This is a genomic window from Bradyrhizobium sp. CCBAU 51765 (assembly GCF_015291725.1).
GTDB lineage: Bacteria > Pseudomonadota > Alphaproteobacteria > Rhizobiales > Xanthobacteraceae > Bradyrhizobium > Bradyrhizobium liaoningense.
In genome coordinates, this window is record NZ_CP030038.1 from 6203571 (window position 1) to 6258854 (window position 55284).

59 protein-coding genes, 1 tRNA gene and 1 riboswitch (2 of these 61 running past the window's edge) are annotated in these 55284 nt (G+C 63.8%); of the genes, 29 read left to right on the forward strand and 31 right to left on the reverse strand.

From position 1 onward, the window contains the following. The 3 genes from XH96_RS29275 to XH96_RS29285 all read left to right on the forward strand — a co-directional run. Nucleotides 1–62 carry the final stretch of a TrkA C-terminal domain-containing protein gene (locus tag XH96_RS29275; protein ID WP_194389050.1) on the forward strand. The gene continues 1627 nt to the left of window position 1, outside the view, so the window shows 62 of its 1689 coding nt (coding positions 1628–1689); its start codon lies off the left edge, out of view; it ends in the stop codon at nt 60–62. Between the two features lie 64 nt (nt 63–126). Further along, nucleotides 127–969, forward strand: a complete 843-nt coding sequence (locus XH96_RS29280) for a dienelactone hydrolase (protein WP_194394312.1) — start codon at nt 127–129, stop codon at nt 967–969. Between the two features lie 30 nt (nt 970–999). Next, nucleotides 1000–1584 carry an invasion associated locus B family protein gene (locus XH96_RS29285; RefSeq protein ID WP_194389051.1) on the forward strand — a complete coding sequence of 195 codons (585 nt, stop codon included), beginning with the start codon at nt 1000–1002 and terminating at the stop codon, nt 1582–1584. 34 nt (nt 1585–1618) lie between these two features. Here XH96_RS29285 and XH96_RS29290 read toward each other — a convergent pair whose 3' ends face one another. From XH96_RS29290 to XH96_RS29305, 4 genes are all read right to left on the reverse strand, one after another. Then, nucleotides 1619–2275: a helix-turn-helix domain-containing protein gene (locus tag XH96_RS29290; protein ID WP_246790197.1), complete on the reverse strand. Its 657-nt coding sequence runs from the start codon at nt 2273–2275 to the stop codon at nt 1619–1621. Between the two features lie 279 nt (nt 2276–2554). Continuing rightward, nucleotides 2555–2902: a hypothetical protein gene (locus XH96_RS29295; protein ID WP_028182046.1), complete on the reverse strand. Its 348-nt coding sequence runs from the start codon at nt 2900–2902 to the stop codon at nt 2555–2557. Nucleotides 2903–3029: 127 nt separating this feature from the next. Next, on the reverse strand, nt 3030–3359 hold the full coding sequence (locus tag XH96_RS29300) for a response regulator (protein WP_246789786.1): 330 nt from the start codon (nt 3357–3359) through the stop codon (nt 3030–3032). A 221-nt stretch (nt 3360–3580) separates the two neighbouring features. Further along, nucleotides 3581–4213, reverse strand: coding sequence for a response regulator transcription factor (locus XH96_RS29305; protein WP_194389053.1), 633 nt, complete (start codon nt 4211–4213; stop codon nt 3581–3583). Between the two features lie 243 nt (nt 4214–4456). Here XH96_RS29305 and XH96_RS29310 point away from each other — a divergent pair, with 243 nt between their 5' ends. Beyond that, nucleotides 4457–5140: a helix-turn-helix domain-containing protein gene (locus XH96_RS29310; protein ID WP_194389054.1), complete on the forward strand. Its 684-nt coding sequence runs from the start codon at nt 4457–4459 to the stop codon at nt 5138–5140. 92 nt (nt 5141–5232) lie between these two features. Here XH96_RS29310 and XH96_RS29315 read toward each other — a convergent pair whose 3' ends face one another. The 5 genes from XH96_RS29315 to XH96_RS29335 form a co-directional block, all read right to left on the reverse strand. After that, entirely contained in the window at nt 5233–5685 is a 453-nt protein-coding gene (locus tag XH96_RS29315) for a potassium channel family protein (RefSeq protein ID WP_194389055.1), read from the reverse strand. A gap of 74 nt (nt 5686–5759) precedes the next feature. Then, complete coding sequence (locus tag XH96_RS29320) at nt 5760–6110, reverse strand: phasin (protein ID WP_194389056.1); 351 nt, start codon at nt 6108–6110, stop codon at nt 5760–5762. 664 nt (nt 6111–6774) lie between these two features. After that, nucleotides 6775–6951, reverse strand: a complete 177-nt coding sequence (locus tag XH96_RS29325) for a hypothetical protein (protein ID WP_194389057.1) — start codon at nt 6949–6951, stop codon at nt 6775–6777. A 23-nt stretch (nt 6952–6974) separates the two neighbouring features. Further along, nucleotides 6975–7838: an alpha/beta fold hydrolase gene (locus XH96_RS29330; RefSeq protein WP_194389058.1), complete on the reverse strand. Its 864-nt coding sequence runs from the start codon at nt 7836–7838 to the stop codon at nt 6975–6977. Nucleotides 7839–7846: 8 nt separating this feature from the next. Beyond that, nucleotides 7847–10354, reverse strand: coding sequence for an alpha/beta hydrolase (locus XH96_RS29335; protein WP_194389059.1), 2508 nt, complete (start codon nt 10352–10354; stop codon nt 7847–7849). A 131-nt stretch (nt 10355–10485) separates the two neighbouring features. On the opposite strand from XH96_RS29335, the gene XH96_RS29340 reads away from it, so the two are divergent. The 5 genes from XH96_RS29340 (at nt 10486) to XH96_RS29360 (ending at nt 13879) form a co-directional block, all read left to right on the forward strand. Next, nucleotides 10486–11412 (forward strand): alpha/beta fold hydrolase, encoded by a 927-nt coding sequence (locus XH96_RS29340; RefSeq protein WP_194389060.1) that lies wholly within the window; start codon nt 10486–10488, stop codon nt 11410–11412. Further along, nucleotides 11409–12008, forward strand: coding sequence for a hypothetical protein (locus XH96_RS29345; RefSeq protein ID WP_194389061.1), 600 nt, complete (start codon nt 11409–11411; stop codon nt 12006–12008). The genes XH96_RS29340 and XH96_RS29345 overlap by 4 nt, the downstream gene beginning before the upstream one ends. A 90-nt stretch (nt 12009–12098) precedes the next feature. After that, complete coding sequence (locus XH96_RS29350) at nt 12099–12752, forward strand: CoA transferase subunit A (protein ID WP_194389062.1); 654 nt, start codon at nt 12099–12101, stop codon at nt 12750–12752. 4 nt (nt 12753–12756) lie between these two features. Then, the gene (locus tag XH96_RS29355) at nt 12757–13407 is read left to right on the forward strand and encodes a 3-oxoacid CoA-transferase subunit B (protein WP_194389063.1); all 651 of its coding nucleotides are present in this window, start codon (nt 12757–12759) and stop codon (nt 13405–13407) included. Between the two features lie 13 nt (nt 13408–13420). Further along, nucleotides 13421–13879: a MaoC family dehydratase gene (locus XH96_RS29360; protein ID WP_194389064.1), complete on the forward strand. Its 459-nt coding sequence runs from the start codon at nt 13421–13423 to the stop codon at nt 13877–13879. Between the two features lie 48 nt (nt 13880–13927). Here the strand turns inward: XH96_RS29360 and XH96_RS29365 are convergent, their stop codons facing one another. The 8 genes from XH96_RS29365 to XH96_RS29400 form a co-directional block, all read right to left on the reverse strand. After that, the gene (locus tag XH96_RS29365; protein WP_194389065.1) at nt 13928–14182 is read right to left on the reverse strand and encodes a DUF3551 domain-containing protein; all 255 of its coding nucleotides are present in this window, start codon (nt 14180–14182) and stop codon (nt 13928–13930) included. An 18-nt stretch (nt 14183–14200) separates the two neighbouring features. Further along, entirely contained in the window at nt 14201–14989 is a 789-nt protein-coding gene (fabI, locus tag XH96_RS29370; RefSeq protein WP_194389066.1) for an enoyl-ACP reductase FabI, read from the reverse strand. Continuing rightward, nucleotides 14986–16200, reverse strand: coding sequence for an acetate/propionate family kinase (locus XH96_RS29375; protein WP_194389067.1), 1215 nt, complete (start codon nt 16198–16200; stop codon nt 14986–14988). The genes fabI (XH96_RS29370) and XH96_RS29375 overlap by 4 nt, the downstream gene beginning before the upstream one ends. Nucleotides 16201–16205: 5 nt before the next feature. Further along, entirely contained in the window at nt 16206–17168 is a 963-nt protein-coding gene (locus tag XH96_RS29380; protein ID WP_194389068.1) for a phosphate acetyltransferase, read from the reverse strand. Nucleotides 17169–17197: 29 nt separating this feature from the next. Continuing rightward, nucleotides 17198–19417: a DUF3141 domain-containing protein gene (locus tag XH96_RS29385; RefSeq protein WP_194389069.1), complete on the reverse strand. Its 2220-nt coding sequence runs from the start codon at nt 19415–19417 to the stop codon at nt 17198–17200. A 64-nt stretch (nt 19418–19481) separates the two neighbouring features. Then, the gene (locus tag XH96_RS29390) at nt 19482–20567 is read right to left on the reverse strand and encodes an AI-2E family transporter (RefSeq protein WP_194389070.1); all 1086 of its coding nucleotides are present in this window, start codon (nt 20565–20567) and stop codon (nt 19482–19484) included. Further along, entirely contained in the window at nt 20564–20830 is a 267-nt protein-coding gene (locus XH96_RS29395; RefSeq protein WP_194389071.1) for a DUF2254 family protein, read from the reverse strand. Before XH96_RS29395 ends, XH96_RS29390 begins: the two co-directional genes overlap by 4 nt. A 571-nt stretch (nt 20831–21401) precedes the next feature. Continuing rightward, a tRNA-Gln gene (locus tag XH96_RS29400) sits at nt 21402–21476 on the reverse strand. A gap of 255 nt (nt 21477–21731) precedes the next feature. Here XH96_RS29400 and XH96_RS29405 point away from each other — a divergent pair. Further along, a complete protein-coding gene (locus tag XH96_RS29405; RefSeq protein WP_194389072.1) occupies nt 21732–23510 on the forward strand; it encodes an acyl-CoA dehydrogenase in 1779 nt (592 codons plus the stop codon). Nucleotides 23511–23569: 59 nt separating this feature from the next. Here XH96_RS29405 and XH96_RS29410 read toward each other — a convergent pair whose 3' ends face one another. Continuing rightward, a complete protein-coding gene (locus XH96_RS29410; protein ID WP_194389073.1) occupies nt 23570–24811 on the reverse strand; it encodes an MFS transporter in 1242 nt (413 codons plus the stop codon). Continuing rightward, nucleotides 24789–25118, reverse strand: coding sequence for a hypothetical protein (locus XH96_RS29415; RefSeq protein WP_194389074.1), 330 nt, complete (start codon nt 25116–25118; stop codon nt 24789–24791). Before XH96_RS29415 ends, XH96_RS29410 begins: the two co-directional genes overlap by 23 nt. A 46-nt stretch (nt 25119–25164) precedes the next feature. On the opposite strand from XH96_RS29415, the gene XH96_RS29420 reads away from it, so the two are divergent. The 8 genes from XH96_RS29420 (at nt 25165) to XH96_RS29455 (ending at nt 34672) form a co-directional block, all read left to right on the forward strand. Then, the gene (locus XH96_RS29420) at nt 25165–26814 is read left to right on the forward strand and encodes a bifunctional UDP-sugar hydrolase/5'-nucleotidase (protein WP_194389075.1); all 1650 of its coding nucleotides are present in this window, start codon (nt 25165–25167) and stop codon (nt 26812–26814) included. 122 nt (nt 26815–26936) lie between these two features. After that, nucleotides 26937–27866: a histone deacetylase family protein gene (locus tag XH96_RS29425; RefSeq protein ID WP_028180929.1), complete on the forward strand. Its 930-nt coding sequence runs from the start codon at nt 26937–26939 to the stop codon at nt 27864–27866. Nucleotides 27867–27940: 74 nt separating this feature from the next. After that, nucleotides 27941–28192 carry an exodeoxyribonuclease VII small subunit gene (locus XH96_RS29430; protein WP_126256655.1) on the forward strand — a complete coding sequence of 84 codons (252 nt, stop codon included), beginning with the start codon at nt 27941–27943 and terminating at the stop codon, nt 28190–28192. 617 nt (nt 28193–28809) lie between these two features. After that, entirely contained in the window at nt 28810–30738 is a 1929-nt protein-coding gene (dxs, locus tag XH96_RS29435; RefSeq protein ID WP_194389076.1) for a 1-deoxy-D-xylulose-5-phosphate synthase, read from the forward strand. Between the two features lie 193 nt (nt 30739–30931). Next, nucleotides 30932–31486 (forward strand): nucleoside 2-deoxyribosyltransferase, encoded by a 555-nt coding sequence (locus XH96_RS29440; protein WP_194389077.1) that lies wholly within the window; start codon nt 30932–30934, stop codon nt 31484–31486. A gap of 27 nt (nt 31487–31513) precedes the next feature. Next, a complete protein-coding gene (locus tag XH96_RS29445; RefSeq protein WP_194389078.1) occupies nt 31514–32248 on the forward strand; it encodes a TlyA family RNA methyltransferase in 735 nt (244 codons plus the stop codon). Next, nucleotides 32241–33488 carry a class I SAM-dependent RNA methyltransferase gene (locus XH96_RS29450; RefSeq protein ID WP_194394314.1) on the forward strand — a complete coding sequence of 416 codons (1248 nt, stop codon included), beginning with the start codon at nt 32241–32243 and terminating at the stop codon, nt 33486–33488. The genes XH96_RS29445 and XH96_RS29450 overlap by 8 nt, the downstream gene beginning before the upstream one ends. A 104-nt stretch (nt 33489–33592) precedes the next feature. Further along, complete coding sequence (locus XH96_RS29455; RefSeq protein WP_246789787.1) at nt 33593–34672, forward strand: Tat pathway signal protein; 1080 nt, start codon at nt 33593–33595, stop codon at nt 34670–34672. Here XH96_RS29455 and XH96_RS29460 read toward each other — a convergent pair. Then, complete coding sequence (locus XH96_RS29460) at nt 34669–35268, reverse strand: hypothetical protein (RefSeq protein WP_194389079.1); 600 nt, start codon at nt 35266–35268, stop codon at nt 34669–34671. The genes XH96_RS29455 and XH96_RS29460 overlap by 4 nt on opposite strands. Nucleotides 35269–35376: 108 nt before the next feature. On the opposite strand from XH96_RS29460, the gene XH96_RS29465 reads away from it, so the two are divergent. Beyond that, a complete protein-coding gene (locus tag XH96_RS29465) occupies nt 35377–36222 on the forward strand; it encodes a nucleotidyltransferase domain-containing protein (RefSeq protein WP_194389080.1) in 846 nt (281 codons plus the stop codon). A 4-nt stretch (nt 36223–36226) separates the two neighbouring features. Here the strand turns inward: XH96_RS29465 and XH96_RS29470 are convergent, their stop codons facing one another. After that, complete coding sequence (locus XH96_RS29470) at nt 36227–36862, reverse strand: hypothetical protein (protein WP_061878389.1); 636 nt, start codon at nt 36860–36862, stop codon at nt 36227–36229. A gap of 165 nt (nt 36863–37027) precedes the next feature. Then, the gene (locus XH96_RS29475; protein WP_131866503.1) at nt 37028–37897 is read right to left on the reverse strand and encodes a DUF1194 domain-containing protein; all 870 of its coding nucleotides are present in this window, start codon (nt 37895–37897) and stop codon (nt 37028–37030) included. 326 nt (nt 37898–38223) lie between these two features. After that, nucleotides 38224–38301, forward strand: a riboswitch (Fluoride riboswitch). 122 nt (nt 38302–38423) lie between these two features. Between XH96_RS29475 and XH96_RS29480 the strand changes: the two genes are divergently transcribed. From XH96_RS29480 to XH96_RS29495, 4 genes are all read left to right on the forward strand, one after another. Further along, a complete protein-coding gene (locus tag XH96_RS29480) occupies nt 38424–39626 on the forward strand; it encodes an MFS transporter (RefSeq protein WP_194394316.1) in 1203 nt (400 codons plus the stop codon). A gap of 28 nt (nt 39627–39654) precedes the next feature. Then, nucleotides 39655–40038, forward strand: coding sequence for a fluoride efflux transporter CrcB (gene crcB, locus XH96_RS29485; RefSeq protein WP_028180358.1), 384 nt, complete (start codon nt 39655–39657; stop codon nt 40036–40038). Nucleotides 40039–40173: 135 nt separating this feature from the next. Next, nucleotides 40174–40479: an ATP-dependent Clp protease adapter ClpS gene (gene clpS, locus XH96_RS29490; protein WP_194389081.1), complete on the forward strand. Its 306-nt coding sequence runs from the start codon at nt 40174–40176 to the stop codon at nt 40477–40479. A gap of 78 nt (nt 40480–40557) precedes the next feature. Next, entirely contained in the window at nt 40558–41322 is a 765-nt protein-coding gene (locus tag XH96_RS29495; protein WP_194389082.1) for a hypothetical protein, read from the forward strand. A gap of 21 nt (nt 41323–41343) precedes the next feature. Here XH96_RS29495 and XH96_RS29500 read toward each other — a convergent pair whose 3' ends face one another. The 4 genes from XH96_RS29500 to fabI (XH96_RS29515) all read right to left on the reverse strand — a co-directional run bounded on the left by XH96_RS29500 (nt 41344) and on the right by fabI (XH96_RS29515) (nt 45274). Next, nucleotides 41344–42534 (reverse strand): adenylate/guanylate cyclase domain-containing protein, encoded by a 1191-nt coding sequence (locus XH96_RS29500; protein ID WP_194389083.1) that lies wholly within the window; start codon nt 42532–42534, stop codon nt 41344–41346. Between the two features lie 62 nt (nt 42535–42596). Beyond that, a complete protein-coding gene (aroC, locus tag XH96_RS29505; RefSeq protein ID WP_194389084.1) occupies nt 42597–43685 on the reverse strand; it encodes a chorismate synthase in 1089 nt (362 codons plus the stop codon). Nucleotides 43686–43846: 161 nt separating this feature from the next. After that, nucleotides 43847–44446 carry a histidine phosphatase family protein gene (locus tag XH96_RS29510; protein ID WP_194389085.1) on the reverse strand — a complete coding sequence of 200 codons (600 nt, stop codon included), beginning with the start codon at nt 44444–44446 and terminating at the stop codon, nt 43847–43849. A 12-nt stretch (nt 44447–44458) separates the two neighbouring features. Beyond that, complete coding sequence (gene fabI, locus XH96_RS29515) at nt 44459–45274, reverse strand: enoyl-ACP reductase FabI (RefSeq protein WP_028180364.1); 816 nt, start codon at nt 45272–45274, stop codon at nt 44459–44461. Between the two features lie 171 nt (nt 45275–45445). On the opposite strand from fabI (XH96_RS29515), the gene XH96_RS29520 reads away from it, so the two are divergent. Beyond that, entirely contained in the window at nt 45446–45934 is a 489-nt protein-coding gene (locus XH96_RS29520; RefSeq protein WP_028180365.1) for a sigma-70 family RNA polymerase sigma factor, read from the forward strand. Between the two features lie 105 nt (nt 45935–46039). Beyond that, nucleotides 46040–46810: an anti-sigma factor gene (locus XH96_RS29525; protein ID WP_194389086.1), complete on the forward strand. Its 771-nt coding sequence runs from the start codon at nt 46040–46042 to the stop codon at nt 46808–46810. A gap of 318 nt (nt 46811–47128) precedes the next feature. Here XH96_RS29525 and XH96_RS29530 read toward each other — a convergent pair whose 3' ends face one another. Beyond that, on the reverse strand, nt 47129–48094 hold the full coding sequence (locus tag XH96_RS29530; protein WP_194389087.1) for a DnaJ C-terminal domain-containing protein: 966 nt from the start codon (nt 48092–48094) through the stop codon (nt 47129–47131). A gap of 106 nt (nt 48095–48200) precedes the next feature. After that, nucleotides 48201–48602: an RT0821/Lpp0805 family surface protein gene (locus tag XH96_RS29535; RefSeq protein ID WP_246790198.1), complete on the reverse strand. Its 402-nt coding sequence runs from the start codon at nt 48600–48602 to the stop codon at nt 48201–48203. Between the two features lie 119 nt (nt 48603–48721). Between XH96_RS29535 and pdxH the strand changes: the two genes are divergently transcribed. Continuing rightward, the gene (gene pdxH, locus XH96_RS29540) at nt 48722–49363 is read left to right on the forward strand and encodes a pyridoxamine 5'-phosphate oxidase (RefSeq protein ID WP_194389089.1); all 642 of its coding nucleotides are present in this window, start codon (nt 48722–48724) and stop codon (nt 49361–49363) included. Between the two features lie 25 nt (nt 49364–49388). Continuing rightward, nucleotides 49389–50141 carry an SDR family NAD(P)-dependent oxidoreductase gene (locus XH96_RS29545; RefSeq protein WP_194389090.1) on the forward strand — a complete coding sequence of 251 codons (753 nt, stop codon included), beginning with the start codon at nt 49389–49391 and terminating at the stop codon, nt 50139–50141. Nucleotides 50142–50328: 187 nt separating this feature from the next. Here the strand turns inward: XH96_RS29545 and XH96_RS29550 are convergent, their stop codons facing one another. Both XH96_RS29550 and XH96_RS29555 read right to left on the reverse strand, forming a co-directional pair. Next, nucleotides 50329–50547, reverse strand: coding sequence for a hypothetical protein (locus XH96_RS29550; RefSeq protein WP_131866471.1), 219 nt, complete (start codon nt 50545–50547; stop codon nt 50329–50331). A gap of 205 nt (nt 50548–50752) precedes the next feature. Further along, on the reverse strand, nt 50753–51730 hold the full coding sequence (locus XH96_RS29555) for a magnesium transporter CorA family protein (protein ID WP_194389091.1): 978 nt from the start codon (nt 51728–51730) through the stop codon (nt 50753–50755). Between the two features lie 331 nt (nt 51731–52061). Between XH96_RS29555 and XH96_RS29560 the strand changes: the two genes are divergently transcribed. Beyond that, nucleotides 52062–52748, forward strand: coding sequence for a L,D-transpeptidase (locus XH96_RS29560; RefSeq protein ID WP_061878403.1), 687 nt, complete (start codon nt 52062–52064; stop codon nt 52746–52748). Nucleotides 52749–52784: 36 nt separating this feature from the next. On the opposite strand, the gene XH96_RS29565 is transcribed toward XH96_RS29560, so the two are convergent. Continuing rightward, the gene (locus XH96_RS29565) at nt 52785–53867 is read right to left on the reverse strand and encodes an extensin family protein (RefSeq protein ID WP_194389092.1); all 1083 of its coding nucleotides are present in this window, start codon (nt 53865–53867) and stop codon (nt 52785–52787) included. Between the two features lie 65 nt (nt 53868–53932). On the opposite strand from XH96_RS29565, the gene XH96_RS29570 reads away from it, so the two are divergent. Next, on the forward strand, nt 53933–55284 hold the 5' portion of the coding sequence (locus tag XH96_RS29570; RefSeq protein ID WP_194389093.1) for a fatty-acid--CoA ligase. The gene runs 277 nt beyond the window's last position; 1352 of the gene's 1629 nt are visible here — the first part of the coding sequence; it begins with the start codon at nt 53933–53935; its stop codon lies off the right edge, out of view.

The following is a 55284-nucleotide window of genomic DNA, read 5'->3' on the forward strand; positions in this document are numbered from 1 at the left end:
TCGGCAACGTCGTTCTGACCGTGCTCGGACCGATCATCGTGGCCTGCACGTTCCCTGGGTGAGGAGAAACGCATGCAATTCTGGCATAGCTCCTTCTATCGATCTCTTCTCGAAGCGGTGCTGATCATGGCCTGCTTTGTCGATCCTTCGCGGGCGGATGATCAGGGCACCTCGCATCCGATCCGGGAGGAGATATGGGCGCTGCCCCTGCCACTCCCGACCTTCGCCTACGTGGTGCGTCCAATCGGCGATGGTCCGTTTCCGCTCGTTATCATGAACCATGGCGTGTCGCTCAATCCGATAGAGCGAAGCTTCTTTCCACTGGTTGAGTTTCGCGACGCAGCCAAATGGTTCGCGACGCGCGGGCACCTCGTGGTGGCGCCGGTTGGCACCGGATATGGCGCCTCCGCGATCGACATCCCTGAACGTGCACTCTACGGCCCGTTCATCGCAAAAGTCGGCAAGTGCAGTAATCCCAACTTCCGCTCCGCCGGCATGGCCGTCGCACAGGTCGACCTCTGGATCATCGACTATATGGTCGCGGAGAAGCGCATCGTACCCAAGGACGTCATCGTCGTCGGGCAATCGGGAGGCGGCTGGGGGTCCATCGCCTTGTCCAGCGTCAATCCGCCACAAGTCAAGGCGATCATCACCTTTGCGGCCGGCCGCGGCGGCCGTGTCGACGGCAAGCCGAACAATAACTGTGCGCCCGACAAGCTGGTCGAAGCAACCCGTGAGTTCGGTCGCACCTCGCGTGTACCGATGCTCTGGATCTATATCGAAAACGATACGTTCTTCGGCCCCGCATTGTCGAAGCGCATGCACGAGGCTTTCACCGCCTCCGGCGGCAGCGCCGAATATCACCTGATGCCGCCGTTCGGCAACGAAGGTCACTTCTTCATAGGATCGCCGGACGCAATCCCGATCTGGTCGCCGCTCGTCGCGAAATTTCTGGAGGATCGAAGATAGCCGAGGTTACCCATGTTTGGAGATACGGCCATGATCAGCGCGCGCTATTGTCTGTCTGCCTCACTTATTGCAGCCATCGTCACGACAGAGCCGGTTCTGGAGGCGGTCGCGCGCGAAAAGCCGCCGGCGGCCAAGCCTGCCGAAGTCGCACCCCGGGGCCAGCGCGAGGCAAAGGACATTACATACGGAAGCTGGCGCAAGCGGTGCTTCAAGGCAGGTGCGGCTCCGACAGTGTGCCGGACCTCGATGACCGGCACCTTTCCCACCGGTCAGATGGCCGTCCGTGTGGACCTGATAGAGCGCGACGGCGACCGCAACGGGCGACTGCAGGTGTTCGTACCCGTCGGCATGTACTTGCAGCATCCCGTCAAGCTGACGGTCGACCAAGGACGTTCCTACCGGCTGCCCTACAGCTGGTGCCTCAGCAACGCCTGCATCGCGGCTGATGTCGCAGATCCCAACATCGTCAAAGACATGGAGGCGGGAAAGGCACTCGTGCTGGAAGTGATCGACTCCAATTTGCTGTCGCTGACGACCTCGCTGCCGCTGACGCAGTTCGCATCTGCCCACACGGGCCCCCCGGCGCAGATGCTCGAGCAGGACATCGACGAGTGAAACGACGGCCTACAGCGCATCGCTCGCTGCACCGTCAGGCATCGAGCTGCGCTAGTTTCTGTCGATCCAACAACACGAGCTGCCGCTGAGTCTGTCCGTCGAACCGCAGCATCCTGTCATCACGCAGGGTCGAGAGGGCGCGCGATACCGTCTCGAGCGTCAATCCAAGATAGTCGGCGATGTCGCGGCGGCTCATCGGCAAGCTCAACACGTCTGGATGATCCTGTCGCCGGTCCATCTCCAGAAGGAATGCGGCCACCTTCTCGACGGACGTCTTCCGGCCCAGGAGAAGCATGTGGTTCTCCGCGTGCTGAAGATTGCGCGTGACGAGGGTGAGCAGGCTTGCCTGGCCCGCCTCCTGGTGCTCGATCCTGTCGAGCAAATGTCGCCGGCTCGTGATGCGAACCTTGGTCTGAATAACTGCGTCTGCGGTGAAACGATGAACCGCGCCGTTCTCCAGCCCGAACAGATCGCCCGGAAGATGGAACGAGTTGATCTGCCGGCGGCCATCGCAGAGCAGTTTGTAGGTCCGGATCGCACCAGACACGATCTGGTAGACGTACTCGGCCTCCTCGCCCTCTCCGAAGACTTCCGTTCCCCTCCGATAAGTGAATTCGCTGCAACAGACCTGTTCGCCGACGAGGGCCGCAAATTGCCCGTCATTGGCAGGACGGCTCACCGTCCTGGTCATGCTCAACATTGCAGAACTCCCTACAATTTGAATTGGCAGTGAACTCGGGAATAATAGGCAATGGCACACGAGCGCTTTTGATCTAGCTCAACTCCAAGCGGTAGCTACGTAATGGCCCGGGGGCGGTGGGGACAGGAGTTCGAAAGGCCATGTGCTCCTCTGCGCCGACATGGGGGAAATTTGCGCAATTGGGGCCCTACGCCCTTCTTATATAAGTCGGCGGTCGCGCCATGTCGGCCGGCATCAAGCCGGCCACAGGGTCTTGTCGACGGACTTGGCTCATTTCGCCCTGCGACGTGACGGCGCGGGCGGCGGCACATAGCGCTGCCAGATGGTCCCGTTGTCGAACTGGATCGTCATGCCGTCAGGCGTATAGACAGCGCTTATGTCGTAAGCATCGATCCAGATGCGGCTCGCTGGCGAGAACCAGTCCGGCCATGCGCGCGACGGCACGCCCGCCTCGGTGGTGAGATTGAGCTCGGGTCCGTTCTGCGTGACGTGGGCCGGCAAATCACCGCGGCACATCTGGACGCATGTGTAAGTGCCGGTAAGGTCAACCGATTGGGCGAGCGCCGCGCCGGACGTCAGCGCAGCAGCCATGCCAGTGACCATCAATAGCCGTTTCATGCCTCATCTCCCTACTTACGATTGCCCCCGATGAGAAGCAGACTTCAATATCCGGCGCCATGGATGATGTGGTTGATCCGCGTCAACGGATACTCCCAACACGGGATGAAGAGGCAATCGCTGGCCGCTAGTTTGCCGTCGACCAGGCGCCATGGATGGGGTCGATCAACGCCTTCGCCGCGAACGGCTTGGTCAGATAGGCAATACATCCGGACTCGATTGCGGCCGTGCGACTCAAGTGGTTGTCGTTGCCGGTGATATAGATGACCGGTGCCGCAACGCCATGCTCAGCAAGCCTGCGGCGCAACTCGATTCCGGAGGCATCGCCCAGATCGATGTCGATGATGATGCATGCTGCCTCGCCGCACCCGCCGTGGCCGAGCAGCGCATGTGCCGAGTCGAACAGCAGCGCAGTGAAGCCGTGCGCGCGCAAAAGGCGCTTGATGCTCGTGCGCATCGACGCATCGTCGTCGACGACAAGAACAGGCTTGCACGAGGACAAGTTCGGGTGTCCTTCCAGGTATTGGCTGGCGTCAGTTTGCCGGACGATTTGGATCAGTCGGACAACAAGCCCGACTGCAGCCCGCGCATCCGGACTACAGCATACCCTTGCCGAGCCTTGAAATAGTCCTTGTGTGCAGGTTGCTTGACGGAGACCCGCCGAAACCACAGGCGTCGTCAGCCGGTCCGTTTGGCTTCGGGATCCAGTACGCCCAGCCGCTCCGCCATCGACACAAGTTCCGCCAGTGACTGCACCTGCATTTTCTCCATCACCTGATGGCGATGGGCCTTTACGGTGCGTTCAGCGGTGCCGAGTTCGTGGGCAATTTGCTTGTTGATCTTGCCGCGCACGATCAATTCGAACACCTGGCGTTCGCGCGGCGTCAGTGACTTCAGCCGCATCTGGAGCAAACTGAGCTTTGTACGCTGGATGTGGTCGGCCTGCTGGCGGATCAAGGCACGCGCGAGCGCATCGAGCAGCTGCTCCGACGAGACGGGCTTGGTGAGAAAATCTTCGGCTCCGGCCTTGATCGCGCGCACGGTCGTCGCCGTATCGGCGTAGCCTGTCACGAACACGATGGGGAGCGTGGACCCGAGCCCGGCGAGGTGGCTCTGTAGCTGGGGACCGGAGAGCCCGGGGATCTGCACGTCGAGCAAGATGCATCCGGGGCCATCGCCGTCCGGCAGCCGCTCGAGCAGGTCCTGGGCCGATGAATAGGTGGCGACCTCATAACCAGCGAGCTTCAGCCGGCGCTCGACGGCCGTGCGGAAGGAGGCGTCGTCGTCCACCACGTGAACCAAGCCGGGCATTTGACCTCCTGGAGGGTCCCGCAACCTTCAAATGCGCAACAAAAGCAATCAAAGAAAAAACGCGCCTGACGCGATTCATGTCGTGCAAAGGTATTTCGACCTGCCCCTTGGTACAATGACCTGAGAGACAATGGCTTATAACACGGCCTTCATCGTACACCAATCGCCCGGGAAACAGCGAGGCGCTCCCGGCAGCGAAATAATCTCAGCGACAAGCCAGTCAAGCAACCAGAGGAGGGGTCCATGTTTGTGCGTATCGCAACCGACCGGTCCCCGCGCCCCAATTCTCTCCGTGACTTCGGAATGACCAGCGATTCGAATACGATCGTCAGTCTAAGCGAATTCACCTACAAGAAGGGCACTGAAGTCTACGGGGAGAAAGAGCCGGCCGAGTACGTCTATCAGGTCAAGGTTGGTGCAGTGCGAAGTTACAAGCTGCTGACCGACGGCCGGCGCCAGATCGGCGCGTTTCACCTCCCGGGCGACATTTTCGGCCTCGAGAATGGCGGAGCTCATCGCTTCACCGCGGAAGCCATCATCGACACCACCGTTCACCTGATCAGGCGCCAAAGTCTTGAATTGGTGGCGAAGAGCGACGTCATGGTCGCCAAGAACCTGTTTCGCATGACCACCGCCAATCTCCATCATGCCGAGGACCACATGCTGCTCCTGGGCCGCAAGACGTCGCTTGAGCGGGTCGCAGCCTTCTTGCTCGAGATGGATAAGCGCCTGACCGCCGCGGGCGTTATCGCGCTGCCGATGTCGCGGCGCGACATTGCGGATTACCTCGGCCTGACGCTGGAGACGGTGTCGCGTGCTTTGTCGCGGCTGCACGAATTGGGCGTTCTCGGCTTCGTCGGCAATACCCAACGGCAGATCGTGCTGCAAGACCGGGCGAAGCTTGCCAGCCTCGACCTCCAGAGCTGACGCTGCGCGTGAAGCGCGACAATTCGTCCTGCGCCTGCACCAAAGGTCGCCGTTGAATGCACCGCAATCCGAGGCGGAGCCGGGCAGCTCGCTTATTCTGCAGAATTGCAAGCGCTAGCGTTGATCGCGGCAAGGTGCTCCACGGTCTTGCGCAGCACTTCGAACAGCATTGCGGTCGACCAGCCGAACAGCAGGATGCCGTTCATCGCAGTCATCGGGCCTAGTAGCTGGCGCGCCTGGATCGGCGTGATGTCGCCATAGCCGAGCGTTGTGTAGTTGACGAAGGCGAAATAGACCAAATCGGTGCCGGCAGGCGCCACGCCCACCATCAAATAAGCCGCCGACCAGACGACGCTTTCCAACGTATGCGCCACCATCAGAACGGCGGCGGTAGCGGCCATCACGGCCATCAGGTGCAGTCTTGGCCACTCCATATGTCGCAGTCCGGCCGAACGAGCAATGCCAATTGCACCGACTGTCACCAGCGCGTGAATCATGATGTTTACAAGGCTGACAATGGTGCCGACCACGAACTGAAGCGCCATTGTGCCCTCATCGCGAGCCAGAACATGAGGCGCGGTGGTCCTGCGAGCGCCCATCTCTTCGAGTTTCCATCTGCTCAGATCTTTGGCGTGAAGGCGCCCGTCACGGCCTTCATTGCAGTCTCGCCCATGTTCTTGGCCTGATCGGTTAGGGCCCTCATCTGGTCCTGAAAGAATTCGGATTGCATCTTGAGGGCGTCCTGCACGTCCCTGGCCTGGGTCAGCTTGTCACCGAGATCGAATGTCGCGGTTACGTTGCGCTGCATGAAATTGCAGAACTGCTTGGCCTGGTCGGCGATCGGCAGCGGCGACAAACTTAGAGCTTTTTCAAGCAGACTGAAATACTCTTCACTACCCTTGCGAAGGCGGCCGAGACTCTCGGTCAACATCGCACGTGCATTTTCAGCCGAAGGATTGATGTCCGCCATTGTCTTTCTCCTCCTCTAACCAACGGGTTCAACTCACCTGCTCCGAGACGGGAATTGCGGAGAACCGGATCGTGCACAAGGTCGTCATTGCGGCAGGGAAATCCGCCGGGTGAAGGCGATCGTCGCCTTCACCGCCGACCGCGACAGCATAACGGCGTGAGCAACCAGGATTGCACCTCGAACAAACCGGTCGAGAGCCGCCGAACTTGTGCTCACGTCGCGTATGCCGATTTTCAGCGTCGCCCGACGCGATCGACGGGGCCGCCGCGATTCATTGGCGTTCCTGGCCGCACCGCTTCACGCGTTACCGCGCGCGCGACAGGACGCGGCCTGAGCACGACGCCGGGCCGTGCAATGCAGCTCGGCGGATAATCGACGTACTGGCAGTAGACGACTGCAGCTGCCGGTCCGCTACTGACGGCAGTTCCTACGAGCGCCACCGACGCGGTTAAGGCCAACCCGGAAAGGGTCAATGTGGCTGATCGACGAAGCTTCATTAGAACCTCCTTACATTGTCATGCGAGAATGTGAGCCTCGGTAGCAGGGCGGGCACGGGCAGTACCCGCAGACGGTCGGGTAACGATCCCAGACAGGCGGCATCCCCCGCCGCTGCCGTGCCGTGATATGCGACGCCAAGTCCACCACTCTGACAAGCGGATGCGCTTCAACGGCGCTTACCTGGCCTCTGGTCGAGGCGCAGCCTCTGAACTCTCATGCGCCTGATCTCTTCGTTAAGAGCTTCTATCTTCTCGTCCTGCTGCTCGGTCCTCGATTTCGGCTGCTCTTCGCCGCGCAGCTTGTCGAGCGTCTTCTCGACGGAAAGCTTTTTGGTTTCAGCCATACGCATCCTCCGTTGAACAATTGCTATTGCGCCAATCCTCCGAACCAGGCGCCGAAATAGCCGGCATAAAGCGCCGGCAGCTCCAGATTCATGGAATGACCCATCCGGGGTACTGTCACGAGCCGGCAGTCCGGCATCGCCGCCGCCATGCTCTCGAGATCCGCCCGCGGTATCCACCCGTCCTGCTCGCCCCAGAGCACGAGGTGCGGATGCCGGATTTCCGGCATGCGGCGCTCCAGCTCCCGACTTTCCTTTTCCCGGTTGAGGTTGACCGGCGTGCCGATCCAGACTCCCTCGGAGACGCCAAAAGTCTGCTCAATGATGCGATCGAACAGCGCCGGGATCTCGCCGAGGCCCTCGCGGAATCGCGGGATCGCGTTCGGCGCAAGGCTGTCTGGCACGAACAGCGAGGACGCCGCACTGGCCATCACCGTCCGCGTCAGCTGCTTGCTCGCCATCATCGCCCGGAAAAGGCCGATCTGATCGGCATTGAAGGACATTCCGAGCGGCGTGACCGGGTCGAGCGCAAACACCCGCCCGAACCGCCGCGGCTGCATCAGCAGCATCCGCGCGGCGATGATGCCGCCGGTCGAGTGGGTCGCGAGATGGCAAAACCCGACGCCCAGCGCATCCAGTGCCGCCAGCATGTCGTGCGCATGCTGCTGCATCGAGTAGTTGGCATAATCGGCCGCGGGTTTCGGCCGATCGCTGTCGCCGCAGCCGCGCCAGTCGATTCCGATCACGCGCAGTCCGCTCGGAAACAGCGGCGTAGCGAGCTCGATCCAGTCCTTGCTGGCGAGATTGCCGTGGATGAAGACGACGGTGACGTCGCCTTGGCCCCACTCTCGCCAGCCCAACCGGACCTCACCTGCCTCAACCGTTGACATGGTCCAGCCTACTTGTTCAGGCCGGCCGTCGGTGCGGCGCCGGGTGGCGTCGGCGCCACCGGCAATGCCGAGACGGCCGAACCCTTGATCATCCGATCCGTGCCGAGCGGCGACGACGTATCGACCGTTCCCTTGATCACGAAGTCCACCACGTCGACCGGAAATTCCACCGGATTGTCGGTGTGGATGAAGTGACCGGTCTCCGGATAGATCTTGAGGATCGGCCGGTTGCCCGCACTTGTCATGCGCGACATGAACGGCGTGATGACGTCGCGTCCGAGGTCCGTCAAGCCGTTGAACGCCGGCGTCGGGATGAACGGCTCCTTGTCGCCGAAGGAGAGGAAGATCGGCGCCTTGATCTGGGCCACCCGCTGGTAGAGGTTCTTCGGGTCATCCTGCTGCAGCTCGGACCCTATCGAATAGATGTCGTAGATGAAGACGTTGGCCCATTGCTCGAGCTCTTTCGGGTTGCCCTTGATGAGCCCGACGCGCTGCTCGGTGTGGAAGCGGGCATATTCGCTATCGCTGTAGAAATAGCCGCTCTTCGCCGCCGAGACGGCGTTGGTCTCCGGATCACGTTTCTTGAAATAGAAGAAGTCGCGGACGCTCTGCTCCGGGCGTCCGATCTCCGCGGCAAGGATGCCGGTCGGCCCCCAGGTTTCCTTCCACTTGTCGAAATCATGATCGAACACCTGATCGAACAGGCGCGCCTTCTTGTCCTTGGCGATCGTGATGTCGCGCGGATATTCTTCAAGGCCCGAAGGAGCTTCGAGCGCAAGGCCCAGGACGGCGTCCGGCCACGTGAGCGCGTAGCCCATGACGACCTGGCCGCCGAGCGAATGACCGAGGTAATAGGCCTTCTTGACGCCGAGCTGATTGACCACGAGGTCGTACACGGCCTCGCGCATGTCCTGCATCGTCCGCGCCGGGCTCTTGTCGAGATTGCCGGGACCGGACATGCCGTAGTGCGGCAAGTCCGGCACGATCACGCGCAGCCCGCTGCGCAGGGCATATTGCATGACGTTACCGTAGTGCCCGCCGAACGCGCCTTTGCCATGAATGATGACGAGCACCTTTGGATCCTTCTCGGTGCCGGCGTACTCGTCCATGTAGCCGATCTGCCAGGACGTCCCCCGCTTGTCTTTCGTGGTCGCGTATTTGACCGGATAAGGGTAGGTCACAAAATCCTTCCAGAACGACTTGCCCGGGTCGATGTTCGCGGCCACGCCGGGCACGCGATAATTCTTGTCGACGTATTTCTGCGCACGATCGAGGCTCGCCACGTCATCCATGAAGGCGACAAACTTCGGATCGTGCTTGCGGTGATTGATGATCGAGAACACGCCGTAATGGGCGACCGGGCTCTCCTCGGAGATCAGCTGGGCGCCCGGCACGCGATCGACGGCGCGCTCGGCAAGCTTGAAGTTCAGCCAGCCATCGTTGGTGATGTGCATCACCATCGTGCGCGCCTGAATGCGGCCCAGGTAAGGATTCACGTTGTGAATCTCGCCCACCCTGTTGCGCCAGACGAGATCGACCGCGTCGTAGAGCTTGGCGCGCGTCATCACGCTGCTGGCAGCCTTCTCGTTCGGCGGATTCCAGTAGAACACTTCCGGCTGCACGGCCGCAAAGCTCTGCGTCGTGCGGAAAGCGAAGTCGTAGCCGGTCAGGCCGAGCACCGACCAGCCGAAGGCTATGCCGGGAATTGGGTGCTTCTCTTTCGGCAGCTTGTAGTAATCGCCTTTGGTCTGCTGCCACACCGGATCGGCCTCGATCGCGGCGGTCATGAGCTGGAAGGTCCAGTTGCCGACGGGGTCCTCGGAATCCGACTGGGTGGTGCCGCCGATCGGCATCAAGCCGCCCATGAACTCCGGATGCATGACGCCCCAGACATAGGTCTGCGTGCCTCCCATCGAGACGCCGGTGACCAAGGCAGCGCGGGCGATCTTCAAGCCGTCCCGCAGCATGCGGTAGTTCGCCTGGACCATGTCGTAGTAGCTGTATTGCGGAAACTTGATGCCGAGACCATCGGACGGTTTGCTCGCGCCCCAGGTGCCGAGCGGATCGACCATGACGACATAGTAGCGATTGGTGTCGATCGGCCGGCCCGGCCCGATGATCGGCACGCCACCCGACAAGGCAGCCCCCTTGACCCACTGCTCGTACATGTCCGTCGAGTCGCCGGAATAGTACGAGTTGATGATCACGGCATTGGTGATCTCCCCGGCAGCATTGCGCCGCGGCGTGCCGACGGCGATGTAGGCCGAGTGCAGCTTGCCCGCCCCGAGCGACTCCAGCGTCACGCCGCCTTCGCCGCCATTCTCCCATTTCGACGGATCGGATAGATCGTACTTGCCGCCGAGGCGAAAGTTCGGGATCTCGACCGTCTTCTTCAGCTCATCATGCTGCATCTGCGACGAGCGGCGGCTGTAGGGCTGTGCGACCGCCAGGGCGGTCCCCACCAACAGCAACAGCAGACTCACCCCGCAATGCCGAATGAAATTCCTTCCGGCCATGGCAGCTTCCTCCTGGCAATTTTGTCAAAAGGCTAGGTACGCGCTCGCGGCCGACCCTTGATCTAACTCAATGGATCGCTGTCTTCGTGGACGAGCATTGTGGTTGCCATTCATCCGGTCCGGACCCCTCAATGCCCTTTCTCAGTCATGGCTCGTATCGCATCCGTTATGAGCTTGACGGGCCAGCGAACGCTCCCGCCTATGTGCTGGTCAACGGGCTTACACAATATGCCGAGCTCTGGGCCGCGTATCGTGAAGCCCTGGTTGCGCGGCAATTCCGCGTCGCGACGTTCGACCTGCTCGGCCAGGGGGTGTCCGACAAGCCCGCTCTCTTCATCAGCCAGGATGATCAGGTGGCGGCGCTTCATCTCCTGGTCGACGCACTCGGCGACGGACCCATTTTTCTCGCCGGTATCAGCTTCGGCGGCCTGATCTCGCTGCGCTACGCGATCGAGCACGGCGAACGGCTGGCCGGGCTGGCGCCGATGAGCTGCTTCGCGGAGCTTCCGCCGCAACTGTTCCTGCTTGGCAACGCGCTCCGCACCGCGCTGATCCTGGGCGGCACCAGCTACCTGCAGGATTTGTTGCTGCCGATGAACGTCTCCGATCAATGGCTAGGACCGGTATTGGACAAGCTCGACAGCGTGAAACGGCAGGGCTGGCTGGTCAACGACGTCTACGCGCTGCAAAACCTGATGGAGTCCTTCCTCGACTTCCGGCCGCTGACGTCGCAGCTGTCGTCGATCATCCTGCCGACCATGATCCTGAATGGCGAGTTTGACTTCCTGACGCCCCGCGCAGTCCATGAGACCCTGCGCGCCGAGATTCCGAACAGCGCGCTCGTGATCATCCAGCGCGCCTATCACGCCTTCACACTGGAGAAGCCGGCGCTGACCGCGGACCTGCTCGCCCGCTTCGCCGAGGACGTGCTGGCCGGCCGCTGGCAGGGCAACAAGGCTGTCTGGATCGCGCCGGAAGAGACGGGCGGCGAGCTCATTGCGTTTCCTGCCGGCTACGATCATCTGCGCGCCATTCCCGTGCAGGGACCGGCCACATGAGCGAATTCCTTGGACCGCTCGACCCGCAAGGCCGTGTGCCGCCGTACCAGCAGACTCGCGTCGCCGCGTTCTTGACCTCCGCCCATGGCGCGTTGGCACGGCAGTTCGCGTTCGCGCTGCCCGCAAAGCTCGTGTCCGCCTGGCAGACCGAATTGAACGCGCAGGTCTATCATGAGGCTGAGATCGTCTCCCTGCTGCTTCGGGCGACATCCTGGGTCCCGGACCTTGCGCTGGGGTACCTGTCGATGTCCTGGGAGACGGCATGGTTTCCGCAACCAGCCGAGGGCATTCCGGACCAGCCGCTGGCGCGGGCAGTCGGCCTGGCAACACTTGCGCATGCCGTTCATGCCGGCATAAGGCCGGCAGCTTTGCTCCCGAGGGAAGCCAATGCCGACGATCCCTTCGTCATGGCCTTGCGGCGCATCGAACTGGAGAGCGGCCGGTTGCTACAGGCGCAAATCCTGTTCCTGAAGGGGCCGGAGCTTTTGGCCCATCGCGACGCTGTCAGCGCTGCGCTCGAACATCGCCACGTCGAGATTCGCAAGCTCTGGACCAGCGCGCTCGAAGGCGTCGGCATCGTGGTCCACGAATCATGAGAAGCCTTGACGCAGATCAAGGGACCAGGATGAACGCAAAGCGAGCATTCCACCGTCGCTCCTTGATCTCTGCCGACTGGAGTTGGAACCATGAGGGCCGTTTCCATCGAAGAAGCCGTCGCGATGATCCCGGCAGGCGCAAGCATCATGGTCGGGGGCTTCATGGGGGTCGGCGCGCCGTGGCGTCTGCTCGACGAGCTCGTCCGGCAGCAAAAGGCAGGGCTCTCCATCATCAGCAATGACGCTGCGTTGCCCGGCAAGGGTGTCGGGAAGCTGTTCGATGCGGATCTGGTCTCGCGTCTCACCGCGACCCATATCGGCCTCAATCCGAAGGTGCAGCAACAGATGCTGGCCAAGCAGATCGCAGTCGATTTGATTCCGCAAGGCACCTTCGTCGAGCGCATTCGCGCAGGCGGGTGCGGTCTCGGCGGCGTCCTCACGCCGACCGGCGTTGGCACGCTGGTCGCGGAGGGCAAGCGCGAGATCGAGGTCGACGGAAAGCCGTTCCTGCTCGAGACCGCATTGCGGGCGCAGTTCGCGCTCGTGCACGCTTTCCTCGCCGATTACCTCGGCAATCTCTCCTATGCGCTGACCGCGCGCAACTTCAATCCGGTCATGGCGATGGCGGCCGACACCGTGATCGTGACGGCGGAACACATCGTGCCCGTTGGCGTCATCGCACCCGACCACGTCGTGACGCCGGCGCCGCTGGTCGACTATCTCATTACCAACCCAAACGGGTGATGCCATGGATGCACAGGAGATCATCGCCCGACGCGTCGCCAGGGAGCTCAGAAACGGCGACCTCGTCAATCTCGGCATCGGCATTCCGACGCTCGTCGCCAACTACGTCCCGGCCGGGTTGAGCGTGTTCTTTCAGTCGGAGAATGGATTGATCGGCACGGGCCCGATTCCGGAGCAAGGGTTGGAGCACCCTCTCCTGACCGACGCCGGCGGCCGCCCGATCAGCGCGCTGCCGGGGGCCAGCACCTTCGACAGCGCGATGTCGTTCGGACTGATCCGCGGCGGACACGTCGATGTCACCGTGCTCGGCGGGCTCCAGGTCGATGCCCACGGACTTCTCGCCAACTGGATGATCCCCGGCAAGATGGTTCCGGGCATGGGCGGCGCGATGGACCTCGTCAGCGGCGCCAAGCGGGTCATCGTCGCCATGCAGCATGCTGCGAAAGGCAAGTCCAAGATCGTCGCCAAATGCACGCTGCCGTTGACGTCGGCCCGGCCGGTGCAGCTGGTCGTGACCGACATGGCGGTGATCGGCTTTCCCGACGGCAAGGCCACATTGCTGGAGATTGCTCCCGGCATCAGCGTGGGCGAGGTCATGGCGATGACGGACGCCGAGCTGGTCGTGCCCGACGACATCCGGGAAATGAAGATCTGAGCAGGCCACCATCATGCGCATATTCAGCAACTTCGACGAGATCAAATCCGCGGTCGGTACCGAGATCGGCGCCAGCGACTGGATCGAGGTGACGCAGGATCGCATCAACCAGTTTGCCGAGGCGACCTGCGACGAGCAGTGGATCCACGTCGATCAGGAGCGCGCCAGGAGGGAGGCGCCAGGCGGCACCACCATCGCGCACGGCCTGCTGTCCCTGTCGCTTGCGCCTCTTTTCATTCGTTCGGTGATGGGCCTGAAGGGCCTGCGCAACACCCTGAACTACGGCGCGGATCGAATCCGATATCTTGCCCCCGTCCCCGCCGGATCCAGGCTGCGCGGGCGGATCACGATCGCCGAAGCCGAGGACGTGCCGCCGGACGGCCTGCGCGTCAACTATCATCTCGTCATCGAGATCGAGGGCGGCAAGAAGCCGGCCTGCGTCGCCGAGCTGATCGCGCTGCATTATCGCTAGGTGTGCTGCCAACGCCGGGCCGCCGCAATCTCGACGCCGTCGGTCCGCTCACGGATATCGCCGGTAACCCGCACGGGGGAGAGCCTGTCCGAAGTACGGGTTTATCACGCATGTGGCGGCGCGACCGAATGCTGAAGCCTGACACTGCGGCAGCGACGTGTAGCTGCAATCGATCCATTCGCCTCCGCCAAAGGACCCTTCGTAGACCTTCATGCATACCGCATAGCGAGGATCGTAGGTTTGTGCCTGCGCCGGCACGAATTGGATCGCGAGCAGAAACAGGCTCAACCCAAGCGCACGCACCTGAACTTCCTCCGTCAGTCAGTCGATGATGTGATAGCCGCCGTCGACATAGAGAACGCCGCCGGTGATCAGCCTGGCCCCGTCGAGCGCCAGGAACGCCGTGGCATTGCCGACGTCCTCGATGCTGACGAGGCTGCGGGTCGGCGCGGTGGACTGCGCCTTGTCCATGAGATCGTCGAATTCGGGGATGCCCGATGCCGCGCGCGTGGCGAGCGGGCCTGGTGAGATCGCGTGAACACGGATGCCCTTCGGACCGAGTTCGGCCGCAATGTAGCGGACCGCCGCTTCAAGCGCGGCCTTGGCCACCCCCATCACGTTGTAGTTCTTCACGACCATCTGGCTGCCGTAATAGGTCATGGTGAACATCGTGCCCCCGTTCTTCATCAGCGGCTCGGCGAGATGCGCCATCCGCATGAACGACCAGCAGGAGACATCCATCGTCTTCAGGAAACCGTCGCGCCCGACATCCACAACGCGGCCGTGCAGCGCCTCCTTCGGCGAAAATGCGATCGAATGCAGCAGGAAGTCGAGTTGTCCCCATTCGCTTGCAATCCGCTCGAACACCTGTTCAGTCTGGCCCTCCACCATGACGTCCAGCGGCATGAAGATCGGCGCTTCCAGCGCACGCGCGAGCGGTTCGACATGCTTCTTGGCACGGTCATTGAGGTAGGTGACGGCGAGCTCCGCCCCGAGGGCGCGAAACGCCCTTGCGCAGCCCCAGGCGATGGATTGGTCGTTGGCGATGCCGACGATGAGGCCTTTCTTGCCCTTCAGGGCGACCTTGGTGTCCGGGAACACGGGAATCATGACGCCCTCTCTTGTCTTGAGTTGCCCGATGGCTGCTTCATCAGCAGCGACAGCGTGTGCTGCGCGATCATCAGTTCCTCGTCGGTCGGTACGACATAGACGGGGATACGACTCTCGGAACGCGATATCAGCCGCGAATTGCGAGAATTACCGGCGTGGTCGAGGCTGACACCGAGCCATCCGAGCTGCTCGACCACACGGGCGCGAATCGTCGCGGAATTCTCGCCAATGCCGGCCGTGAAGACGAAGGCGTCCAAACCCTGCAATGCGGCCGCGAGCATGCCGGCATTGAGGCAGATCCGATACACGAAATAGTCGATCGCCAGCTTGGCCTTGGCGTCGTCGCTGGCCTCGAGCTCCCGCATGTCGTTGCTGACGCCCGAGAGTCCCTTCAGTCCGCAATCGCGATAGAGAAAGTCCTGAACGTTCGACGCCGACATGCCCTTCTCGGAGATGAGATAGAGCACGACACCGGGGTCGAGCTGGCCGGGCCGCGTGCCCATCGGCAGCCCGTCCAACGCCGTGAAGCCCATGGTGCTTTCGACGCTTCGTCCTTCGTTGAGCGCGCACATCGAGGCGCCGCTACCCAGATGAGCCACGATGACCCGCCGGTTCGCGATGTCGGGCGCAACCCGCGGCAGGGCCTTCGCGACATATTCGTAAGACAGCCCGTGGAAACCATAGCGGCGCACCCCCTCGGCATGGAGCCGATGCGGGATCGCGTAGTGATCGGCGACCGCGCTGTGCGTTCGATGAAAGGCGGTATCGAAGCAGGCCACCTGCGGCAAGCTCGGGAAGCCGGCAAGGATCGACCGGATCGGCGCCAGATTGTGCGGCTGGTGCAATGGTGCCAGATTGACGAAGCGCTCCAGGCGGGCGACGACGCCGTGATCGATCGACACCGGCCGGTCAAAGTCCGGGCCGCCATGCACGACGCGGTGTCCGACCGCGATCGGGTGGATGCGAAGCTCGTCCCGCAACCAGCTCCCGGCGATCTCCATCGCCGCCGGAACGTTTGCGACTGCCTCGATCGGATACGCTCGCTCGGCCAGCGTCTCACCGTTCGCGCCACTCGCCCGCAACCGTGGTCGGCTGGCAATGCCGTCGATCTGGCCCTTGATCTGCCGGCGAAGGATACCCTCTCCCTCGACAGAAAAGATCTGGAACTTGACGCTCGAGGAGCCTGCGTTGACGACGAGGATCGTATCCATCGCGGTCACGCAGCGACTGTCGGCGCATGTTGGCGCCGGGCGTTGGCATAGAGCGATGCCACCGCGCAGGACGCCATGCGCGCACGGGGCGTGTCCGCCCGGGACGTCAGCACGACCGGCACCCGGGCGCCGAGCACGATGCCGGCGCCGTCGGCCTTGGCGAAGTAGGCGAGATTCTTCGCCAGCATATTGCCGGCTTCGAGATCGGGAACGACGAGGATCTGGGCTCGCCCGGCAACTTCGGACTTGATGCCCTTGATCCGTGCCGCCTCGGGATCGATGGCGTTGTCGAAGGCCAGCGGCCCGTCGAGCACGCCGCCACTGATCTGGCCGCGGTCGGCCATCTTGCACAGGGCCGCCGCCTCGATCGTCGACGGGATCTTTGAGGTCACGGTTTCCACGGCCGACAGGATCGCCACGCGCGGCGATTTTCCAAAACCGGCCTGGTTGTACAGATCAATGGCGTTCTGGATGATGTCCCGCTTGGCATCGAGATCGGGAAAGATGTTGATGGCGGCGTCGGTGACGAGCAGCGTGTCTGCATAGGCCGGAACATCCATCACGAAGACGTGGCTGATACGGCGGTCGGTGCGCAGGCCGCCCGTTTTCGCCGTGATGGCGCGCATGAGTTCGTCGGTATGCAGGCTGCCCTTCATCAGCATCTCGCCCCTGGCAGCATGGATCAAGTCGACGCTCCTGGCCGCGGCGTCCTCGCTATGCGCGGCATCGACGATCTCGAAGCCGGAGATATCGAGATCGTTCCTGCCCGCCGTCTCCCTGATCTTTCTCTCGGGTCCGACCAGGATCGGTCGGATGATCCCGGCTTGCGCGCTATCGACGGCTCCGCGCAACGAGGTTTCATCGCAAGGATGCACCACCACGGTCGGCACCGGCGGCAGGGCCTTCGCTGCCGCAATCAAGCGATCGTACTTGCTGGGAGACTGCGCTGGCCTCGTATCGGCTGACATGATCTCGCTCCCGCCTCTTCCATCAACGCCTAAGATGCTTTCGCCTTTGGGTCGAAAGGGGTAATGTTGGACGTCCCCTCTCCCGCCTCGACACCGAACAGCGCGGCGATACGCTGCAGGCGGCTTGCACGCTCGCCGGTGATTTCGCCGCTCGCGGAAAGGACATCGCGGATCATTGTGAATGCCGCCAGTCGTTGCGCGACATCTTCTGGAAGCATCTTCGGGATCGCGGCCAGGGCGCCTTGCTGGTCGAGCAACAGCATGAAGAACTGCTCGCGCACCAGCATCTTGAACTCGGGCAGCGTCAAACGCGAACCGCCGGCATCGCGGCGAATCCGACGCAACGCCTCGATGCTCCGCTCGTCGACCATTCCGCGGGCCGAGCCGATATAGACCAGGCCGCGAATGGCGGCTTCACGAAGACCGCCCTCCCCCACCCTGGACTTCAGTTCGGCGATTCGCTTCTCGAGCATCGTCCGGTGCTCCGCCGACATCTCGCGCTTGCGCGAAGACTCCCAGTTCGGATCGATCCCGACCGCCGCCTGAAGTGCAGGCGAGCCGTAGACATTGAGGAAGATCGTCTCGCTCAGGGCTTCCTGTGCGTCGCGCCAGCTATCCAGCGCATGAACGATCTGCTTGGACATCTGCTCCTGGAAGGCCAGGAACGGATTGTCCTTTGCCACAGGCTTGCGTTTCTCCTCGATCTCCCCGGCGGCCGTTTTCACGGCGCCCATCCAGGGATTCTGGCTGCTGAGGACCTCGTACTGCAATCGCAGCGGATGCAGGTTGCGCATGGTCTCCGCCATCTGTGGCGTGACCATCTTCTTGATCCAGGGCTGAACGAACTTCCGGTACGCCGCGAGATTCATCTCGGAGACGCGTTTTGCGGCTGCGAAGCGCCGCTCATCCTCGGGCGAATTGCCGCCCATGGCGCGGATATCGTCGAGCGTTCGCGCCTCGCAGCGCATCACCCACTGCCCGATGACGAGATCGGAACTCGCGGTCTCCTCACCCTTGGCTTCGAACGTCGCTTCATAAAGTCCAGGCGGCAGAATGTCGATCAGGTCGATATTGCTGGAGAATTCCGCATGCTCCTTCTTCGCGACGCCGCCGGAGACGAAGATGCCGAGGTGCCCGATGCTTTCGTGAACGGTGTAGACGATGGTCTGCCCATATGCCCTGATTTCATTGACGTCTGCATAGCAATCGAGAATCCAGTCCAGTGCCTGCTGCGGCGGCGTGACATTGTCGCCCTTGGAGCAGAACAACACGATCGGCGACCTGATATTGCGCAGATCGACCTTCTGCCCGTCCGACATCTCGATCCTGCCGGCCGCGAGATTGTTGCCGATGAAGAGCTCATCGACGATGAACTGGATCTCCTCGGCGTTCAGGTTGACGTGCCCGCCCCACCAGCGCTCGAAGTCCAGGTAGCGATCGGCCTCGGTATCGACCTTGGAATAGACGTTGTATTGCTTGGTCCAGAGCGTGTTGGATGGATTCTGGTTCTCGAAGTTCTGCACCAGCCAGGCGCCATCGAACTTGCCGGCGCCGAGATCGCTGGCCAATGCAGTCAGCCAGCTCCCACCCAACAGGCCGCCGGAATAACGCATCGGATATTTGCCGTGCACGCCAGCCCAGTAAGCGAGCGGCGCGCCGGCGATGATCAATGGCCCGAATAATTCAGGCCGCAGCGACGCCAGGATCATGACGGCCCAGCCGGCCTGGCAATTGCCGATCACGCAGGGCTTGCCGTCGGCTTTCGGATGCAGGCTGATGACCTTCTCGATGAACTGCGCCTCGGCGCGTGCGATGCGCTCGATGGTCTGCCCCGGCATCGGCTCCGGCAGAAAGCCGATGAAGTAGCAGGGATGCCCCGCTTTCATCGCAACGCCGATCTCGCTGTCCGCCTTGAAGCCGCCGATTCCCGGACCGTGTCCCGCGCGCGGATCGACCACGATGAACGGCCGCCGTTCGAGATCGATCTCGACCCCCTTGGGTGGAATGATGCGCACCAGCGCATAGTTGACGGGCTCGTCGAGCTTGCGCCCGTCGATGATCACTTCGGCGGCATATTGCAGGACATGCGGAGCCGTCTGCGCGACGTGCTCGCGATACTGGTCGCCGCGCTGGCGCATGATGTCCAGAAACAACACGCTCCGCTGCCCTGCATCGACCATGTATTCGACGGCCGCGGCAACCATCCCGGACAGGGGACCACCCGGCAGGTTCGAGTTTTCCATCGTCATGTCCCGATCTCGCTGTCGTACGCATTCAGAAGGCGCTTCCGTAAGGCGCCACCGTTGATTTAAGTCAACGTTCGACGACCGCCGGCAGTGGGGCGGCGTCCGTCTTGATCCAGGCGACCGCAAGCTCCCAGGCGACCGACAGGATGATGGGGCCGATGAAGAGACCGATGATTCCATGCCCCAGCGTTCCGCCGATCACGCCGATCAGGATGACGAGTGTCGGCGTGGTCAAGCCGCGCCCCATCACCAGCGGCTTCAAGACGTTGTCGAGGATGCTGACAATTCCGAGGTAGCAGGTCAGCAGCAATGCGGTGGTGACGTCCTTGTCGGTCCAGATCCAGACGATCACGGGAATCATGACGAGGGCTGCGCCGATCTGCACGATCGAGAGCAGCAGGACCAGAACCGCCAGGAGGCCGGCGATCGGGATGCCCGCGAGCTTGAAACCGATACCGGCCAGCAGCGCCTGGACCACCGCGATACCGATCACGCCTTGGGATACCGCTCGAATGGTCGCTCCCGCCAAATCCAGGAAATGCTCGCTCTGCTCGGGCACGATCCGCGCGAGAAAGCCTCGGCCCGCGGCCACGAGCTGCGGGCCATAGGGAAGGATGACGCCGGCGACGACGACCGAGAGCAGGAACTTGACTGCTCCAACGCCGGCATCACCCACGAGACCGAGCAGCGTGCCGGCGAACGGCTTCAGATAAGGTGCGACCTGATACAGGGCCGGGCGAAGATTCGTTGAGGCCTGCTCCCACAGTTCGTAAAGCTGCGCTCCGATCAGCGGCCAGGTCTTGAGGGCCTGCGGTGGCAATGGAATTGTCAGTTCGCCCGCGGCCAGCTCGGCGGCGAAGTCCTTGATGCCGTCCGCCGCACCCATGCCGAGCCAGGCCGCAGGGCCGATGAAGATGGCGAGATTGATTACGGTGAAGATGGCCGCCGCCAGCTTTGGGCGACCGCCCAAAACGTTGGCGAGAAGGACGAAGGCCGGATGGAGCGCGACGGCAAGCACGAGGGCCCAGACCAGAATGGTCACGAACGGGCGGACCAGGTAGAATGTCCAGAAGATCAACAGAGCGAGCAATCCAAGCCGCATCAACAGCTGGATCGCGTCTTCGCCAGAGAGACGTTGAAGGAGTGTTCTCATGGCCGCCCCTCTTCGCCGGCTCGTCGGAGACGGAAGCTTGGCGAATAGACGACGGCGTTGAACTGAACGAGCACAAAGGCGATCGAGAAGACGATGCCGGTCAACGCCATCATGCCGGAAGCGACGGCCGAGAGGTACGCCTGGGCAGATGATGTCGAGAGATCAAGACCAGACGCCATGAACCTGGCTTCCAGCCGCGGCACCAACAAGCCTGCCACGATACTCGCAGCGGCATGGAGGGATGGTATCAGCCAGAGCTGCATTGCGCGTCGTCTCCATGGCGCAGCGCCAGGAGGGCTTGTCGCCCCTGTTGGCCACGCTCAGCATCGGCGCGGAGACCTCCGGTTCGTTGATCTCGATCAATGGTCGGGATGCAGTCGGCAGATCGGGGTTGGGAGATCACGCAGGCGCGTGGTGCTCTGCGCCGTCGAACAAACAAGCTCTCGATTCAATTGGTGCCGCGGGATGCCGATTGAATGACTGCGCCAAGGATGACGTCGATCCCGGCCTGGCGAAGAGACCGTTTCGCTCCGCTTGGCGCGCCGAGGCAACGCGTCGCCGGAATTCGCGCAGCCCATCCTCGGCGAAGCCGTACGTGAGTTGATTGGATCCGGATCCGGGATTCTGCGAAGGCGCATCCCGATGTGAGCGTCGAGCTCCTCGCGATCAATGGCGCGATGAATCCGTTGGCTGAAGACATCGACACCGTGATGACCGCGTTCCCCGACAGCTTCAACGGGGGGCGAGTTTCATTCCGCGGAAGGATGCGCGGCAGTGACGCGTCGCAGGGCCAGGCAGCAGTTCCCGCGAGTGATGTCAGGCGGGCGGGCGATCTGGCTGGGGCGGGAGGGATCGAACCTCCGAATGGCGGAATCAAAATCCGCTGCCTTACCGCTTGGCTACGCCCCACCAGGCGACTGACGGAATGGCGGAAGATCGGGCTACCGCGGATTCTCTCCAGTCGCAGCCGGTCTATAGGGAGCGCGGCAGCATTTCAACCGTCTGGAGGGGCAAAATACCGCAGGCCCGGGATCGGCCGCGCTCGATGCTCCATCGGCCCGCACCGGCTCCGTTTCCGGCCGGCCCCTGCCCACCTCCCGACCATTGAGACTGCCTCCGTTTCGTGAGAATACGGCGTCAATATCTGTCCCCCGGGAGTGAGCCATGACCTACCGCGCGCCGATTTCTGACATGCTGCTGTCGCTCAACCATGGCGCGGGCCTCAAGGCCGCCGTGGAGGCCGGCCATTATGGCGATTTCGATGCCGATCTCGTGGCCGCCGTGCTGGAGGAAGCCGGCAAGTTCGCTTCGGACGTGCTGGCGCCGCTCAACAAGGTCGGCGACGAGCACGGCATCAAGCTCAACGATGGCAAGGTCACGACCGCGCCGGGCTGGCCGGACGCCTACAAGCGCTGGACCGAGGGCGGCTGGAACGCGGTGTCCGGCCCGGAGGATTTCGGCGGCCAGGGCCTGCCGATCGCGATCAACGCCGCCTGCACCGAGATCTGGAGCGCCGCCAACGTCGCCTTCGGCCTCTGCCCGCTGCTGACCGCCTCGGCGATCGAGGCGCTGGACGCCCATGGCAGCGACGAGTTGAAGAGAATCTATCTCGAAAAGCTCGTCTCCGGCGAATGGACCGGCACGATGCAGCTGACCGAGCCGCAGGCCGGCTCCGACGTCGGCGCGCTGCGTACCCGGGCCGATCGGCAGGCCGACGGCACCTATCGCATCAAGGGGACCAAGATCTTCATCACCTATGGCGAGCACGACATGACCGACAACATCGTGCATTTCGTGCTGGCGCGTCTGCCGGACGCGCCCGCCGGCACCAAGGGCATCTCGCTCTTTCTCGTCCCCAAGTTCATGGTGAATGCGGACGGCTCGCTGGGGCAGCGCAACGACATCTACGCCTCCGGCGTCGAGCACAAGCTCGGCATGCACGCCTCCCCGACCTGCACCATGACCATGGGCGATCATGGCGGCGCGATCGGCTTCCTCATCGGCGAAGAGAACCAGGGCATGCGCTGCATGTTCACGATGATGAACCAGGCCCGCCTCGGCGTCGGCCTGGAGGGCGTCGGCGTTGCCGACCGCGCCTACCAGCAGGCCTTGTCGTATGCGCAGGAGCGCAAGCAGGGCCGCGCGGTCGGCAAGAAGGGCGACGGCTCCGATGCGATCTTCGTGCATCCCGACGTCAAGCGCATGCTGATGCGGATGCGGGCACAGACTGCGGCCGCGCGCACCATCTGCTATGCGACCGCCGTCGCGATCGACGTCTCGACGCGCGCCAAGGATCCGAAGGTGCGCACTGAAGCGGCCGCACGCGCGGCGCTGCTCACGCCGATGGCCAAGGCCTATTCCACCGACATCGGCAACGAGGTCGCGTATCTCGGCGTGCAGGTGCATGGCGGCATGGGCTTCATCGAGGAGACCGGCGCGGCTCAGCACTACCGCGATGCCCGCATCACCGCGATCTACGAGGGCACCAACGGCATCCAGGCGATCGATCTCGTCACGCGCAAGCTCGCAGCCAATGGCGGCGCGTCGGTGTGGGCGCTGCTCGACGAGCTCTCGGCAACCGTCAAGCAGGTGGAGGCGTCCAACGATCCCGGCTTCGGCACCACCGGTGCAAAGCTGCGCGAGGCGCTGGACGCCTTGAGGCGCACCAGCAAATGGCTCCTGGAGCGCGTTGCGTCCGCCCCCAACAACGCACTTGCGGGTGCGACGCCCTATTTGCAGCAGTTCGGCTCGACGCTCGGCGGCTGCCTGCTCGCCTCCGAAGCGCTCGCCGCCAAGGCCGACGGCAACGTGGATGCTGCGCGCTACGTCGCGCTGGCGCGCTTCTTTGCCGAGAACATCACGGTGCAGGCACCCGCGCTCGAGCGCACGGTCACGGAAAGCGCAGAGTCGGTCGCGGCGGCGGATGCGGTGCTGCTGGGGTAAGTCGGATCGGCTCGCCACGACCTCAAATATCTTGCGCGAGCCTTCCCCTTAGCCTGCCCTTAGCTTGCGGAAATTCGGGCTGCGCTCTTTCCCGGCCGCCACAGCACGATGCCCGTCGCGATGAGATCGAGCACGACGCACAGCGCGAACGCCGTGGTGTAATTGCCCGTCAAGCTCCGCACGACGCCGACGATGCCCGGGCCAAAGGCGCTGACGATGCCGCTGATCGATGTGCCCAACCCCATCGCGGCAGCGAAAGCGGTAGAGCCGATCTCGCGCTGGATGATCAAGGGCGGGAACGTGATCATGTTGCCGATCGAGAAGCCATAGACGGCGCAGCAGGCCAGCAGCACCGTCGGACTCGTGCTTTGGAGAAGCACGAACAACGCAGCCGCCTGGCTCATCATCGACGCAGCGCAGGCGAGACGCGGATCGAGCCGGTCGACGAACAGGCCAAGCGACAGGCGCCCGACCACCGCCATCGCCGCCATGATGGTGACCGCGAGCCCTGCCGCTGAGCGGCCGATCAGCGGTTCGAGAAATGTCACCTGGTGGATGATGAAGCCCATCTGCGCCAGCAGCGCCATCGCGATCGGCAGCACCATGGTCCAGAACGCCGCGTTGGCGAGCAGCGCCCTGCGCGAATGGCCTGGCCCGGCCGCGCCGCCCGCGGTCCGGCCTCCGTCCGATGCCGGTGACATCCGGGCCGGCCAGCCGATGAAGGTCACGACCACCGGCAACAGCAGCACCATCATCGCGAGCGTGGCCGCCAGCATGGCGGAACGGAAGCCGATGCTGACGGTCAGCGACAGCAGCAGCGGCACGAGGACGATGCCGCCGCAGGTGGCGCCGTTGAAGGCAAGGCTGAGCGCGAGCCCGCGGCGTCGCTCGAACCAGGAATTGAGCACGGTCGCGATCACCACGGTCCCCATGCCGGTCCAGCCGACCGACATCAGCGCATAGGCGAGATAGAGCTGCCAAGGCGTCTGCATCAACGCCAGCAGCACTGTCGAAGCACCGAGCGCCGTCAGGCCGCTCAGGATCAGCGAGCGCAGCCCGATGCGCTCTAGCAGATCGTCGGTGAAGATGACGAGGACGGAGCTCAGGAGAAACGAGAAGGTACTGGCCGCGGAGACCAGCGTGCCCGGCCAGCCGTGGGCGCGCTGAAGCTCGGCAAGATAGACGCCTTGGCCGTAGAGACCGAAGCCGAACATGAAGAAGGCCATCAGGAAGCAGGCCAGCACGACACGCCAGCCGCGATAGTGCAGCGAGGATTCGTCAATCCGGGTTGCGGCAATCATCAATCGGGCGGTCGGCCATGGAACGGCGCGAGATCATGCACCACAACCAAAGGTTATTCAAATGAAACGTTGTAGCCAATTGTTGCGGCACGTGACGGCAGCGGGTACCATGCATCAGAATTGTGGGACGTCGGCGTCGAAAGGGTTGAGCGGGGCATTGGCACGCCTGCGAGATGATATAGGCCGATGCTTCGCAAGACCCGCGAGCGTCGCGGCGCGCGATATCCGCTGCATGATCATCGCCGGCGGCTCCGGGGTCTTTGCCGCCGACATCAAGGATTTCATACGTGTCGACACGCGTGTTCACGACAAAGCATCGTGAAATCTTCGCGCGCTGCGTCTAGTCTTGTCCCATGCGATACGTCTTTCTGGTCCTGACCATCCTCGCCGCCGTCCCTGCCTCGGCCCAGCCCGCCGCTCCGGTCGAGCTGCGCGTGCTCGCGATCAACGATTTCCACGGCAATCTGCGCCCGCCACCGGGCGGCATCCGCATCAACGACCCCGAGGACAAGTCCAAGAAGGTGACGGTGGCGGCCGGCGGCGCCGAGTACATGGCGACGCTGGTGAAGCAGCTGCGCGAGGGGCGCAAGAACACCATCTTCGTCGCCGCCGGCGATCTGATCGGCGCGAGCCCGTTCCTGTCGGCGATGTTCCACGACGAGCCCTCGATCGAGTCGCTCTCGATGATGGGCCTTGCGATCAGCTCGGTCGGCAATCACGAATTCGATGAGGGCAAAACCGAGCTCTTGCGAATGCAGAACGGCGGCTGCCATCCCGTCGACGGCTGCCAGGGACCGCATCCCTTCACGGGCGCCAAATTCCATTATCTCGCGGCGTCCACCATCGAGACCGCGACCGGCAAGAGCGTGCTGCCGCCCTACGAGATCCGGGAATTCGACGGCGTTCCCGTCGCCTTCATCGGACTGACCTTGAGGGAGACCGCCGGCATCGTCTCGCCGGCGGGCATTACCGGGCTCGAATTCCGCGACGAGGCCGAGACGGTGAACGCGCTCGTGCCGCAGTTGAAGGCGCGTGGCGTCGAAGCGATCGTGGTGTTGATCCACCAGGGCGGCGAGCCCGCCGGCGACTACAACGAATGCCCGGGCATTGCAGGGCCGATCGTCGACATCGTCCACAAATTCGATCGTGCCGTCGACGTCGTGGTCAGCGGCCACACCCACCGCGCCTATGTCTGCGATATCGACGGGCGCCTCGTCACCAGCGGCGACAAATACGGCACGCTGGTCACCGCGATCGACCTCAAGCTCGATCCCGCAACGCGCGACATCGTCAGCGCCAAGGCCGAGAATGTGATCGTCGCCAACGCTTCGCTGGCCAGGGATCCCGAGCAGACCGCCTTGATCGACGCCTACGACAAGCTCTCTGCGCCGATCGCCAATCGGCCGGCCGGTTCGGTGACGCAGACGCTGTCGCGCGTGCCGAACGAGGCCGGCGAAAGCGCTCTCGGCAATATCATTGCCGACGCGCAATTGCTCGCAACCCGCGACACGAAGGATGGCAGCGCTGTCATCGCGCTCACCAATCCCGGCGGCATCCGCACCGACATCGTTCCGAAGGAGAACGGCGCGATCACGTTCGGCGATGTCTTCGCCAGCCAGCCGTTCCGCAACCGGCTGGTCACGATGACGCTGACGGGCAGCCAGCTCAAGGACATGCTCGAGCAGCAATGGCTCGATCCGAAGCGGCCGCGGATTCTCCAGGTCTCGAACGGGTTCAGCTATACTTGGGATGCATCGAAGCCATTCGGCGAGCGCGTCATCCCCGCGAAGATGACGCTCAACGGCAGGCTGATCGAACCTGGAAACGGCTACCGCGTCACGCTCAACGATTACCTCGCCGTCGGCGGAGACGGGTTTACCGTCGCCAAACAGGGCACGGCGCCGCAATATGGCGGCTACGACGCGGACGCGTTGTTCGCCTTCTTCCGGGCACACGGGCCGGTCGGTCCGCTGCCGCCGACCCGCATCCTGCGCGTGAATTGATCCGGATCAAACCGCCGGCGCTTTGCCATTCCCGGCCAAGCGCTTAGATTGGGTTTTGCATTGCGTTTTGGCGCTGGATGCGCCAACGACGTCAAAAGTCCGCATCCTATGAGGCCGACCTGATGAGCACGCTTCTCCTTTCCCACAAGGCCTGCCTCGACCATGTCACGCCCCCGGGACACCCTGAGAGGCCGGATCGTCTGCGCGCGGTGGAAGAAGCGCTGTCGCATGAGCGTTTCCAGTTCCTGGTGCGCGAGGAGGCGCCGGAGGGCGATCTCGATCTCGTCACGCTGTGCCACAACGAGCACTACGTCACCGAGCTGCGCCACATCGCCCCGTCCAGCGGACAGATCTATATCGACGGCGATACCTCGATGTCGCCGGGCACGTGGGAAGCCGTGATGCGCGGCGTCGGCGGCGCAGTCGCGGCGACCGAGGCGGTGATGGCGGGCGAGCACCGCAACGCCTTCGTCGCGATCCGCCCACCCGGTCATCACGCCGAGATCGGCAAGCCGATGGGTTTCTGCTTCTTCGACAACGTCGCCATCGCGGCGCGCCACGCGCAGCGCAAATACGGCATCAAGCGCGCGGCCATCGTCGACTTCGACGTGCATCACGGCAACGGCACGCAGGACATCTTCTGGTCGGACCCGACCGTGATGTACTGCTCGACGCACCAGATGCCGCTGTTTCCGGGCACCGGCGCCAGAAGCGAGCGCGGCGATCACGACACCATCGTCAACGCGCCTCTCGCTTCCGAAGACGGCGGGCCGGAATTCCGCTCCGCGTTCGAGAACCTGATCCTGCCGCAGCTCGAAAAATTCAGCCCCGAGCTGGTGGTCATCTCCGCCGGCTTCGACGCACATTACCGCGACCCGCTGGCCTCGCTGAACCTGCGCGCCGAGGACTATGCCTGGGTGACGCGCAAGCTGATGGACCTCGCCGACAAGACCGCAGGCGGCCGCGTTGTTTCGGTGCTCGAGGGCGGCTATGACCTGCAAGGACTGAAAGAATCTGTTACGGCGCATGTCGGCGCCTTGATGGGCGCCTGAGGACGCCCGCCACATTAAGCCCGCAAAACCCGCCTTCACTGCAAGGCAGGCGAATCGGGCAATCGGAAACGGATATGGCCGAAAATACTCAAGTCGACGTCTCCCGGCTCACCTTCGAGCGCGCGATCGAGGAACTCGAAACGATCGTGAAGCGGCTCGAAGACGGCAAGGTCCCGCTCGAAGAATCCGTGACGATCTATGAACGCGGCGAGGCCCTGAAGCGGCGCTGCGAGGAGTTGCTGCGTCAGGCGGAGGCGCGCGTCGACAAGATCACCACCGATGCCACCGGGCAGGCCACCGGCACTGCACCGCTCGACGTCCAGTAAGTCGGCCGGGAACTTTCCCGGCTCGGTCGCCTGACGACCGGCGGCCCGCAAAAAGTCTTTGCGGCATGGTTCCTGTGCCGCTTTCAATGATCGCACGGGGCTGTTCCACCGGACACTGCGGTTTCGGGCGGGTGGGGCCAATGCCAAACCCGTTCGAAATTCGGGCCGCCGATGGCAAAAAGGCTCTCATTCAGGCGAAAAAAGCCTGCCGCGGAGCCGAGCAAGGCCGGAACCCCTCATCCCGGGCCAGGGTTAACCAATCCGGCCCGCAAGTTGCACCTGCATACCACTCATCGGTGCGGCGGGTTGGCTTTGGCCCAAGCTTTGGTGTAAAGCTGCGCGGAGTGTGGCTTTTTGCAAGCCTTGAGTAGGCACCGATTGCCGACGACAAGCGCTTCGAATTGCTAATGAAATTGGCTTGGGACGGACGAAGCCGATCTGAGTGACAGGGATCACAGAGACTGAACCGGAGCGCACTTAAGCTTACCTAAGCTTGAAGACGGGGCCTTGCCCCATGCAGGTGGCTCCGACGGTTTGAGGACTCGCGCTGCGCCGATATTGTGCAAACCCATCGCGCACCGGAATGACCTTCCGGCGCTGACAAATTGGAAATCGCCGTGAACGCATACAGTAAGACGCCGCTTCTCGACACCATCCGGACGCCGGAAGACCTGCGCAAGCTCAAGGTCGAGCAGGTTCGCCAGGTCGCCGACGAGCTGCGGCAGGAGACCATCGATGCCGTCTCGGTGACCGGTGGTCATTTCGGCGCGGGCCTCGGCGTGGTCGAGCTCACCACCGCGATCCATTACGTGTTCGACACGCCGCGCGACCGGCTGATCTGGGACGTCGGCCACCAGGCCTATCCGCACAAGATCCTCACCGGCCGGCGCGACCGCATCCGCACACTGCGCACCGGCGGCGGCCTGTCCGGCTTCACCAAGCGCAGCGAAAGCGACTACGATCCGTTCGGCGCGGCGCATTCCTCGACCTCGATCTCCGCCGGCCTCGGCATGGCCGTGGCGCGCGACCTCTCCGGCGGCACCAACAACGTTATCGCCGTGATCGGTGACGGCGCGATGTCGGCCGGCATGGCCTATGAGGCCATGAACAATGCGGGTGCGATGAACTCGCGCCTGATCGTCATCCTGAACGACAACGACATGTCGATCGCCCCGCCGGTCGGCGCCATGAGCGCCTATCTGTCGCGGCTCTATTCCGGCAAGACCTATCGCACGCTGCGCGATGCGGCCAAGCAGATCAACAAGCGGCTGCCCAAGATCCTCGCCAACCGCGCCAACCGCGTCGAGGAATATTCCCGCGGCTTCATGATGGACGGCGGCACGCTGTTCGAGGAGCTCGGCTTCTATTATGTCGGCCCGATCGACGGCCACAACCTCGACCATCTTCTGCCGGTGCTCAAGAACGTCCGCGACATGGAAGAAGGCCCGATCCTGGTCCACGTCGTGACGCAGAAGGGCAAGGGCTACGGCCCGGCGGAAGCTTCCGCCGACAAGTACCACGCCGTCGTGAAGTTCGACGTCGCGACCGGCACCCAGGCCAAGGCCAAGCCGAATGCGCCGGCCTACCAGAACGTATTCGGCCAGAGCCTCGTCAAGGAAGCGCAGAAGGACGACAAGATCGTCGCCATCACCGCGGCGATGCCGTCGGGCACCGGCGTCGACATCTTCAACAAGGCCTTCCCCGACCGCACCTTCGACGTCGGCATTGCCGAGCAGCACGCGGTGACCTTTGCCGCCGGTCTTGCGACCGAAGGCTACAAGCCGTTCTGCGCGATCTACTCGACCTTCCTGCAACGCGGCTATGACCAGATCGTGCATGACGTCGCGATCCAGAGCCTGCCCGTCCGCTTTGCCATCGACCGCGCCGGCCTCGTCGGTGCCGACGGTGCGACCCATGCCGGCTCGTTCGACAACGCCTATCTCGGCTGCCTGCCCAACATGGTGATCATGGCGGCGGCGGATGAGGCCGAACTCGTGCACATGGTGGCGACCCAGGTCGCGATCGACGACCGTCCGAGTTCGCTGCGCTATCCGCGCGGCGAAGGCCGCGGCGTCGAGATGCCCGACGTCGGCGTTCCGCTCGAGATCGGCAAGGGCCGCGTGATCCGTCAGGGCAGCAAGATCGCCCTGCTCTCCTTCGGCACGCGCCTCGCCGAATGCGAGAAGGCCGCCGACGAGCTTGCCGCCCACGGCCTCTCGACGACGATCGCCGATGCGCGATTCATGAAGCCGCTGGATACCGAGCTGGTGCTCAAGTTGGCGCGCGACCATGAGATCCTGATCACGATCGAGGAAGGCTCAATCGGTGGCTTCGGCTCGCATGTCGCGCAGTACCTGACCGATCAGGGCGCGCTCGACACCGGCATGCTCAAGTTCCGCGCGATGGTGCTTCCCGACGTATTCCAGGACCACGACACGCCCGCGGCGATGTACGCCCGCGCCGGACTCGATGCCAAGGGCATCGTCGCCAAGGTGTTCGAGGCGCTCGGCAAGGACGTCAAGGCCGAGACGGTGAAGCTGGCCTGATTGGTTTCACCTCTCCCGCTTGCTTGCGGGAGAGGTCAGATCGCGAAGCGATCCAGGTGAGGTGAGGGCTTTCGCCTCTTAGGGGTTCTCGCCTGCGGAGACACCCTCTATCCACTTCTCCCCGCAGGCGGGGGAGAGAGCAGACTGCAGGTTGCGGCTTGCACCTCGACCCAAATTTTCCGGTTCCTACTCCATGAAAATCTATCTGGCAGGCCCAGACGTGTTCCTGCCGGACGCAATTGAGATCGGCCGGCAGAAGGTTGCGATCTGCGCCGCTCATGGCCTCACCGGCCTCTATCCGCTCGACAACGCCATCGACCTCGCCGCGCCCGACGCCTCGCGACAGATATTTTGCGGCAACGAGGCGATGATGGACGAGGCGGTTGCCATCATTGCCAACCTCACCCCGTTCCGCGGCGCCGGCGCCGATCCCGGTACCGTCTACGAACTCGGCTACATGGCCGGCCGCGGCAAATTCTGTCTCGCCTATTCCAATGACGGCGCCGCCTATGCCGACCGTGTCGGCCGTTTCATGGACGTCACCACGGAGGACGGCCGGCTGGTCGATGCACAGGGGCTGATAGTCGAGGACTTTGGCCTCGTCGACAATCTCATGATGATCCATGCGCTGGAGCTGCGCGGCTGCCCGCTGGTAACTCCGGCCATGATGCCGATCGACGTCTGGCACGACCTCGCCGCGTTCGAGGCTTGCGTCCGGATGGCGGCCGCGCGATTGATCGCTACATAAGCTCTTCAGTCGTCTGTCGGAGTTTCGATGCCCCCTCCCCGCAAGCGCGCGGATGTCCTGCTGGTCGAGCGCGGCCTGTTCGAGAGCCGGGCGCGGGCACGCGCGGCGATCGAAGCCGGCCTCGTCACGGCCGACGACAAGCAGGTCTCGAAGCCGTCGGAGACGATCGCCGAGGACGCGATGATCCAGGCCGAGCCCGCGCATCCCTACGTTTCCCGCGGCGGCGTCAAGCTCGCCGGGGCGCTGGAGCGCTATCCAATCGAGATCGAGGACCATGTCTGCCTCGACGTCGGCGCCTCCACCGGCGGCTTCACCGAGGTGCTACTGGCGAACGGTGCGAGCCTGGTGTTCGCAATCGATGTCGGCAGCAGCCAGCTGCATCCCTCGCTGCGCGATCATCCCAAGATCGTATCGATGGAAGAGACCGATATCCGCAGCTATGAGGGCAAGCGCCTGCCGGCGCGGCCCGATGTCGTCGTGATCGACGTCAGCTTCATCTCGCTGAAGGCGGTGCTGCCGGTGGCGCTGTCGCTGGCAGCCGCGCCGACGAGCCTGCTGGCGCTGATCAAGCCGCAATTCGAAGCGGACCGGAAACACAACAAGAAAGGGATCATCCGCGACGCCGCCGTGCACCAGGAGGTCTGCGCCGATATCGCAGCGTTTGCCGCTTCGCTCGGCTGCACCGACATCGAGATATTCCCCTCGCCGATCACCGGCGGCGACGGCAATGTCGAATTCTTCCTGGGCGCGCGCCGTGGTTGAGCGCATCAAGATCGATCATGTCGGCCATCGCGGCGACGGCGTCTGCCTCGACGCCGGCGAAGCCATTTATGTGCCCTATACGCTCGGCGGCGAGACCGTCGAGGTCGATCACGTCTTGGGCCATCATCCCGACCGCCGCAAGCTGCTCGCGGTGGAGGTCGCAAGCCCTGAACGCGTCGAGCCGTTCTGTCCGCATTTCGGCATCTGCGGCGGCTGTGCCATTCAGCATTGGGCAACTGAGCCGTATCGCGCCTGGAAACGCAACATCGTGGTGGAAACGCTGGGGCAGGCCGGCATTGATTGCGAGGTGGCGCCGCTGGTCGACGCCCATGGTGCCGGGCGCAGGCGCATCACGCTGCACGGCCGGTTCGGCACGCATGACATCCTCAAGGTCGGGTTCTCCGCCACGAGCTCGCACGACGTCATCCCGATCCATCGTTGCCCCATCCTCGATCCCGGGCTCGATGGCGCGCTCGACGCGGCCTGGGCGCTGGCCGAGCCGCTGACGTCCAGGATGCCGGTGACGAAGCCGCTCGACATCCAGGTCACGGCCACCGCCAACGGCCTCGATGTCGACGTGCGCGGCTCCGGCCCGCTGCCGACCCCGCTGGTGACGGCACTGTCGCGTGTCGCCGAGCAGCATCGCCTGGCGCGGCTGACGCGGCACGGCGAATTGGTGCTGCAGCGCCTGCCGCCGACGGTGAAGATGGGCCGCGCGGAGGTGACGCTGCCGCCGGGCTCGTTCCTGCAGGCGACGTTGGCGGGCGAAGAGGCACTCGCCGCACTGGTCGTCGAGCGCATCGGCAAGGCCAAGGAGGTCGCCGATCTCTTCTGCGGCGTCGGCCCGTTCGCCCTGCGGCTTGCCGAGAGGGCCCGCGTCACGGCCTATGACAGCGACGCCGGCGCCGTCGCGGCCCTCGCGAAGGCCGCGCGCGCACCGGGCCTGAAGCCGATCAAGGCCGAGCCGCGCGATCTGTTCCGCCGCCCCCTGGTGCCGCCGGAACTGCGCGAGTTCGACGCGGTGGTGTTCGACCCGCCGCGCCAGGGCGCGCAGGCGCAGGCACTGAAGCTCGCCGCGAGCAAGGTGCCCGTCGTGATCGCGGTGTCCTGCAACGCCGCGACCTTCGCCCGCGACGCGCGGCTGCTGATCGACGGCGGCTATCGGCTGGAGGCGGTGGTGCCGGTCGATCAGTTCCGCCACACGCCGCATGTGGAGCTGGTGGCGCGGTTCGGGCGATAGGCTGCGGACTTTCAATCGAGCCGACAACCTTGATGCCAGTCAATCGCTCTGCCCTCCGCCAGCGCTAAGAAGCGTCCGCGCCACGAGATGCGGAGCTGACGTTCGTGCTCGACCGACGACAATTCATCGCGACTTCGCTGGGGCTGTCCGCAACGGCCATCACCAGCCCCTCCGCCGCAGCGGCGGCGAACACCTACGACGAGACGGTAAAGTCGTCACGGGCTCCGCTGCAAGCCGTGCCGCGGGATCGCGAGCTCGTGCGCTTTGCCACCCTCGCGGCCAACAGCCATAACACCCAGCCGTGGATCTTCTCGGTCCGCGGCAACGTCATCGCTATTGCGCCTGACTTCAAGCGCCGCTGTCCGGCCGTCGATCCGGACGATCATCATCTCTTCGTCAGTCTCGGCTGTGCCGCCGAAAACCTCATCCTCGCCGCGTCCACGCTGGGCTGGCACGCCGATGCGGCCGTCGACGGCGACCGCATCGTGATCACGCTCGAGGAGGCCCCACAGGACACATCGGCATTGGCGGCCGCGATTCCGATCAGGCAATGCACCCGCGCAGCGTTCGACGGCAGGCCGGCCGCACCGGAGACATTGCGTCGGCTCGAGAAGGCCTGTCGCGAACCCAACGTCGCGGCGATCCTGATGACCGAACGCGCCGCGATCGCCGGGGTCACCGACTACGTACTCGAAGGCAACTCGGCGCAAATGCGCGACAAGGCCTTCATGCGCGAGCTCGTCAGCTGGCTTCGCTTCAACGAGGCGGAGGCACTCGCGACCATGGACGGATTGTTCTCGCCCGCGTCGGGAAACCCCTCGCTGCCCTCGTGGGTGGCGCGGCCGCTTCTCAAGCTCTTCTTTACCGAGAGCGGGGAGAACAAGAAATACCGCGAAGAACTCGACAGCTCTGCGGGCGTCGTCGTGCTCGCTGCCGATCGCAGCGACAAGTCGCACTGGATCGCGGTCGGCCGCGCCTGCCAGCGCTTCGGATTGCAGGCGACCGCGCTGGGACTCAAATATTCCTTCATCAACCAGCCGGTCGAGGTGGCGGCGCTGAGGCAGCAATTCGGGGCCTCACTCGGCCTCGGCGAACGGCGTCCCGATATCGTGATGCGTTTCGGAACCGGTCCAGACCTGCCGAGATCGCTGCGGCGTCCGCCGGAGCTGGTGATGCAATCCTAGCGCCGAAGGCCGCCCAGCGCAGGAGACTCGCCGGGCAGCATCGACGAGTTGATGTCACTGTCCATGAGTCCCGATTGCTGCTGGACGAACCCGGCCCCGAACGAGAGGCTGAGGTTGGAGGTCGGCTTGAATTCGACACCCGCAAACCCGCCATAGCCGGGCACAGCGCCGGAGGTGAGCGGCGCCAGCGAGCTGCCGATGCCGTTGCCGAACTTCAGCGTGTCGAAACCGGCAAAGAACGTGACGGGCATGCCACCCGCAGTCTTCATGTTATAGCCGAACTGCGTGCTGTCATAAGAGAGCGCGCTGAAATTGCCGATCGAGCCCGCCTGACTGAAGCTGCTCAAACCAAGATTGCCGCGTTGGCTGCCGACGAAGAAACCGTTCGCAGAGCTGGCGCGCCAATCGGCATCGCCGGCATTGAAGCTCGCGAAGTTGCCGTAGCTGTCCGAGCTCTGGCCGACACCGCCGCCGAGGCCGAAAGGTCCGCCGGGAATCCAATATCTCAGCGGCGCGACTTGCGCATGAACCGGCTCTCCACCGAGGCAGAGCACTGCGAGAGCTGCAAGAGCACATGAAAGTGCAGGCTTGAACATTCAGACTACCGTCGACAATTTCGCAAACTATACTCCGCGAACATCATCAATGCCAGCGGAGCGACCGCGTCGGTGTCACGGCTGCAGGTCCCCGGGGAACTGCACCTGATGCCGCACGATCCGTTGCTCGCCCGCCTGACATCCGTTCTTGCCGACATACCGGGCGTTCAGGCCGTCGTGCTCGGCGGCTCACGCGCGCGGGGCAGCGCGCATCCCTCGTCCGACTACGACATCGGGCTGTATTGTTCGAGCGCGGCCCCGCTCGATACGGATCGGCTCCTGACCGTCGTGACGGAAATCGCCGACGATCCCGGCACTGCGACCGTAACGAGATATGGCGAATGGGGGCCATGGATCATCGGCGGCGCATGGCTGTCGGTCGAGCGACAAAAGGTCGATCTGCTCTACCGTCACGCCGACGATGTCGAGCGAGTCATGATGGACTGCCGAAACGGTACCGTCCTCATGGTCTACCAGCCCGGCCATCCACATGGCTTCTGCTCGGCAATCTGGATGGGCGAGATCGCATATTGTCAGCCTCTGCACGATCCGAAGGGCCTGATCGCGCGGCTCAAGACAATCGCGCTCCCCTATCCCGAGGATCTGGGCCACGCGTTGTTGCGGCGCTTTCAGTGGGAAATCCTGTTCAGCATCGAAAATGCGGAACCTGCGACAGCTCGCGACGAGCGGACCCACGTCGCGGGCTGCGTCTACAGAGCGCTCGCGTGCATCGCGCAGGTGCTGTTTGCACTGAACCGCCGATATCTCATCAACGAAAAGGGCGCACTCATCGAGACGGCCGGCTTGCCGCTCACGATTCCCCATCTGGTGGAACAGTCCGACGAAATCTGGCGGCTGATCGGGGACGGCGGTTTGGCACAGGCCTGCGCGATCCTGCGGCAGGTCAATCAGCAATTGAAGGCGCTGACACGATCCGGCGGGACGCCGCTGTGAACGGCTATGCCGTCTTGTCGACGGATGACGACGAATCCGCTGGCGGATATTTTGTCACCGGCACCATGAAGGATTTGGTGCCGACCTGATAGATGACCTTGCCGTTCTGTCCGTCATCGGTCGCGATCTGCGTCTGTCCGAACATGATGACGTTCTTGTAGACGATGCCAGTGCCCTGGCGAGTGATGCCGTCGGTGGTGACGCTGACCTGCGCTTCCTTGCCGTTGACGGAGAGCACCTTGAAGCTCGCGCTCTTGCCGTTGTCGCTGGAATAGCCGCCCCAGCTTCCCATGAGGCGGCTGTCGGAGGCCGGCGGCTCCTGCTTCTCCAGATTCGCGGTCTGCTTGCCAGCGCCGCCGACCGAGAACAGCAGCACCATACTCTTCCCATCCTTGGTGCCGACCGTGACTCCGCCAAAGGTGATGAGCGTGCCATTGACCTCGCCAAAGCCGCGCTCGGTACGACCGTTATGGGTGTACTCGACCTGCGCCCGGGCACCGCGGATGTTCACGACCTTGAAGCCGACGGGCTGGTTGTTGCCCACCCAATTGCCCTTCCAGTCACCGACCAGAGCACTCTGGCGATACATCCGCTCGTTGGCGGGCGAAATCTGGTTGGTGCTCGACGTGACGATGGCCATGGCTTGCTCAAAGGCAGGTTGGAAAAACCCGCTTTCGTTCGCTCCAGCAATGCCGGGATGCCGGCTGGAAACGGAAGGAAACAGTCTGATTAGGGCCATGCACCGGTTAACGGGCAGTTAAATTCAACTGCCGGTTGGGATGGGCAAAAGGTCTCAGCCGGGACGTTAACGTCCCCAGCGGTCCGACCAGATCTTCTCGCCAATCAGGCAGTTGACGCGCGGCTCCTTGTCGGCAACGCGCATCACGGGGCGCTCGGGCGTGCGGCCGGCGACTTCCATCAGCAGCTTGGTGCGGATCGCTTCCTTGAACTTGTCGCGATCCTTGATCGTAATGACGAAGGAGCCGGGACCTCCGATGACGCAGTCCTCATAGTATAAATCGAGATTGTCGATATCCATGGTCGAGTAGGACGGCTCTTTGATCATGATCGGCAGGCCGTTGATGACGATGCCCTTCTCCAGGGCGGCATCGCGCGCCACCGTGACCGGACCGCCATTGTTGTTGGGACCGTCGCCGGAAATGTCGATGACGCGGCGCAAGCCCCGATAGGGATCCTCGTCGAACAGCGGCATCGCGAACGTGATCGCACCGGAGATCGATGTGCGCGAGGCGCGCCGGATCGGCGTTTTCATGATCTCGGCGGCGACCGCGTCCGCCGTCTCCGGCCCGTCGACCAGGCGCCAGGGAATAATCATCTTCTGATCGCTGGAGGCGGCCCACTCGAAATAGGTCACTGCGATCCGGCCATTCGGGCCTAGCTTCAGCGCCTGCAGGAACTCCTTCGACTGGATTGCCTGCGCATAGCCCTCGCGCTGGACCGCGAGCTCGTCCATGTCCATGGAGTAGGACACGTCGACCGCGAGGATCAGTTCGACGTCGACCGCCTGCGCGTCCTTGTCGGCCGCCAGCCGTTTCGATTGAGATCGACTCTCGGGCGATTCGAATTTGGGTCCCGGTGCCGCGATGCCCGCGACGTCCCCTCCGGCAAGCATGCCGGCCACCAGCACAGCCCCGATCGAGAACAGCAAACGCATCGCAGTCTCCCATCGTATGACGCGATGGTGACATGCAATTGCCTTGCCGCAAAGGCCGAAGATCGCTTGCGCTTCACATTCGAGTTAAGAATTTGCGTGTCAGCGCGAAACCGCCGCCGTGTCGCCGCGCTTGCGTCACCGAAAGACGCGCGATTACGGATTCGTCAATCCGGGGCCGCTCGAAGAGCCGAACCCGCAATGAGGAGATTCTCAGGCGCGCAAGGGCGCGCAGGAGTTCTCGCTTCGCGAGCCCCGGAATGGCGGCGGCGAGCCTGGACTGCACGCCGCGCCTACTTGTCCGGCACGATTTCCATGCTAGGGTTAGTCGGACAGATGGGGATGGAGTCCCCCGACAACCGCCCGGCGGTCGATGACCGTGCTTGGCTGATGACTCCTGCTCGAGGAGAGGCAATCTCAAGGCCTCTGCCTTTGGCGGGAGCATGGACATACCCGCCGATGGCGGGTTTTTTGTTGCCTTGTAACGAAGGCCAGCCGGAGAAGGCCAGGAGAAGACGACGACGTGACGATGCCGACACCGAATGCTGCGCGCACGATGCTGCCCAGAGGAATCTGGGTGCTCGGCTTCGTCTCGATGCTGATGGACATCTCCTCCGAGATGATCCATGCGTTGCTGCCGATCTATCTCGTCACCGTGCTCGGCGCCTCCACGCTCACCGTCGGGTTCATCGAGGGCGTTGCGGAGGCCACCGCCTCGATCACGAAGATCTTCTCCGGCGCGCTGTCGGACTGGCTCGGCCGCCGCAAGCTGCTCGCCGCGCTCGGCTACGGGCTGGCCGCCTTCACCAAGCCGCTGTTCCCGCTCGCGCCCAGCGTCGAATGGCTGGTGGCGGCGCGCTTCATCGACCGCGTCGGAAAGGGCATTCGCGGCGCACCGCGCGATGCGCTGATCGCCGATATCGCCCCGGTCGGCCTGCGCGGCGCGAGTTTCGGGCTGCGGCAATCGCTCGACACGATCGGGGCCTTCGTCGGGCCGCTCGCAGCGATCGGCCTGATGTGGTGGACGGTCGACAATTTTACGATCGTGTTCTGGGTGGCAGTGCTGCCGGCGTTCCTGTCGTTTGGACTGATCGCCTTCGCTGTGAACGAGCCGGCCCCCGACCCGAGCCGGGGGCCCGCGAAGAACCCGCTCAATCTCGCCGCAATGCGGCAGCTCGGAGCGGTGTACTGGCGCGTCGTCGCGATCGGAATCGTCTTCACGCTCGCGCGCTTCAGTGAGGCCTTCCTGATTCTGCGCGCACAGAACATCGGACTCAACGCGATGTGGGTGCCGGCGGTGCTGGTGCTGATGAACATCGTCTATGCCCTGTCGGCCTATCCGGCCGGCGTGCTGTCGGACCGGATCGGCAGGACCGGCCTGCTCGCACTCGGTCTGGTCTTCCTCGCCGGCGCCGACCTCGCGCTGGCGCTGCTGCCGAATCTGGCCGGCCTTGCGCTCGGGGTCGTGCTGTGGGGGCTGCATATGGGATTGACGCAAGGGCTGCTCTCGGCCCTCGTCGCCGACGCTGCGCCACCGAGCCTGCGCGGCACCGCGTTCGGCTATTTCAACCTTTTCACCGGGCTTGCCCTGCTGGCCGCAAGCGTGATCGCCGGCGCGTTTTGGGACGCATATGGTCCCCAAGGCACGTTCCTCGCAGGGCTCGGCTTCGCGCTGGTCTCGCTCGTCGGGCTGCTCACGGTCGGCAACGGGCTGGCGGCAAAGGACGGATAATGCAGGTCACAAACCAGGGAACGAGAAGTTGAACATCCAATACATTCTCGCTGTAGCCGCCGGCGGAGCGCTCGGCGCGGTCGTGCGCTACCTCGTTGCAATCGGTTCGGGCCGCGCTTTCGGCACCGACTTTCCTTGGGGCACCCTGATCATCAACGTGACGGGATCATTCCTGATCGGCATCTTCGCCGCGCTGTTCGCGACGAGATGGAACCTGCCACAGACCGCCCGGATATTCTTGACGGTGGGGATTTGTGGCGGATACACGACGTTCTCGACGTTCTCGCTGGATGCCTGGTATCTGATCGAGCGCGGTCAGACCGTCGCCTCGGCCGTCTACATGATTGCATCGGTGGTGCTGTCGGTGGGGGCGCTGATCGCCGCAATGCAGTTTGTTCGCGCTCTTCCGTAGGGGTGCAGCGCGGCCGGCGCATCCCTGCCCGTCCGCAATGACATGATGGCGGCGCACCGACCACCTTGGAGAAGCCCGGGCGCCTGCAATATGATCAAAAGGCTGGAGCTCATCAGGGCCGGGTTTCAGGAAACGATGAACGACACCGTCACCAAACCGAAAACCAGAACCAAGACCAAGGTCGAGCGGCCGAAGCTGCACAAGGTCATCCTGATCAACGACGACTACACGCCGCGCGAATTCGTCACCATGGTGCTGAAGGCCGAATTCCGCATGACGGAGGATCAGGCCTACAAGGTGATGATTACCGCCCACAAGCTGGGTTCCTGCGTCGTCGCGGTGTTCACCAAGGATGTTGCCGAGACCAAGGCGACACGCGCCACCGACGCCGGCCGCGCCAAGGGCTATCCGCTGCTGTTCACGACCGAGCCGGAGGAATAGGCGCCGCCTGCCGGCTTCGCCGGCAATTTTAGTGATCCGCGCTACCGCAGGTTCAATCTCCTGTGTCACCACCATGTGATGACAGTCGCATTGCGCAAACAGCTCGAGCTCAAGCCGGCCCGCCCCGAAACCTCGTTCGGTCCGTTCAGGCTCCTGCACGCCCTGCCCTGGCTGATCCTTGCGGCCGCCATGCGGGTGATCGCGTTTGGCGGCGGCCCCGTGGCCTTGCCGGCAATTGTGGTTGCCGACATTTCGGTGCTGCTGGCCTTCTTTGCCACGGCACATCAATCGATCAAGGCGGCCGGAGGCCAATCCTCTCTCGGTGAGTTGACGCTCGGCGAACAGTTGAAGCTGTCCTTCTCGGTTCTGTGGCGGATCGCCTCAGTGATGATCGCGGCCGCGCTCGGCACCGCGGTCGCGGGCCACGTCGCGTATGCGCCTCACCTGATGGCCGGCCTCGATGGCGTTGCTTTTGACCAGTTCACGCATCTCGGGCGATTCTGGAGCGCGTTGATCGCGACGCTGGTGCTCCTCATGATCGTCCGTGCCGAGCGCAATGACGGCAAGATCGCATTGTTCGCCGCCATCGGTGAGTTCGCGCGGCGCGGCGTGTGGCTCGGCGTCAGCGTGATCGTGCTCGGTGTCATCAACGTCGCCCTCGCCTATGGGCAGGAAGCGGTGCGCAGTGCGATCTGGAATTTCTGGCAGACCTCGTCGGCGACACAGTTCACCAAGAACCTGGTCTACTTCGTGTTCATCTTCAGCTTCGCGATGCTGAGGCTATGGATCACTCTGAGGATCATAACTCTGGGCCTGAAGCAGTCATATCTTCGCGGCAGCTAGCGCCGCTGACCGCGCCTTCCGCTAGGCGATCACGGCCGGCGCTTCTTCGGCGAGCCCGTACACGCGTTGTGCCTTGGAAAATCCCGCAATTGGGAATTCACCGAGCTTCTGCCAATCGTATTGGCAGACATTGGCAAAACCTTCCGAGGCGACGACGGTGCGCCCCAGGCGACCCGTGATCTTCTCCAGCCGCGCGGCGAGGTTGACGGCCGGGCCGATGCAGGTGAAGTCGAGCCTGTTGCCGCCGCCGATATTGCCGTAGAGGATGTTTCCGACATGCAGCGCGACGCCGAAGCGAAAGCGTTCGACGACGTCGCCGATCGGAAAGGCGAGCGCCTCGACGCTGGCGCGGGATTCGCGCGTAGCCTCCAGCACACGCGCGCAGACATGGGCGGCATCGCCGACATATTCGTCGATCGGGAACACCGCGAGCAGGCCGTCGCCCATGAACTTCAGCACCTCGCCGCCATGGTCGCGTATCGCCGTGACCTGGCAGTCGAAATAATGATTGAGGATCTGGACAACCGTCTCGGGCGGCAGCCGGTCCGACAGCGCGGTGAAGCCGCGCAGGTCCGACAGCCAGATCGCCGCCTGCATGGTGTCGTGATGACCGCGGCGGATCTGGCCGCCGAGGACGCGCGCACCGGCACGGTTGCCGACATAGGTGTCGAGCAGCATCTCGGCGGTGCGGCGCTGGCTGATGATCTCGCTGATGCGCGCAAGCGGCGCTATGACGGTTCGGATGGCCGCGAGGTCGTCGTCGCTGAAGCCGCCGGGCTGCTGCGTGATCCAGCTCGTCGCGTGAACGGAGCCATCGAGAAATGGCACCGGCACCGCGATATAATCGGTCGCTCCTTCAGCGTGCATGTCCTCGAGGAACGGAAATCGCTTGCTGTCGGGGTCGCCTGCGCGCCCCCGGACCTCGATCCCCTGCTCGAACACGATGCGGAGCGGGCTGCGGGCGAATTGGGGCGTCTCCAGAACCTCGAAATCGACGGTACCGATTTCAACTCCCTCGCCCTGCCGCCAGATGAAGTTGCGGCCGAAGACTTCGGGATGCAGCGTGCGGATGAAGATGCCGAACCGCCACAACGGCAGGCCGGCCGCGACCAGACGTTCGCAGAAATCGGCAATCCCTACGGCCGGCTCCTGAGCCGCCCAGGTCCCGTCGATGAGCCAGTTGGAGATGCGCCGGAGCTCGGAGCTGTTCATGGCCGCATTTGCAGACGAAGTTGCGGAGTCGTCAAGCTGCGCGGTGGGCTAGTACCGCGAGTTCAACGCCCGACCTGGCCGCGATCGCGCAGGAAGTGATCCGCCAGCACGCAAGCCATCATGGCCTCGCCGACCGGGACGGCACGGATGCCGACGCAGGGATCGTGGCGGCCCTTGGTGAAGATCTCGGTCTCGGCCCCCTGCCGATCGACGGTGAGACGCGGCTGCAGGATCGACGAGGTCGGCTTCACCGCGAAGCGCACCACCACCGGCTGTCCGGTGGAGATACCGCCCAGCACGCCGCCGGCATGGTTGGACAGAAACCGTGTGCCGTCATTGCCGGTGCGCATCTCGTCCGCGTTCTCCTCGCCGGTGAGCTCGGCCGCGCCAAAACCGGCGCCGATCTCGACGCCCTTGACGGCGTTGATCGACATCATCGCGGCGGCGAGATCGGAATCGAGCTTGGCGTAGATCGGCGCGCCGAGCCCTGCCGGCACGCCGTCGGCGACGACCTCGACCACCGCGCCGATCGAGGAGCCGCTCTTGCGGATGCCGTCGAGATAGGTCTCGAAGAATGCGGCCTTGTCCTTGTCGGGACAGAAGAACGGATTCTTGGCGATCTCGTCCCAGTCCCACTTGTCGCGATCGATCTTGTGCGGGCCGATCTGCACCAGCGCACCCCGCACCCTCACATCGGGGAGGACTTTTCGCGCGATCGCGCCGGCGGCAACGCGCATCGCGGTCTCGCGTGCGGAGGAGCGGCCGCCGCCGCGATAGTCGCGCAGGCCGTACTTGGCCTCATAAGTGAAGTCGGCATGGCCCGGACGAAACTTGTCCTTGATCTCGGAATAGTCTTTCGAGCGCTGGTCGGTGTTCTCGATCAGGAGCCCGATCGGCGTGCCCGTCGTCACCTGCGCGCCGGTCTCCGGATGCGCCATCACGCCGGACAGGATTTTCACCTGATCCGGCTCCTGGCGCTGCGTGGTGAAGCGCGACTGACCCGGCCGCCGGCGATCGAGATCACGCTGGATGTCGGCCTCGGTGAGCGGGATCATGGGCGGGCAGCCATCGACCACGCAGCCGATCGCCACCCCGTGGCTCTCGCCGAAGGTGGTGACGCGGAACATGTGGCCGAAGGTGTTGAAGGACATCGCTGCTCGCTGGCTCGTAAGTCAGTGCTGACTTGTGGTAGCGCCCGGGAACACGGCGTTCAACCCCGTTCCCGTCATTCCGGGGCGATGCGCAGCATCGAACCCGGAATCTCGAGATTCCGGGTTCGCCCTTCGGGCGCCCCGGAATGACGGTGAAGAGCTTAACTGAACTTCTCCAGCCGGCCGTCGCGGAACACGTAGACCGCGCCCTGCTCGATAAAGAGCTCCGCAGCGCTGCCAGGGGTCTCGATGCCCAGGGCCACCATCAGGGCGCGGCAGGTCCCGCCATGGGCCACTGCAACGGTATCGACGAGAAGCGACTCGTACCAGTCGAGCATGCGCAGCTGCACGGCCGCGTAGGTCTCCCCGCCCGCAGGCGCGACGGTCCATTTGTCGGCGAGGCGCCTCGCATAGACGTCCGGATCGGAAGCTTCGCTCTCGGCCAGCGTCAGCCCCTCCCAGACGCCGTAGCCGATCTCACGCAGGCGATCGTCGAGCGAATAGTCCGAAGCCGGCAATTCAAGCTTCTCGCGCGCGAGTTCCATGGTCTGCCGCGCACGGCCGAGCGGGCTCGACACGTAAGGCAGCGCCGCCCTGTCCTTGCCCTCGCGCCCGAACAGATCGGCCAGAATGCTGGCCGCCTGCACGGCCTGGGCCCGGCCGCGCGCATTCAGCGGGACGTCCCTGGTGCCCTGGAGTCGCCCGAGCGCGTTCCATTCGGTCTCGCCATGGCGAAGGAAGTAGATCGTGGGCACGGGCATTCCGGCTGAGGGCTAGTCCTTCCCGCCCAGCGAGATGTCCGGCGCATCCGGCCGCTTCATGCCGAGCACATGATAGCCGGAATCGACGTGATGCACCTCGCCGGTGACGCCGCGCGAGAGGTCGGAGAGGAAGTACAGCGCGCTGCCGCCGACGTCTTCGGTCGAGACGTTGCGCCGCATCGGCGCGTTGTATTCGTTCCACTTCAGGATATAGCGGAAGTCGCCGATGCCGGATGCAGCGAGCGTCTTGATCGGTCCCGCCGAGATGGCGTTGACGCGAATGTTCTTCTCGCCGAGATCGGCGGCGAGATAGCGCACGCTGGCCTCCAGCGCCGCCTTGGCCACGCCCATCACGTTGTAATGCGGCATCCACTTCTCGGCGCCGTAATAGGAGAGCGTGATGAGCGAGCCGCCATCCGTCATCAGCTTCTCGGCGCGCTGCGCCACCGCGGTGAACGAATAGCAGGAGATCAGCATCGACTTCGAAAAATTCTCCTGCGTCGTGTCGACGTAGCGGCCGTCGAGCTGCTCGCCATAGGCAATCGCGTGCACCAGGAAGTCGATCTTGCCCCACTTCTCCTTCAGCACCGCGAAGGCGGCGTCGATGGTCGCGGCATCCGTGACATCACAATGGCCGAGCACGAGACCGCCGATCTCGGCAGCAAGCGGCTCGACGCGCTTCTTGAGCGCATCGCCCTGATAGGTGAAGGCGAGCTCGGCACCGGCCGCGTGGCATGCCTTGGCGATGCCCCAGGCGATCGAGCGGTTGTTGGCAACGCCGAGGATCACCCCGCGCTTGCCTTGCATCAGACCTGAATTCTGCGCCATTTTGAACGTCCCGTCGAACTCTCGTTGAGGTCTGGAGGTACACCAGCCCTCCCCTGCGGTACAGCCCTAATACGCGGCGTTAACGCTGTTTCGAGTGCCGGAATAGCCGTCCCACTCGGGTGTTATGATCGTTGAGGCGCTCGCGCCGAACGCTGGGACTTCAAGACCGCAATGAACGCGTTTCGTCAGAGTGTGGAAGTCATGATCCCGGCGTTGCGGCGCTACGCCCGCGCGCTCACGCGCGATGCGGATGCGGCCGACGATCTGGTGCAGGATACATTGGTGCGCGCGCTGCGTTCGGAACGCCTGTTTCTCGGAGGCGACGTCAGGAGCTGGCTCTATACGATCCTGACCAACCTCAACAAGAACCGGCGGCGCTCACTGGCAAGGCGGCCGCAATTCATGCCGCTGACGGAGAACAACCCGGATGCCAGCGGGACCGAGGCCGAAGGACGTGACATCGAGAAGGCGCTGGCCACCCTCGTCGAGGAACAGCGTTCGGTGCTGCTCCTGGTGATGCTGGAAGGCATGAGCTATCGCGAGGTCGCCGACATCCAAGGCGTGCCGATCGGCACCGTGATGTCGCGCCTGGCACGCGCACGGGCCCACGTTAAAGCCTCGCTGGAGGGTGAGCGCCCGGCGCTCAGGCGGGTGAAATGAGGACAGCGTGATGCATCGCACATCGTCCGCCCGCAGCCAGTCGAGGACGCGAGCGAAGTTGAGCCACGAACGATTTTTTGGGCCGCAGAGCCAGAGACGACCGATATGAACGACCGCAATATCCCGGTGACCGAAGACGAGCTGCACGCCTATGTCGACGGCGAGCTGCCGGCGGAACGTCGCGCCGACGTCGAAGCCTGGCTCGCCGCCCACCCTGACGATGCCGAGCGGGTCCAATCCTGGCGGACCATGGCCGAGATGCTGCACGCCCGCTACGATTCCGTCGCACAGGAGCCGGTGCCGGCACGGCTGGAGCTGGAGCGGCTGGAACGCCGCCCGCGGCAATGGCTCTATGGCGCCGCCGCGGCGGCGTTGGTGGCCTTCGTCGCCGGCGGCACGGCCGGCTGGGTGGCACATGGCGCCGCCAACGCGCCCACCACGTTCCAGAGCCTTACGGCAGACGCGCTCGATGCTCACCGCCTCTACGTCGTCGAGGTCCGCCATCCCGTCGAAGTCGGCGGCAACGAGCGTGACCATCTCCAGGCCTGGCTGACCCGGCGCTGCGGCTGGACGGTGTTCGCTCCGAACCTGGAGGCGAGCGGGCTGAAGCTTGTCGGTGGCCGGCTTCTGCCCGGGCCGAGCGGTCCCGCATCGTTCCTGATGTATGAGGGCGCCTCGGGTGAGCGGTACACGATTTACACCGCCAAGACCGAGACTGGTGCGACGCAGATGCGCTACGCCAGAACGGACAAGGACGGAGCGCTGTTCTGGGCCGAGCGCGGCGTCGGCTACGTCGTCAGCGGCGGCGGCGATCGCGAGCGGCTGACCAAGGTGGCGCAGGCCGTATACGACCAAGCGGAGAAACACGGTACCTGAGCAACCGCATAAGCGCGGTGCCCAGATTCCGACATTGAAAATTTGGAATCAAGACATCGGCGCGTCTCATTATCGCACCGGATGATCACGCGAAAATGAGCAGCGTTCGATCCGCCGATCGACGCGGGCGGCCTCGATTGGGGCTTTTGGTACCGCGCTGGTCCCCCTCTCGAGGCCGCACCTTATTCTCGGCTGCCCGCCGGACAGCCGACACGTCTTGAAGTCAGCATCGACGTGCGATGCGCTTCAGGCGCAAGTTGAGCATCATCCTTTCGGGAAGAGAATGCTCTGATCGTCGAGGTGGCCCCGGATAGCGCCCTAGCCGAGCCCGCTACGTGGATTGTAGGGATGGTGGTCCCGCCACTTCTCCATCAATGCTTCGAGCTCGGCGTCGTTCCCGTCCGGTAGCATAATCCTGATGGTCACGAAGAGGTCCCCGGTTGCGCCCGCTTTCGGCAAGCCCTTGCCCTTGAGGCGGAAGGTCCGGCCGCTGGAGGTGTTCTTCGGGATCGAAAGCTCCACGGCATTGCCGAGGGTGGGCACGCGGACCTTGCCGCCGAGCACCGCCTCATACAACGTCACCGGCAGGTCGATCCTGAGATCGGCGCCCTCGACCTTGAAGAACGGGTGCGGCGCGATGTTGATGGTGATCAGAAGATCGCCGGGCGGATGGCCCTGCGCGCTCTCGCCCTGCCCCCGGAGCCGAATTTGCTGGCCCTCGGTGACGCCGGCCGGAATCTTGACGTTGAGCTCCTTGCCCGTCGGCAGCCGGACGCGCTTCTCGCCACCCTTGGCCGACTCTTCCAGCGAGACGGACATGGCGACATTGACATCAAGATCGAGCCCAATGCCGCCGGTATCGAATTCGAACTGGGCGCCGCCGCCGGCCCCAGGCCGGGCGCCACGCACCCCGCCGCCGAACATGCTGTTGAGGATATCCTCGAACGCGCCGCCGCCCGGGCCGCCACCCGCACCGCCACTCCGGAACGTATAGCTTTCGAACCCGCCGGGACCTGCGCGGCCGCGCGGCCCCCCGCCGCCAGGAAAACCCTGGAAGCGTGGCTTGCCCTCGGCATCAATCTCGCCGCGGTCAAACTGCTTGCGCTTGTCCTCGTCGCCGAGGATCTCGTTGGCCGAGTTGATCTCGGCGAAGCGCTCGGCGGCCTTCGGATCACCCTTGTTGCTGTCCGGATGATGCTTCTTGGCCAGCTTGCGATAGGCGCTCTTGATCGCGGCAGCGCTGGCGCTCCGCGGCACCCCCAAGACCTCATAGGGGTCGCGCATTCGTCACGTCTCCTTCAAGAAATCGAATTGTTCAAAGGGCTCCCCGCCCCACCTGCGGATCATGTGGGAAGAGAGTGGCATTTTTGCAACTAGGAGCGTGGTGAACCTAGCTCCGCCACGGCTTTAGCGTATGAATCTCCCAACGGCCACGGCTCCTTTGGCAGCCGGCGCCCTGAAGCCAGCTTTCGGTGCTGCCGTTGACGTAGCTTGCCAGGAAGTCGCGGCATCTGCGTCCGTCCTCGGCGGCATAGGACTGGGCGATCGGCGTCACCGAGCCGCGCGCCCCGGTCTCCGGATTCTCCCAGTGCTGGCTGGAATCCTTGTCGCCCTTGCTGAGCACGTCGGAGGCGGCATTGCGCGCGAAGGCGAGATCGGTCTCGGTGGGCGCCGCGTCTCTCGCCGGCCGCGCGATCGAGCCGGTGAGATCGCTGTCGTCAGTCCTGGCGAAGGCACTCGTGTCATTGCGGGAGAAGCTGCAGCCGCCGGCGCCGAGCCCGACCAGAATCATCGTCACGACGAGGCCGGAGGGCCGGATCGCCGATAGGCCAACGCGATCCCATGCCCTATATAGGGCGGTAGCGGACAAGGACGCATTTTGGGCCGCGGGACGCAACTCGGACTCCAGACATGACCGACACGACCTCGATGAAACACCAGACACCCTTAACATCCGGTGATTTCACCGCCGCCGACGAGCCATTTGCGCTGTTCGAGACCTGGCTGAACGAGGCGACCAAGAGCGAGCCGAACGATCCGAATGCCATGGCGCTCGCAACCGTCGACCCTGACGGGCTGCCGGACGTCCGCATGGTGCTGATGAAGGGCTTCGATACCGAAGGTTTCGTCTTCTACAGCCACATCGCCAGCCAGAAGGGCCGCGAACTCGCCGCAAATCCTAAGGCGGCGTTACTGTTTCACTGGAAATCGCTGCGCCGTCAGGTCCGCATCCGCGGCAACGTGACGCCGGTGACCGACGCGGAGGCCGACGCCTATTTCGCGACGCGACCGAAGCAGGCCCAGATCGGCGCTTGGGCGAGCAAGCAGTCGCAGGAGCTGGAGAGCCGCTTCGCCTTCGAACAGGCCATCGCCAAGGTCGCGGCCAGATACGTCATCGGCGAAGTGCCGCGGCCGCCGGGCTGGAGCGGCTGGCGCATCACCCCCTCGCGGATCGAGTTCTGGCATGACCGGCCGTTCCGGCTGCACGACCGCATCGAATTTCGCCGTGACGCGGCCGGCCAACCGTGGTCCAAGACGCGGATGTATCCGTAAAGATTGGGCCGCCTGAAAGATGTCCATGCCGCATTCGTCCAATGCGCCGCGCCGCACGCTGCTCCTGACCGGAGCCAGCCGCGGCATCGGCCACGCCACCGTCATCCGTTTTTCCTCGGCGGGCTGGCGCGTCATCACCTGCTCGCGGCATCCCTTCCCGGAGGACTGCCCGTGGGACGCCGGCCCTGAGGACCACATCCAGGTCGACCTCGGCAATCCCATGGATACCACCCGCGCGATTTCCGAAATCCGCGATCGGCTCGAGGGGGGCATGCTGCACGCCCTCGTCAACAACGCCGCGATCTCGCCGAAGGGGCCCGGCGGCTCTCGGCTCGGCTCGGTCGACACCGATCTCGACACCTGGACGCACGTCTTCCACGTCAACTTCTTCGCGCCGATCATGATGGCGCGCGGACTGATCGAGGAATTGAAGGCGGCCAAGGGCTCGGTGGTGAATGTCACCTCGATCGCGGGCTCGCGCGTGCATCCCTTCGCAGGCGCGGCCTATGCCACCTCGAAAGCCGCGCTCGCCTCGCTGACGCGCGAGATGGCGTCCGATTTCGGCCGCATCGGCGTGCGCGTCAACGCGATCGCGCCGGGCGAGATCGACACCTCGATCCTGTCGCCGGGCACCGAGAAGATCGTCGAGCAGCAGATCCCGTTGCACCGCCTCGGCACGCCCGACGAGGTCGCCAAGATCATCTATGTGCTGTGCACGGACACCAGCTCTTACGTCAACGGCGCCGAAATCCACATCAACGGCGGCCAGCACGTGTAACGCCAAGGGTCAGCCGGGACGATGCAAGCGTCGAGCCCGGAATCTCGAGCTTCCGGGCTCGGTCCAGCGGACCGCCGGGAACAACGAACACAATTGCACAGCTGAGTTTGGTTGCAGCTCGCGGGCGGAAGCAAGGCGATCCAGACAACGCCGCCGCAAGGCCTGGATCGCCCTTACCTTCCGTTCCTCAATCGAGTCGAATCCGACGTGACCTCTCGCGCGACCGCGGAGCGGCCGTGCTGAATGCAGTCGAGCAGTCGTCGTCGTTCTCACCATCGAGCAGCGGAGCACCACAGTGCCGGCACATGCGTGCCGACATCGACGGCGCCTTGCCGCTCGCCAGGACCTGGCGATAGTTCGCCAGATCGATGACGTTGCGGGGCGTCGTTATGTGTTTCTCAACCATGGCTGTTCCTCGCGGCTACGCACTGCTTATCGCAGACAAGTTTCGCGTAAACGTTCAGCCCACCGCTCAAATTTTACCGGAGGAATTGCGGCATGGCGCGGACATCACGGCGCCGCCTCAATCCCGATCTATTCTGCGACACGTTCTACTTTGTCTCCGCGAGCGGCGTAAGGTCTCGGTAGGTATCTTCGCTCGAGCACGACTCCTACAGCCACTTCTTCCATTTGAAGATCCAGTAAGGGACGACCGCGGCGGCCAGCATCATCACTAGCGCCATCGGATAGCCGTGTACCCATTCGAGTTCCGGCATCACCTTGAAGTTCATGCCGTAGACCGAGGCGATCAGCGTCGGCGGCATCAGGACGACGGCCATCACCGAGAACAGCTTGATGATGTTGTTCTGCTCGAGATTGACGACGCCGAGCATGGCGTCGAGCACGAAGGTGATCTTGTTGGAGAGATAGGAGGCGTGGTCGGTCAACGAGGCGACGTCGCGCTGCATGGTCTTGAGCTGCTCGCGCATGTCCTTCGACCATTTCACGCCCTCGACCACCGCGGACAGGAACGTCACGACGCGACCGATCGACACCAGACTCTCGCGAACCTTCGAGGTCAAATCACCCTTGCGGCCGATCGAGATCAGGATCTGGGAATATCTCTTTGCCTGCCCATGGCGCTCGCTCTCGGGCTCGAAGATGTCGTGCGAGACCTGATCGATCTCGGCGCCGCAACGCTCCAGAATATCGGCGCAGCGGTCGATCACCGCATCCAGCAGTTCCATCAGCACCATCTCACCCGTGACGGAAGGCGCGCAGGAGCGGGAGAGCTTGGCCTCGACCAGCGCGAACGGCTTCGGCTGGTCATACCGCACCGTCACCAGGCGGTGGTCGCCGAGGATGAACGTCACCGCCGTGGTCCGGGGCATGTCGGTATCGGAGTGGCACATCAGCGTCGCTGTCATGTAGCGCGCGCCGTTCTCCATATAGAGGCGGCTGGAGATCTCGATCTCCTGCATGTCTTCCCGGGTCGGGATGGCGATCCCCGCGAGCCGCTCCACCGCCTTGTCCTCGGCCGCGCTCGGATTGACGAGGTCGATCCAGACGGCGTTCTCCGGCACGGCCGCAAGATCCTCGATGACCGCCTTCTTCAGGGCGGACTCGGAGGGAACAAATACCGAAAACATGAAAAGCTCCAGAGATCCTGCGACAGCCAGCACTTAGCGCGATTCTGGCGGGTTCACGATGACAACAACATTAACGGAGCGTTTGGACTTGCGGCGATCCGGGGCTCAACTGTGGCATGAAATCGACAGTTCGGCGCCTCCTGCCGAAAAACCTGCACAACAGCGCAAAATTTGCGGCAGAAAAGCCACAGCTGGGCCCTCGTAGCGCGGGATAAGCCCTTCAGAGCTGGAATTGCGGCGGATTTCGACGATAATGGGCTTAACGGAGTCGAGGAACTTGGGCGCCAAGCTCAAGCCTTCCGTGCGGTATTGTTTTGATTGGAACCAAACCATGTCGTCGCTGAAAGTTATGTTGGGGATTTTTGCCGCCGGCCTGATGCTGTCGGGCTGCATGCAGGCCACTCACTATGAGGCGACCGACACCAAGTCCTTCAAGCCGAAGGACAAGGAACTGCTCGCCAAGGTCAAGTACGAGAACACCCCGGTCGCAGAGCCGTTCCGCCGCGCCATCGTCGAATACCACCGCAAGGAATCGCCGGGCTCGATCGTGGTCGATTCCGACAACCATTACCTCTATTACGTGCTCGAGGGCGGCAAGGCGATCCGCTACGGCATCACCGTTGGCGAAGAGGCCATGGCCTGGTCGGGCATCGCCAAGGTGGGCAGCAAGACCGAGTGGCCGGCCTGGCACCCCACCCCCGGCGAAATTTCGCGTCTGGGCGTGCCGACCTATGTCGCCCCCGGCCCGGACAATCCGATGGGCTCCCGCGCGCTGTACCTCTATTCGGGCGGCAAGGACACGCTGTTCCGCATCCACGGCACCAACCAGCCGGAATATATCGGTGCCTCGATCTCGTCAGGCTGCATCCGCCTGACCAACGAGGACGCGATCGATCTCTATGATCGCGTCAAGGTTGGCACCCTTGTCGTGGTGCTCGAGCCCAAGCACGGCGACTCGCCGTACAATTCGCGATTGGCGCTCGGCAACAGCCAAACCGGCCAGGCGGCCAGCTACTGATCGCCAACGATCTCTGGACAGCAAAAGGCGCCGGTTTTACCGGCGCTTTTTTGTTGCCTGCTTGGACGATGGAGGCTTCTTGGCAGGGGGCGATTTCTCTTCAGGTGAAGACGATTTCTCCGCCGGCTCGTCGTCAGCACCTTCCTTCGCCTCAGGCTTTGCCGCGACCTCGCGCGGCGGCGCCTCCTCGGGACGTTCCGCCGGCAGGAGCGGGGCGACCTGCGGCAGAGGATCCCAGACGTTCCATTGGCAGATGCGGTAGTCGTTGCGGCGCTGCGCCAGATCGAGATGGATATGGTCCTCATGGTACCAGTCCGAGCCAGGACCGAGCACGGTGGAAAAGCGCGCGCAGACCGAGTGCAGCACGCGCTCGCGAACGTCGCGCGACAGGGCGCGGTCCGTGAGGCCGATCGACTGCCCATTGGCAAGCTTGATGGCGCGGATGTCGATGGCATTGGCCTTCCCGTGCTCGGACAGCAGCGCGCCGGCGACGCGGTTGCGACCGCGGCACTCGAAGGAATCGAAATTGTCGAGGTCGCTGATGGGCGAGCCGAGGCTGGTGGCCAGCGGCACCATGTCCTTGCGCAGCCAATCGGCGATCGCGGACGCCATGGTGCAGCGAAGGATGGCCGCCGGCTTGACCGTCACCTTGCGCTGGTCCGGCAGCACGACCGCTTCCAGCCGCACCAGATCCTCGCCGCCGCAGGCGCCGGGGCCGCGGATGTCCGGGATCGAGGGCGCGATCGCAATGTCCTCCGTCAGCGCGAGGCGGCAGGCTGAGGCCTGTTTCTGGGGTGGCGGCGCAGCCTCGGCGGGCTTGTCGGCGCTCGGCTTGTCCGCGAGGGGCTTGTCGTCAGCGCCCGGCGGGGCCTCGTCCGATGCCTTGGGCGCCTCCTCGGGGCGCGGTCTCGGCAACGGGATCTTGGCGGAATGAACCGCGGGGCGCGGCCGGGGTGCGGCGATCCCGAAGATGTCCAGCGGGGATGCATGCCTGCGCGCCTCCGCCGTCCCGGCGAGCCCGAGCGATAAACCGATTGCAGCGGTAACAATTGCCGCCCGAGCGGACATATAGCCGCGACAAGACCATTTGCGGCGAAAGTCCGGCACGCTAAAAGTCATGACAAGTCTTTGGCCCAATGCTGAGAGCGACAACGCGCCCAGCGACTTTTCGGAGGAACGTCGGAATGCTCGGTTTGATGCAAGATTGGCCCCTGCTCTGCCACCGGATCATCGAACACGCCGCCAGGATTCATGGCAAGCAGGAGGTGGTCACACGCTCGGTCGAGGGACCGATCCACCGCACCAATTACGCCGAGATCCACAAGCGCGCCCTCAAGGTCTCGCAAATGCTGGAGCGCGACGGCATCAAGCTCGGCGACCGGGTCGCAACGATCGCCTGGAACACCTGGCGCCATCTCGAGGTCTGGTACGGCATCATGGGGATCGGTGCCATCTGCCATACCGTCAACCCCCGCCTTTTCCCGGAGCAGATCGCCTGGATCATCAATCATGCGCAGGATCGCATCGTGATGACCGACATCACCTTCGTTCCGATCCTGGAGAAGATCGCCGACAAGTTGCCGAGCGTGGAGCGCTACGTCGTGCTCACCGACAAGGCGCATATGCCGGAGACCACGCTGAAGAATGTTGTCGCCTACGAGGACTGGATCGCCGAGGCCGACGGCAAATTCAAGTGGAAGGAGTTCGACGAGAACACGGCAGCGGCGATGTGTTACACCTCCGGCACGACCGGCGATCCCAAGGGTGTGCTGTATTCGCATCGCTCCAACGTGTTGCACGCGCTGATGGCCAACAATGTCGACGCGCTCGGCACCAGCGCGTCCGAGACAATGCTGCCGGTGGTTCCGCTGTTCCATGCCAACAGCTGGGGCATCGCCTTTTCCGCGCCCTCGCAGGGCACCAAGCTGGTCATGCCGGGCGCCAAGCTCGACGGCGCCTCGGTCTATGAGCTGCTCTCGACCGAGAAGGTGACGCACACCGCCGGCGTGCCGACGGTGTGGCTGATGCTGCTTCAGCACATGGCCGCCAACAATCTCAAGCTGCCGGATCTGAAGATGGTGATCTGTGGCGGCTCGGCGATGCCGCGCTCGATGATCAAGGCCTTCCTCGACATGGGCTCCAACGTCCGTCACGCCTGGGGCATGACCGAGATGAGCCCGATCGGCAGCGTCGCGGCGCTGAAGCCTCCGTTCCACAGTGCGACGGGCGATGCCAAGCTCGACGTGCTCCAGATGCAGGGTTATGCGCCCTTCGCGGTGCAGATGAAGATCACCGACGATGCCGGCAAGGAGCTGCCCTGGGACGGCAAGACCTTCGGCCGCCTCAAGGTCTCCGGCCCTGCCGTGGCCAAGGCCTATTACCGGGTCGACACTAACATCCTCGACGAGGAAGGCTTCTTCGACACCGGGGACGTCTCGACGATCGACGAGGACGGCTACATGCGGATCACCGACCGCTCCAAGGACGTGATCAAGTCCGGCGGCGAGTGGATCTCCTCGATCGACCTCGAAAACCT

Bases quoted from the DNA above. Each gene is read 5' to 3' on its own strand.
- XH96_RS29475 (WP_131866503.1), bottom strand. From the start codon at position 37,897: ATGCGTTTGCTGTTCTCGATCGGGGCTGTGCTGGTGGCCGGCATGCTT.
- XH96_RS29385 (WP_194389069.1), bottom strand. From the start codon at position 19,417: ATGACGATGGAAAACTCGAACCTGCCGGGTGGTCCCCTGTCCGGGATG.
- XH96_RS29315 (WP_194389055.1), bottom strand. From the start codon at position 5,685: ATGGCGCTTCAGTTCGTGGTCGGCACCATTGTCAGCCTTGTAAACATC.
- XH96_RS29425 (WP_028180929.1), top strand. From the start codon at position 26,937: ATGAGCACGCTTCTCCTTTCCCACAAGGCCTGCCTCGACCATGTCACG.
- XH96_RS29530 (WP_194389087.1), bottom strand. From the start codon at position 48,094: ATGCGCGACCCCTATGAGGTCTTGGGGGTGCCGCGGAGCGCCAGCGCT.
- XH96_RS29290 (WP_246790197.1), bottom strand. From the start codon at position 2,275: ATGACCAGGACGGTGAGCCGTCCTGCCAATGACGGGCAATTTGCGGCC.
- XH96_RS29460 (WP_194389079.1), bottom strand. From the start codon at position 35,268: ATGTTCAAGCCTGCACTTTCATGTGCTCTTGCAGCTCTCGCAGTGCTC.
- clpS (WP_194389081.1), top strand. From the start codon at position 40,174: ATGAACGACACCGTCACCAAACCGAAAACCAGAACCAAGACCAAGGTC.
- XH96_RS29520 (WP_028180365.1), top strand. From the start codon at position 45,446: ATGAACGCGTTTCGTCAGAGTGTGGAAGTCATGATCCCGGCGTTGCGG.
- XH96_RS29445 (WP_194389078.1), top strand. From the start codon at position 31,514: ATGCCCCCTCCCCGCAAGCGCGCGGATGTCCTGCTGGTCGAGCGCGGC.
- XH96_RS29420 (WP_194389075.1), top strand. From the start codon at position 25,165: ATGCGATACGTCTTTCTGGTCCTGACCATCCTCGCCGCCGTCCCTGCC.
- XH96_RS29280 (WP_194394312.1), top strand. From the start codon at position 127: ATGGCCTGCTTTGTCGATCCTTCGCGGGCGGATGATCAGGGCACCTCG.
- XH96_RS29390 (WP_194389070.1), bottom strand. From the start codon at position 20,567: ATGAGAACACTCCTTCAACGTCTCTCTGGCGAAGACGCGATCCAGCTG.
- aroC (WP_194389084.1), bottom strand. From the start codon at position 43,685: ATGTCCTTCAACACCTTCGGCCACATGTTCCGCGTCACCACCTTCGGC.
- fabI (WP_194389066.1), bottom strand. From the start codon at position 14,989: ATGATTCCCGTGTTCCCGGACACCAAGGTCGCCCTGAAGGGCAAGAAA.
- XH96_RS29465 (WP_194389080.1), top strand. From the start codon at position 35,377: ATGCCGCACGATCCGTTGCTCGCCCGCCTGACATCCGTTCTTGCCGAC.
- XH96_RS29360 (WP_194389064.1), top strand. From the start codon at position 13,421: ATGCGCATATTCAGCAACTTCGACGAGATCAAATCCGCGGTCGGTACC.
- XH96_RS29305 (WP_194389053.1), bottom strand. From the start codon at position 4,213: ATGCCCGGCTTGGTTCACGTGGTGGACGACGACGCCTCCTTCCGCACG.
- XH96_RS29495 (WP_194389082.1), top strand. From the start codon at position 40,558: ATGACAGTCGCATTGCGCAAACAGCTCGAGCTCAAGCCGGCCCGCCCC.
- XH96_RS29300 (WP_246789786.1), bottom strand. From the start codon at position 3,359: ATGCGCACGAGCATCAAGCGCCTTTTGCGCGCGCACGGCTTCACTGCG.
- XH96_RS29480 (WP_194394316.1), top strand. From the start codon at position 38,424: ATGCCGACACCGAATGCTGCGCGCACGATGCTGCCCAGAGGAATCTGG.
- XH96_RS29335 (WP_194389059.1), bottom strand. From the start codon at position 10,354: ATGGCCGGAAGGAATTTCATTCGGCATTGCGGGGTGAGTCTGCTGTTG.
- XH96_RS29500 (WP_194389083.1), bottom strand. From the start codon at position 42,534: ATGAACAGCTCCGAGCTCCGGCGCATCTCCAACTGGCTCATCGACGGG.
- XH96_RS29405 (WP_194389072.1), top strand. From the start codon at position 21,732: ATGACCTACCGCGCGCCGATTTCTGACATGCTGCTGTCGCTCAACCAT.
- pdxH (WP_194389089.1), top strand. From the start codon at position 48,722: ATGACCGACACGACCTCGATGAAACACCAGACACCCTTAACATCCGGT.
- XH96_RS29345 (WP_194389061.1), top strand. From the start codon at position 11,409: ATGAGCGAATTCCTTGGACCGCTCGACCCGCAAGGCCGTGTGCCGCCG.
- XH96_RS29545 (WP_194389090.1), top strand. From the start codon at position 49,389: ATGCCGCATTCGTCCAATGCGCCGCGCCGCACGCTGCTCCTGACCGGA.
- XH96_RS29320 (WP_194389056.1), bottom strand. From the start codon at position 6,110: ATGGCGGACATCAATCCTTCGGCTGAAAATGCACGTGCGATGTTGACC.
- XH96_RS29295 (WP_028182046.1), bottom strand. From the start codon at position 2,902: ATGAAACGGCTATTGATGGTCACTGGCATGGCTGCTGCGCTGACGTCC.
- XH96_RS29565 (WP_194389092.1), bottom strand. From the start codon at position 53,867: ATGACTTTTAGCGTGCCGGACTTTCGCCGCAAATGGTCTTGTCGCGGC.
- XH96_RS29340 (WP_194389060.1), top strand. From the start codon at position 10,486: ATGCCCTTTCTCAGTCATGGCTCGTATCGCATCCGTTATGAGCTTGAC.
- XH96_RS29410 (WP_194389073.1), bottom strand. From the start codon at position 24,811: ATGATTGCCGCAACCCGGATTGACGAATCCTCGCTGCACTATCGCGGC.
- XH96_RS29470 (WP_061878389.1), bottom strand. From the start codon at position 36,862: ATGGCCATCGTCACGTCGAGCACCAACCAGATTTCGCCCGCCAACGAG.
- XH96_RS29440 (WP_194389077.1), top strand. From the start codon at position 30,932: ATGAAAATCTATCTGGCAGGCCCAGACGTGTTCCTGCCGGACGCAATT.
- XH96_RS29285 (WP_194389051.1), top strand. From the start codon at position 1,000: ATGATCAGCGCGCGCTATTGTCTGTCTGCCTCACTTATTGCAGCCATC.
- XH96_RS29550 (WP_131866471.1), bottom strand. From the start codon at position 50,547: ATGGTTGAGAAACACATAACGACGCCCCGCAACGTCATCGATCTGGCG.
- fabI (WP_028180364.1), bottom strand. From the start codon at position 45,274: ATGGCGCAGAATTCAGGTCTGATGCAAGGCAAGCGCGGGGTGATCCTC.
- XH96_RS29330 (WP_194389058.1), bottom strand. From the start codon at position 7,838: ATGTCAACGGTTGAGGCAGGTGAGGTCCGGTTGGGCTGGCGAGAGTGG.
- XH96_RS29375 (WP_194389067.1), bottom strand. From the start codon at position 16,200: ATGGATACGATCCTCGTCGTCAACGCAGGCTCCTCGAGCGTCAAGTTC.
- XH96_RS29525 (WP_194389086.1), top strand. From the start codon at position 46,040: ATGAACGACCGCAATATCCCGGTGACCGAAGACGAGCTGCACGCCTAT.
- XH96_RS29430 (WP_126256655.1), top strand. From the start codon at position 27,941: ATGGCCGAAAATACTCAAGTCGACGTCTCCCGGCTCACCTTCGAGCGC.
- XH96_RS29510 (WP_194389085.1), bottom strand. From the start codon at position 44,446: ATGCCCGTGCCCACGATCTACTTCCTTCGCCATGGCGAGACCGAATGG.
- XH96_RS29355 (WP_194389063.1), top strand. From the start codon at position 12,757: ATGGATGCACAGGAGATCATCGCCCGACGCGTCGCCAGGGAGCTCAGA.
- XH96_RS29535 (WP_246790198.1), bottom strand. From the start codon at position 48,602: ATGATTCTGGTCGGGCTCGGCGCCGGCGGCTGCAGCTTCTCCCGCAAT.
- XH96_RS29560 (WP_061878403.1), top strand. From the start codon at position 52,062: ATGTCGTCGCTGAAAGTTATGTTGGGGATTTTTGCCGCCGGCCTGATG.
- XH96_RS29350 (WP_194389062.1), top strand. From the start codon at position 12,099: ATGAGGGCCGTTTCCATCGAAGAAGCCGTCGCGATGATCCCGGCAGGC.
- XH96_RS29325 (WP_194389057.1), bottom strand. From the start codon at position 6,951: ATGGCTGAAACCAAAAAGCTTTCCGTCGAGAAGACGCTCGACAAGCTG.
- XH96_RS29555 (WP_194389091.1), bottom strand. From the start codon at position 51,730: ATGTTTTCGGTATTTGTTCCCTCCGAGTCCGCCCTGAAGAAGGCGGTC.
- XH96_RS29310 (WP_194389054.1), top strand. From the start codon at position 4,457: ATGTTTGTGCGTATCGCAACCGACCGGTCCCCGCGCCCCAATTCTCTC.
- XH96_RS29380 (WP_194389068.1), bottom strand. From the start codon at position 17,168: ATGTCAGCCGATACGAGGCCAGCGCAGTCTCCCAGCAAGTACGATCGC.
- XH96_RS29395 (WP_194389071.1), bottom strand. From the start codon at position 20,830: ATGCAGCTCTGGCTGATACCATCCCTCCATGCCGCTGCGAGTATCGTG.